Annotated in this window: 51 protein-coding genes and 3 pseudogenes (1 of these 54 running past the window's edge); 31 read left to right on the forward strand and 23 right to left on the reverse strand. The window is 61.7% G+C overall.

Features of this window, described 5'->3' with window-relative positions; translation table 11 throughout:
* Window positions 1-90: 90 nt before the first annotated feature.
* Genes U873_RS0120665 through pedF form a run of 3 tightly spaced genes read right to left on the reverse strand, consistent with a single transcriptional unit; the run spans window position 91 to window position 2264 of the window.
* Window positions 91-1020 (reverse strand): quinoprotein relay system zinc metallohydrolase 1, encoded by a 930-nt coding sequence (locus U873_RS0120665; protein WP_025130053.1) that lies wholly within the window; start codon window positions 1018-1020, stop codon window positions 91-93.
* Window positions 1021-1035: 15 nt separating this feature from the next.
* Window positions 1036-1800, reverse strand: coding sequence for a quinoprotein dehydrogenase-associated SoxYZ-like carrier (locus U873_RS0120670; protein ID WP_025130054.1), 765 nt, complete (start codon window positions 1798-1800; stop codon window positions 1036-1038).
* Window positions 1801-1805: 5 nt separating this feature from the next.
* Window positions 1806-2264 carry a cytochrome c-550 PedF gene (pedF, locus tag U873_RS0120675; protein WP_025130055.1) on the reverse strand — a complete coding sequence of 153 codons (459 nt, stop codon included), beginning with the start codon at window positions 2262-2264 and terminating at the stop codon, window positions 1806-1808.
* Between the two features lie 253 nt (window positions 2265-2517).
* Between pedF and exaA the strand changes: the two genes are divergently transcribed.
* The gene (gene exaA / locus U873_RS0120680) at window positions 2518-4410 is read left to right on the forward strand and encodes a quinoprotein ethanol dehydrogenase (protein WP_025130056.1); all 1893 of its coding nucleotides are present in this window, start codon (window positions 2518-2520) and stop codon (window positions 4408-4410) included.
* 192 nt (window positions 4411-4602) lie between these two features.
* Window positions 4603-5262, forward strand: a complete 660-nt coding sequence (locus tag U873_RS0120685) for a pentapeptide repeat-containing protein (RefSeq protein WP_025130057.1) — start codon at window positions 4603-4605, stop codon at window positions 5260-5262.
* 605 nt (window positions 5263-5867) lie between these two features.
* On the opposite strand, the gene U873_RS0120690 is transcribed toward U873_RS0120685, so the two are convergent.
* Both U873_RS0120690 and U873_RS0120695 read right to left on the reverse strand, forming a co-directional pair.
* Window positions 5868-6506 carry a response regulator transcription factor gene (locus tag U873_RS0120690; RefSeq protein WP_025130058.1) on the reverse strand — a complete coding sequence of 213 codons (639 nt, stop codon included), beginning with the start codon at window positions 6504-6506 and terminating at the stop codon, window positions 5868-5870.
* Window positions 6506-7765, reverse strand: coding sequence for a sensor histidine kinase (locus tag U873_RS0120695; protein ID WP_025130059.1), 1260 nt, complete (start codon window positions 7763-7765; stop codon window positions 6506-6508). The genes U873_RS0120690 and U873_RS0120695 overlap by 1 nt, the downstream gene beginning before the upstream one ends.
* A gap of 391 nt (window positions 7766-8156) precedes the next feature.
* Between U873_RS0120695 and U873_RS0120705 the strand changes: the two genes are divergently transcribed.
* Complete coding sequence (locus U873_RS0120705; RefSeq protein WP_025130060.1) at window positions 8157-8699, forward strand: PQQ-dependent catabolism-associated CXXCW motif protein; 543 nt, start codon at window positions 8157-8159, stop codon at window positions 8697-8699.
* Between the two features lie 54 nt (window positions 8700-8753).
* Window positions 8754-9419 (forward strand): response regulator transcription factor, encoded by a 666-nt coding sequence (locus U873_RS0120710; protein WP_025130061.1) that lies wholly within the window; start codon window positions 8754-8756, stop codon window positions 9417-9419.
* Between the two features lie 552 nt (window positions 9420-9971).
* Here the strand turns inward: U873_RS0120710 and nahK are convergent.
* The 4 genes from nahK to U873_RS0120735 all read right to left on the reverse strand — a co-directional run bounded on the left by nahK (window position 9972) and on the right by U873_RS0120735 (window position 16590).
* A complete protein-coding gene (gene nahK / locus U873_RS0120720; protein ID WP_043274613.1) occupies window positions 9972-12614 on the reverse strand; it encodes a hybrid sensor histidine kinase/response regulator NahK/ErcS' in 2643 nt (880 codons plus the stop codon).
* Window positions 12544-13707, reverse strand: coding sequence for a nitric oxide-sensing protein NosP (gene nosP, locus U873_RS0120725; protein WP_025130063.1), 1164 nt, complete (start codon window positions 13705-13707; stop codon window positions 12544-12546). Before nosP ends, nahK begins: the two co-directional genes overlap by 71 nt.
* A 427-nt stretch (window positions 13708-14134) precedes the next feature.
* A complete protein-coding gene (locus U873_RS0120730; RefSeq protein WP_025130064.1) occupies window positions 14135-15319 on the reverse strand; it encodes a porin in 1185 nt (394 codons plus the stop codon).
* A gap of 224 nt (window positions 15320-15543) precedes the next feature.
* Entirely contained in the window at window positions 15544-16590 is a 1047-nt protein-coding gene (locus U873_RS0120735; RefSeq protein ID WP_025130065.1) for an Ldh family oxidoreductase, read from the reverse strand.
* Window positions 16591-16719: 129 nt separating this feature from the next.
* On the opposite strand from U873_RS0120735, the gene U873_RS0120740 reads away from it, so the two are divergent.
* From U873_RS0120740 to U873_RS37615, 13 genes and pseudogenes are all read left to right on the forward strand, one after another.
* Complete coding sequence (locus tag U873_RS0120740) at window positions 16720-17595, forward strand: MurR/RpiR family transcriptional regulator (RefSeq protein ID WP_025130066.1); 876 nt, start codon at window positions 16720-16722, stop codon at window positions 17593-17595.
* Window positions 17596-17611: 16 nt separating this feature from the next.
* Window positions 17612-18364, forward strand: a complete 753-nt coding sequence (locus U873_RS0120745; protein WP_025130067.1) for a transporter substrate-binding domain-containing protein — start codon at window positions 17612-17614, stop codon at window positions 18362-18364.
* Window positions 18365-18450: 86 nt separating this feature from the next.
* Window positions 18451-19170 carry an ABC transporter permease gene (locus tag U873_RS0120750; RefSeq protein WP_025130068.1) on the forward strand — a complete coding sequence of 240 codons (720 nt, stop codon included), beginning with the start codon at window positions 18451-18453 and terminating at the stop codon, window positions 19168-19170.
* Window positions 19167-19877: an ABC transporter permease gene (locus tag U873_RS0120755; RefSeq protein WP_025130069.1), complete on the forward strand. Its 711-nt coding sequence runs from the start codon at window positions 19167-19169 to the stop codon at window positions 19875-19877. The genes U873_RS0120750 and U873_RS0120755 overlap by 4 nt, the downstream gene beginning before the upstream one ends.
* Window positions 19878-19923: 46 nt before the next feature.
* A complete protein-coding gene (locus tag U873_RS0120760) occupies window positions 19924-21165 on the forward strand; it encodes an FAD-binding oxidoreductase (protein ID WP_025130070.1) in 1242 nt (413 codons plus the stop codon).
* A 16-nt stretch (window positions 21166-21181) separates the two neighbouring features.
* Window positions 21182-21970, forward strand: coding sequence for an amino acid ABC transporter ATP-binding protein (locus U873_RS0120765; RefSeq protein ID WP_025130071.1), 789 nt, complete (start codon window positions 21182-21184; stop codon window positions 21968-21970).
* Window positions 21971-22408: 438 nt separating this feature from the next.
* On the forward strand, window positions 22409-25219 hold the full coding sequence (locus U873_RS35350; RefSeq protein ID WP_256244681.1) for a metallophosphoesterase: 2811 nt from the start codon (window positions 22409-22411) through the stop codon (window positions 25217-25219).
* Window positions 25220-26116: 897 nt separating this feature from the next.
* Window positions 26117-26398, forward strand: a complete 282-nt coding sequence (locus U873_RS0120770; protein WP_025130072.1) for a hypothetical protein — start codon at window positions 26117-26119, stop codon at window positions 26396-26398.
* 551 nt (window positions 26399-26949) lie between these two features.
* Entirely contained in the window at window positions 26950-27318 is a 369-nt protein-coding gene (locus U873_RS35360; RefSeq protein WP_256244651.1) for a His-Xaa-Ser system protein HxsD, read from the forward strand.
* Entirely contained in the window at window positions 27315-28802 is a 1488-nt protein-coding gene (gene hxsB / locus U873_RS0120775; RefSeq protein ID WP_025130073.1) for a His-Xaa-Ser system radical SAM maturase HxsB, read from the forward strand. The genes U873_RS35360 and hxsB overlap by 4 nt, the downstream gene beginning before the upstream one ends.
* A gap of 5 nt (window positions 28803-28807) precedes the next feature.
* Window positions 28808-30037 carry a His-Xaa-Ser system radical SAM maturase HxsC gene (hxsC, locus tag U873_RS0120780; RefSeq protein WP_025130074.1) on the forward strand — a complete coding sequence of 410 codons (1230 nt, stop codon included), beginning with the start codon at window positions 28808-28810 and terminating at the stop codon, window positions 30035-30037.
* Window positions 30034-30663 carry a His-Xaa-Ser repeat protein HxsA gene (hxsA, locus tag U873_RS35365; protein WP_081818692.1) on the forward strand — a complete coding sequence of 210 codons (630 nt, stop codon included), beginning with the start codon at window positions 30034-30036 and terminating at the stop codon, window positions 30661-30663. Before hxsC ends, hxsA begins: the two co-directional genes overlap by 4 nt.
* 2 nt (window positions 30664-30665) lie before the next feature.
* Window positions 30666-30848: pseudogene (locus U873_RS37615) on the forward strand (hypothetical protein); the annotation flags it as partial.
* Window positions 30849-31304: 456 nt separating this feature from the next.
* On the opposite strand, the gene U873_RS0120785 reads toward U873_RS37615, so the two are convergent.
* Window positions 31305-32708 (reverse strand): PLP-dependent aminotransferase family protein, encoded by a 1404-nt coding sequence (locus U873_RS0120785; RefSeq protein ID WP_025130075.1) that lies wholly within the window; start codon window positions 32706-32708, stop codon window positions 31305-31307.
* 87 nt (window positions 32709-32795) lie between these two features.
* Between U873_RS0120785 and U873_RS0120790 the strand changes: the two genes are divergently transcribed.
* From U873_RS0120790 to U873_RS0120800, 3 genes are read left to right on the forward strand one after another with little or no spacing between them, the layout of a single operon-like run.
* Complete coding sequence (locus tag U873_RS0120790) at window positions 32796-33242, forward strand: GNAT family N-acetyltransferase (protein ID WP_025130076.1); 447 nt, start codon at window positions 32796-32798, stop codon at window positions 33240-33242.
* The gene (locus U873_RS0120795) at window positions 33239-33859 is read left to right on the forward strand and encodes an FMN-dependent NADH-azoreductase (RefSeq protein ID WP_025130077.1); all 621 of its coding nucleotides are present in this window, start codon (window positions 33239-33241) and stop codon (window positions 33857-33859) included. Before U873_RS0120790 ends, U873_RS0120795 begins: the two co-directional genes overlap by 4 nt.
* 28 nt (window positions 33860-33887) lie before the next feature.
* Window positions 33888-34319: a carboxymuconolactone decarboxylase family protein gene (locus U873_RS0120800; protein ID WP_025130078.1), complete on the forward strand. Its 432-nt coding sequence runs from the start codon at window positions 33888-33890 to the stop codon at window positions 34317-34319.
* Between the two features lie 254 nt (window positions 34320-34573).
* On the opposite strand, the gene U873_RS0120805 is transcribed toward U873_RS0120800, so the two are convergent.
* Window positions 34574-35119, reverse strand: coding sequence for a hypothetical protein (locus U873_RS0120805; RefSeq protein ID WP_025130079.1), 546 nt, complete (start codon window positions 35117-35119; stop codon window positions 34574-34576).
* Between the two features lie 219 nt (window positions 35120-35338).
* Between U873_RS0120805 and U873_RS0120810 the strand changes: the two genes are divergently transcribed.
* From U873_RS0120810 to U873_RS34470, 4 genes and pseudogenes are all read left to right on the forward strand, one after another.
* A complete protein-coding gene (locus tag U873_RS0120810; RefSeq protein WP_025130080.1) occupies window positions 35339-35686 on the forward strand; it encodes a metalloregulator ArsR/SmtB family transcription factor in 348 nt (115 codons plus the stop codon).
* 63 nt (window positions 35687-35749) lie between these two features.
* Window positions 35750-36220: an arsenate reductase ArsC gene (locus tag U873_RS0120815; protein WP_025130081.1), complete on the forward strand. Its 471-nt coding sequence runs from the start codon at window positions 35750-35752 to the stop codon at window positions 36218-36220.
* A 9-nt stretch (window positions 36221-36229) separates the two neighbouring features.
* A complete protein-coding gene (arsH, locus tag U873_RS0120820) occupies window positions 36230-36928 on the forward strand; it encodes an arsenical resistance protein ArsH (RefSeq protein WP_025130082.1) in 699 nt (232 codons plus the stop codon).
* A gap of 30 nt (window positions 36929-36958) precedes the next feature.
* Window positions 36959-37162, forward strand: a pseudogene (locus U873_RS34470) (type II toxin-antitoxin system HicB family antitoxin); the annotation flags it as partial.
* A 75-nt stretch (window positions 37163-37237) separates the two neighbouring features.
* Here U873_RS34470 and U873_RS0120830 read toward each other — a convergent pair.
* On the reverse strand, window positions 37238-37666 hold the full coding sequence (locus U873_RS0120830; RefSeq protein WP_043274614.1) for a MarR family winged helix-turn-helix transcriptional regulator: 429 nt from the start codon (window positions 37664-37666) through the stop codon (window positions 37238-37240).
* Window positions 37667-37798: 132 nt separating this feature from the next.
* Between U873_RS0120830 and U873_RS0120835 the strand changes: the two genes are divergently transcribed.
* Window positions 37799-38167, forward strand: coding sequence for an antibiotic biosynthesis monooxygenase (locus tag U873_RS0120835; protein ID WP_025130084.1), 369 nt, complete (start codon window positions 37799-37801; stop codon window positions 38165-38167).
* A 32-nt stretch (window positions 38168-38199) separates the two neighbouring features.
* Window positions 38200-38658, forward strand: a complete 459-nt coding sequence (locus tag U873_RS0120840) for a hypothetical protein (RefSeq protein ID WP_025130085.1) — start codon at window positions 38200-38202, stop codon at window positions 38656-38658.
* Between the two features lie 513 nt (window positions 38659-39171).
* Here the strand turns inward: U873_RS0120840 and U873_RS37620 are convergent.
* Window positions 39172-40035: a methyl-accepting chemotaxis protein gene (locus U873_RS37620; RefSeq protein WP_371261328.1), complete on the reverse strand. Its 864-nt coding sequence runs from the start codon at window positions 40033-40035 to the stop codon at window positions 39172-39174.
* A pseudogene (locus U873_RS37625) lies at window positions 40027-40797 on the reverse strand (MCP four helix bundle domain-containing protein); the annotation flags it as partial. The pseudogene U873_RS37625 and the gene U873_RS37620, both read right to left, overlap by 9 nt.
* A 525-nt stretch (window positions 40798-41322) precedes the next feature.
* Here U873_RS37625 and U873_RS0120850 point away from each other — a divergent pair.
* Complete coding sequence (locus U873_RS0120850; RefSeq protein ID WP_025130087.1) at window positions 41323-41679, forward strand: DUF6572 domain-containing protein; 357 nt, start codon at window positions 41323-41325, stop codon at window positions 41677-41679.
* A 332-nt stretch (window positions 41680-42011) separates the two neighbouring features.
* Here U873_RS0120850 and U873_RS0120860 read toward each other — a convergent pair whose 3' ends face one another.
* From U873_RS0120860 to U873_RS0120880, 5 genes are all read right to left on the reverse strand, one after another.
* Window positions 42012-42443 carry a hypothetical protein gene (locus U873_RS0120860; RefSeq protein ID WP_025130088.1) on the reverse strand — a complete coding sequence of 144 codons (432 nt, stop codon included), beginning with the start codon at window positions 42441-42443 and terminating at the stop codon, window positions 42012-42014.
* Between the two features lie 148 nt (window positions 42444-42591).
* The gene (locus tag U873_RS0120865; RefSeq protein WP_029978541.1) at window positions 42592-44955 is read right to left on the reverse strand and encodes a penicillin-binding protein 1A; all 2364 of its coding nucleotides are present in this window, start codon (window positions 44953-44955) and stop codon (window positions 42592-42594) included.
* Window positions 44956-45071: 116 nt separating this feature from the next.
* Entirely contained in the window at window positions 45072-46982 is a 1911-nt protein-coding gene (gene mrdA / locus U873_RS0120870) for a penicillin-binding protein 2 (RefSeq protein WP_025130090.1), read from the reverse strand.
* A gap of 23 nt (window positions 46983-47005) precedes the next feature.
* Window positions 47006-48631, reverse strand: a complete 1626-nt coding sequence (locus U873_RS34475) for a peptidoglycan D,D-transpeptidase FtsI family protein (RefSeq protein ID WP_371261326.1) — start codon at window positions 48629-48631, stop codon at window positions 47006-47008.
* Window positions 48632-48785: 154 nt separating this feature from the next.
* Window positions 48786-49088, reverse strand: coding sequence for a peptidoglycan-binding protein (locus U873_RS0120880; RefSeq protein WP_025130091.1), 303 nt, complete (start codon window positions 49086-49088; stop codon window positions 48786-48788).
* Between the two features lie 193 nt (window positions 49089-49281).
* On the opposite strand from U873_RS0120880, the gene U873_RS0120885 reads away from it, so the two are divergent.
* Both U873_RS0120885 and U873_RS0120890 read left to right on the forward strand, forming a co-directional pair.
* Window positions 49282-50193 carry a LysR family transcriptional regulator gene (locus U873_RS0120885; RefSeq protein WP_025130092.1) on the forward strand — a complete coding sequence of 304 codons (912 nt, stop codon included), beginning with the start codon at window positions 49282-49284 and terminating at the stop codon, window positions 50191-50193.
* Window positions 50194-50300: 107 nt separating this feature from the next.
* The gene (locus tag U873_RS0120890; RefSeq protein ID WP_025130093.1) at window positions 50301-50657 is read left to right on the forward strand and encodes a DUF6572 domain-containing protein; all 357 of its coding nucleotides are present in this window, start codon (window positions 50301-50303) and stop codon (window positions 50655-50657) included.
* A 45-nt stretch (window positions 50658-50702) separates the two neighbouring features.
* On the opposite strand, the gene U873_RS0120895 is transcribed toward U873_RS0120890, so the two are convergent.
* From U873_RS0120895 to U873_RS0120900, 3 genes are all read right to left on the reverse strand, one after another.
* Window positions 50703-50993: a hypothetical protein gene (locus U873_RS0120895; RefSeq protein WP_157838113.1), complete on the reverse strand. Its 291-nt coding sequence runs from the start codon at window positions 50991-50993 to the stop codon at window positions 50703-50705.
* A gap of 156 nt (window positions 50994-51149) precedes the next feature.
* Complete coding sequence (locus tag U873_RS35375) at window positions 51150-51566, reverse strand: cytochrome c (RefSeq protein ID WP_115658635.1); 417 nt, start codon at window positions 51564-51566, stop codon at window positions 51150-51152.
* Between the two features lie 773 nt (window positions 51567-52339).
* A complete protein-coding gene (locus U873_RS0120900) occupies window positions 52340-53200 on the reverse strand; it encodes a GyrI-like domain-containing protein (RefSeq protein ID WP_371261327.1) in 861 nt (286 codons plus the stop codon).
* A gap of 227 nt (window positions 53201-53427) precedes the next feature.
* On the opposite strand from U873_RS0120900, the gene U873_RS0120905 reads away from it, so the two are divergent.
* Complete coding sequence (locus U873_RS0120905; RefSeq protein WP_025130096.1) at window positions 53428-54603, forward strand: MerR family transcriptional regulator; 1176 nt, start codon at window positions 53428-53430, stop codon at window positions 54601-54603.
* 168 nt (window positions 54604-54771) lie between these two features.
* The gene (locus U873_RS0120910) at window positions 54772-55278 is read left to right on the forward strand and encodes a GNAT family N-acetyltransferase (protein WP_025130097.1); all 507 of its coding nucleotides are present in this window, start codon (window positions 54772-54774) and stop codon (window positions 55276-55278) included.
* A 49-nt stretch (window positions 55279-55327) separates the two neighbouring features.
* Here the strand turns inward: U873_RS0120910 and U873_RS0120915 are convergent, their stop codons facing one another.
* On the reverse strand, window positions 55328-56105 hold the 3' portion of the coding sequence (locus tag U873_RS0120915; protein WP_025130098.1) for a LysR family transcriptional regulator. The gene runs 176 nt beyond the window's last position; only the last 778 of its 954 coding nucleotides appear in the window; its start codon lies beyond the right edge, outside the window; the stop codon is at window positions 55328-55330.

Below are 56105 nucleotides of genomic sequence, written 5' to 3' on the forward strand. Positions count from 1 at the left end.
AGAGGGGGTGAGTTCTGTAGGAGCCGGCTTGCCGGCGATGGCGGTTTGGTGGGCCTCTTCGCTGGCCAGCCAGCGCCTGCACGGGGATGGTCAGGGCAGGTCGACCCGCTGCATGCGCTTGCGCTCGTAGCCCGGGTACAGGTGGCTGACGCTGCGGATCAACTCGTAACGGGTCAGGCTGATGGCGGCGAAACGCTCGGGAATCGGTGCGCGGATCAATTCGGCCATGTCGTCGCCACGGGCCGCGCCGGCGCTCAGCAGTTGGTGCAGCCAACCCAGGTAGTCGCGCATTTGGGCAAAGGGGGCGGCGCTGCTGGCCACCGGGCCGTGGCCAGGAACGATCAGGCGCCAGGGCAAGGCTTGCAGGCGCTGCAGGTCGTCGAGCCAGACTTCAAGCCCCGGGCTGTTGGGGGTGGTCAGGGCGCGCTGGTAGAACACCAGGTCGCCGGCGAACAGCACTCCGGTGCGTTCGTCGAAAATCGCCAGGTCGGCGCCGGTATGGCCGGCCAGGGCCAGCAGCCGCAGGCGGTGCCCGCCAATCTCCAGTACCCCGGGCTCCAGGGTCCGGTTGGGCAGCACCACCTCGGTGCCGCGCATCCAGTCGCCCACCAGGCGGTAGAGATTCTCGGCCATGGCGTCGCCCTGTTCGCGCAGCCGGTCGGTGGTGCCGGCCAGGGCCGCAATGGGCACGTCGCTGAAGGCCTGGTTGCCCAGCACATGGTCCGGGTGATGGTGGGTCAGCAGCACCTGGGCCAGCGGTTGCTCGGTGGTGGCGGCGATCGCCTGGCGCAGGGCTTGGCCGTAGCGTTTCGACGGCCCGGTGTCGATCACCAGCACGCCGGCCTCGGTGACGATGAACCCGGTGTTGACGATATTGCCGCCGTTGTCCCGGGAGAAATTCTCGGTGCCGCCTTCCAGCAGCCAGGTGCCCTCGGCGATCTGCCGGGGCTTGAGGCGGTAGTCCAGTTCGGCCCAGGCCGGCAGGCTCAGGCTCAGACACAGCAGCAGTACCCAGCGCATGGCTTGCTCCTCGGCTCAGGGAATGGTCGCTTCGAACTGATTGCCGTTGTTGTCCCGCAACAGCAGGCGGGTTTGCCCGGGGGCCTGGATATCGAACCCCAGGTTGGGGTTCTCGCTGACCGCCGGGTACAGCTCCAGGCGCGCCAGCACGCGGTTGTCGGCGTCCAGCAGTTGCGCCTGGTTGAGAAAGAATTCGGGGATGCCGCCGAGCAGGCCGTTGTCCATCGGGTGCGACACCTGCAGGCGCAAACGGCTGGCGCTGCCCCGGGGATAACGCGCCCCCAGCACCTCGCCGACGTGATCTTCCCAGCCGGGCTGGCTGCGCACCAGGCTGGGGGCGGTGCAGCCACCGCCGGCGGCGTCGATCAGGGCCGAGCCGACGTGCCACAGGCCATCGCGGGTCAGCACCGCGGCGCGCAAAGGCGTGGCCTGTTCGATGCGGATTCGGATCGACAGCCAGGGCGCCACCCCGGCGCCGGGCTCGAAATCGACGATCCGCGGCAACGGGTTGAGCTCGGCCCAGGCGAGGATCTGCACCACCTCGCCGGCCAAGGCCCGGGCGTCGATTTCCAGCGGCACCTGGCGTGCATCCTCGGCAAACGGCGGCGCCAGCAGCTTGACCCGCTCATCGAAGACGAAGGGTGCGTCCGCCAGGATCTGCCGCTGGTAGTAGGCCCACATCACCGACGGCACCGGGTCCGGGCCGGGCTCGATGCGGGCCGCAAAGGCCAGCGGCGCCACCAGCAGCAGGCCGCCCAGGTACAGCCCCCTGAGGCCCATGGCCGTCACTCCTCGACGTGCACGCTGTCCAGGTAGGTGCGCACCGCCCACAGGGTTTCCTGGCTCAGGTAGTCGGCCATCTTCGGCATGTACACCCGGCCATCGCGCACCGCGCCGTGGCGCACCCGTTCGACAAACCACTCGTCCCCGGCGTCGCCGACATCGAGCATGCGCAGGTCCGGGGCAATGCCGCCGGACTTGGCTTCCAGGCCATGGCAGGCGGCGCAGTTCTGGTTGTAGGCCGAGGCGCCGATTTCCACCGCCTTGTCCCGCTCGGGGCTGGCGCGGTACGGATTGACCGCGGCCCAGCCGTCGCCGTCCAGGGTCACGCCGGCGTCCTTGACCGGGGTCAGGCCCTTGGTTTCCACCGCCTGGGGCACTACGTTGCCGTGGGCCCATGCACCGCTGCTCAACAGGCCGGCCAGCAGCCCGGCGGCCAGCCAGGCGTTGTGTTTTCTTATCATTGTCATGCCCTCAAGATTGCACGCGAGGCCTCTCGACAGAGGCCGTGGCGCCATCTTAGAAACAGCCCCCGGGGCAGCCGTATGCTGCTTTGGTGGCCGGGCCTTACTCCCTTGGTAGTAGGGCTTGTGGTGCGGGTCTAAATCAGGTGCCGGCTGGGAAGTTTTCCCGGCAAGCGCGGGACTTTTTCCGTATCTCCAGGCCACGCCCCGGCACACCCTAGTCAGGCCAAAACCTCCACTGGGAACTGCCACCATGAGAATAAGAACGCTACCCACCCTTTCCCCGCTGACCCTGGCCATGCAGGCCTTTGTGCTCGCCGGCAGCCTGTCCCTGAGCGCCGGCGCCAGTGCCGCCACCGCGGCCGCGCCAAGCACCCGCAACGTCACCTGGGAAGACATCGCCAACGACCACCTGACCACCAAGGACGTGCTGCAGTACGGCATGGGCACCAACGCCCAGCGCTGGAGCCCGCTGGCCCAGGTCAACGACCAGAACGTGTTCAAGCTGACCCCGGCCTGGTCCTACTCCTTCGGCGACGAGAAGCAGCGCGGCCAGGAATCCCAGGCCATCGTCAGCGACGGCGTGGTCTACGTCACCGGCTCCTACTCGCGGGTGTTCGCCCTCGACGCCAAGACCGGCAAACGCCTGTGGACCTACAACCACCGCCTGCCGGACAACATTCGCCCGTGCTGCGACGTGGTCAACCGCGGCGCGGCGATCTACGGCGACAAGATCTACTTCGGCACCCTCGACGCCCGGGTCATCGCCCTGGACAAGAACACCGGCAAGGTGGTGTGGAACAAGAAGTTCGGCGACCACAGCGCCGGCTACACCATGACCGGCGCCCCGGTGCTGATCAAGGACAAGACCAGCGGCAAGGTGCTGCTGATCCACGGCAGCTCCGGCGATGAATTCGGCGTGGTCGGCCAGCTGTTCGCCCGCGACCCGGACACCGGCGAAGAGGTGTGGATGCGGCCCTTCGTCGAAGGCCACATGGGCCGCCTGAACGGCAAGGACAGCACCCCCACCGGCGACGTCAAGGCGCCGTCCTGGCCCGACGACAAGACCACCGAAACCGGCAAGGTCGAGGCCTGGAGCCATGGCGGCGGCGCCCCTTGGCAGAGCGCCAGCTTCGATGCCGAGAGCAACACCATCATCGTCGGCGCCGGCAACCCGGGCCCGTGGAACACCTGGGCACGCACCTCGAAAGACGGCAACCCCCACGACTACGACAGCCTGTACACCTCGGGCCAGGTCGGCGTCGACCCGAGCACCGGCGAAGTGAAGTGGTTCTACCAGCACACGCCGAACGATGCCTGGGACTTCTCCGGCAACAACGAACTGGTGCTGTTCGACTACAAGGGCAAGGACGGCAAAGTGGTCAAGGCCACCGGCCACGCCGACCGCAACGGCTTCTTCTACGTGGTGGACCGCAACAACGGCAAATTGCAGAACGCTTTCCCCTTCGTCGACAACATCACCTGGGCCAGCCACATCGACCTGAAGACCGGGCGCCCGGTGGAAAACGAAGGCCAGCGTCCGGCCAAGCCGCTGCCGGGTGAAACCAAGGGCAAGCCGGTGGAAGTCTCGCCGCCGTTCCTCGGGGGCAAGAACTGGAACCCCATGGCCTACAGCCAGGACACCGGGCTGTTCTACATCCCCGGCAACCAGTGGAAGGAGGAGTACTGGACCGAGGAAGTCAACTACAAGAAAGGCTCGGCCTACTTAGGGATGGGTTTCCGCATCAAGCGCATGTACGACGACCACGTCGGCACCCTGCGCGCCATGGACCCGACCACCGGCAAGCTGGTCTGGGAACACAAGGAACACCTGCCGCTGTGGGCCGGGGTCTTGGCGACCAAGGGCAACCTGGTGTTCACCGGCACCGGCGACGGCTTCTTCAAGGCCTTCGACGCCAAGACCGGCAAGGAGCTGTGGAAATTCCAGACCGGCAGCGGCATCGTCTCGCCGCCCATCACCTGGGAACAGGATGGCGAGCAGTACATCGGCGTGACCGTGGGCTACGGCGGCGCGGTGCCGCTGTGGGGCGGCGACATGGCCGAGCTGACCAAGCCGGTGGCCCAAGGCGGTTCGTTCTGGGTGTTCAAGATCCCGAGCTGGGATAACCAGAGCGCCCAGCGCTGACCGTCACCGTCCTGTCTGTGGCGAGGGAGCGTGCTTGGCTGTGTCGCGCAGCGCCCCAGAAGCCCGCCCCCGGGAGGTGCCAGGCACACCCCGGGGGCCGGGCTCTGCACGGCTGCGCCCCCGGGGCGCCGATCGAGCGCAAGCCCGCACCCTCGCCCCACCCGCCTTCACTCCCGCCTGGAGAACCGCACCATGAACTACCTGCCACTGGCCCTGATGTTGATCCTCTCCCCGGCGTTGGCCATGAACGTCGACGACGACGGCAACGACGTACCGCTGACCGTCAACGGCTGCCTGATTGCCGAATCCAGCCAATGCCCCGGGGCCAACCTGCGGGGCGCCAAGCTGGCCAACCAGGACCTGCGCAAGATGAACCTGGCCGGCGCCGACCTGCGTGACGCCGACCTGCGCCACGCCCAGCTGGACCTGGCCAACCTGGAACAAGCCCGCCTGCAGGGCGCCAACCTGACCCGCGCCAGCCTGCAACAGAGCAACCTGCGGCTGGCGGACTTCACCGACGCCAAGCTGGTGGCGATCCAGGGCTGGGGCCTGTTTGCCCAGGGCGCGCAATTCAAGAACGCCAACCTCAGCGCGGCCTACCTGCAATTTGCCCGGCTGTCCGGAGCCAAGCTGCAGCAGGCCAACCTGCAGGCGGCGGATTTGGAAATGACCTGGTTGAGCAAGGCGGATCTGCAAGGGGCTGACCTGAGCGATGCCAATCTGCAGGAAGCGAAGTTTGGCGAGAGCAATCTGCAGGGGGCTGATCTACGGGGAGCGCGGCAGCATTACGGGAATTTTCAGGATGCCAATATGGAGGGGTGTGAGGGGTGTCCTCGGACGTGGGATAAGTAGGGGGATGAGTGCGTATCCGGTGCTGCGGTAGCGGCGGCTGATGAAGGGTTGAGTACATATCCGATGCGGCGGTAGCGGCGGCTGGCGGTTTCACTCTTACAGCGACTCACTTTTGAACAGCCGGAGTGCCGGCCCAGGCAAAAGTAAGCAAAACGCTTCTGCCCCTCCACTCGGTGCCTCGCTAAGGCTCGGCATGCCCGAGCTCCGGCCATCGTGTTTAAAGGGGCAGGAAAATCAAAAGCAAAAGCAAAATCTGACGGCGGCCTTGCGGCCGACCTGAGGATGAGGCCGTGTGTAGCGCCCCGTAGGAGCTGGCTTGCCAGCGAAGGCGTCAGCCAGAACGATGCATGACTTTAGGGCCCCTTCGCCGGCAAGCCGGCTCCTACGAAAAGCGCGTAATACGCGCTTGGCTCTTGCTCTTCAGGCCCCTTCCCAGCCTTAGCGAGGGGCCCATGGAGAGGCGAGCGTTGTTGGTTCTTTTTTTGCTGGGCCGGCACTCCGGCGACTGTAAAAAGGGACTCGCCGTAAGGGCGAAACCCTAAGCCGCCGTGACCGCAGCACCGGATATGTACTCCGTCCTCCTGGCCGCAAAGACGAAACCGCAATTAGCCCGCCACCCGCACCACCCCCATATCAATCCCCAGATGCACCAGCTCGGCATGGGAGCTGACCTGCAGCTTGCTCTTGAGCAAGGTCAGATAGTTCGACACCGTCTTGCCACTGATACACAGCTGCTGCGCAATCAGCCGCGCCGGGGTGCCTTTGGCCAGCATCACGAAAATCTCCATCTCGCGCTGGGTCATGCTCTGCAAGCGCGGGTCGCTCTCGTCGCGCAACGGCGTGCACGCCAACTGCGTGGCCAACCCTTGCTCGATGTACGCATGCCCGGCCAGCACCCGATGCACCGCGTCGATCAGCACCTGGGGGGCCGAGCTCTTGGTCAGATACCCCGAAGCCCCCGCTTCCAAGGCCTGGCGCACCAGGGGCAGTTCGTCGTGCATGCTGAAAAACAACACCCGCAACTGCGGCAAACGCTGGCGCAGGCGCCGAGTGGTCTCCAAACCACTGATGCCCGGCAAGGCAAAATCCATGATCACCAGTTGCGGCACGTCTTCCAGCACCCGGGCCAGGGCTTCTTCACCATTGGCCGCTTCACGTACCCGCATGCTCGGCAACACCGCCTGCAACAGGCTGGCGTAACCCTGACGGACCACCGCGTGGTCATCCACCAACAAGATATTCATCAGGCCTCCAAGGGCACATTCAGGGCCAGCGCCCAACCGGCGCCGGGGCAGTTGATGATGCGCAGCTCACCACCCAGGCAGCGGGCCCGTTCGGCCATGGAATGCAGGCCGACACCCGCTCGCCGGGCCTGGGGTGCACCGCGACCGTTATCACGGATCAGCAGGCGCAGCCCTGAGCCGCTGCGTTGCAGGCGCACCCGCACCTGGCTGGCGCCGGCGTGCCGGGCGACGTTGGTCAGGGCTTCCTGCAACAGGCGATAGAGGTGGGTCTTGCTCGCCCCCGGCAATGCCGGCAGGCGCTGGCCAACCCGCAGCCGGCATTCAATCCCCTGGCGCGCTTGCCACTGCTGCACCAGCAACCCCAGGGCTTCGGCCAGGGGCAGGTGGCCCAGCACCACCGGGTACAGGTCCTGGACCATGGCGCGAAAACCCTGTTGCAGGTGCTCGCAGTTGAGCTCCAGGGATTGGGCAGTGCTGGCCACCAGGGCCGGCTGGTCCACCACCAGACGCAGCAGGCAGGCCTGGGCGCGGATGCCGGCCAGGTATTGGCCGAGGTCGTCGTGCAGGGTCTGCGCCAGGTGGTTGCGCTCTTGCTCCTGCACCGCCAGCAGGGTCTGGGTCAGTTGCTGGTTGTCGGCATGGGCCTGCTCCAGGGCGCTGGCCATGCGGTTGAAATGCTCGGCCAACTGGCGGGTTTCCGGCAGCGCGGTGCTGCGCAGGCGCACCGCCATCTGGCCGTCGGAGACCTGGCCCAGGGCGTGCAGCACTTCATCGAGCCAGGCCCGGCCACGCCCCACCGCCCAGCCGATGCTCAGCAGGCTGAGCAGCAGCGCCAGCGCGCACAGGCCAAACCATTGCTGCAGGGCCTGGCGCACTTCCCCCAGTTCAGCGGCGGCATTCACCGCAATCAGCACGCGCCGGCCGTCATTCAGTTCCAGTAGCCGAGCACTGGGCGGGTTGTTACCCAGCAGCAGGCGCCCCAGCCAGCCATCGGCAGCGACGGTACCGAGCGGCGCCGGGTCTTCATCCGGCGCCAGCCAGTGCACCCGCACATGCCGCAGGCTGCGGGTCAGTTGCGGTTGCAGGCTGGCGGGCTGGCGTTCGGCGCTGTCCCCCAGGTACTGCACCAAGGCCTCGGCGGATTGCACTTCGCGCGCCACATCGTCCGCCGCCTGGCGCAGCAACAGCCCGGCGCAGGCCAGGGTCAGCAGGGCAAAACAGGCCGTGACCCACAGATTGATCCGCCACAGGGCCGACATGCCTAGCGCCCCAGCGCCGCCGGTGCCGACCGTGAGCCGTGCAGGCGATCGACGCCGATCAGGCTGAGGATCAGCAGCAACGGCAACAGCAGCACTTTCAGGATGCGCATGGGGAGGTCCTCCGGGTGGCCATGGCCGCTGCAGCCCATGCTAAGGCCAGCGCAAGAGTGCCGGCCTACTACCTTGGTACTGCTGCCCCGCTACTTTCTGCATAGCCGGCGAACACCGGCGTCGGCCAACCGCCGGCAAGCCCCCATCCCGGCTTTGCCAACACCCTCTTGGCGGCAGGGTTTTCTACGACTTTGGTACTGCTTTTGCTGTCGATGGTCGCATTCACAAAAGGCCCTGCCCTGGCATGTAATGGGCCTATAACAAAAAGGATAAAAGCCTTATGCCCCGTGCCTTAGAGACCCTGGCTGCGCTAACCCTGAGCCTGGCCCTGGACGCCGCCCAGGCCGCTGCCCCGCTGTTTTCCGCCGAGGGCTATCGCACCCGCCTGTACCGCAGCCCGACCCCGCTGCAGATCGACCAGGGCCGGATCATCGACACCCCGGGCCTGCAACAACTGCTCAAGGAGCAACCGGCGCCACTGCTGATCGACGTCTACCGCCGGCAATGGCTGCAGGGCCGCTTCATCGACAGCGAGCCCCACGCCAACCTCCCCGGCAGCCACTGGCTGGCCAATACTGGCGACGGCGAACTGAGCCCCGAATGGCAGGCCTATTTCGCCGGCAACCTGCAACGCCTGAGCCACGCCGACCCGCAACGCGCCCTGGTGTTCTATTGCCGTGCCGATTGCTGGCTGAGCTGGAACGCGGTAAAACGCGCGGCAGCCCTGGGCTATAGGAACCTCTACTGGTACCGCGACGGCCTGGATGCCTGGGAAGCCGCCGGCCTGCCCGTGGAAGCGGCCCGGCCGCAACCCTTTCCCTGAGCGCCGCAGCACGGCGTTGCCGCCCCCATAACCACAATAACGAGGTGAAAGGCCATGTATAAAATTCTGATAGCCGACGATCACCCACTGTTTCGCGAAGCCATCCACAACGTCATCAGCGACGGATTTCCCGGCAGCGAGGTGATGGAAACCGCCGACCTGGACAGCGCCCTGGCCCTGACCCAGGAACACGACGACCTCGACCTGATCCTGCTGGACCTGAACATGCCCGGCATGCACGGCCTCAACGGCCTGATCACCCTGCGCAACGAAGCGCCGACCATTCCGGTGGTGATCGTGTCCGCCGAGCAGGACAAGCAGATCGTGCTCCAGGCCATCACCTACGGCGCCGTGGGTTTCATCACCAAATCCTCACCGCGCTCGCAGATGACCGATGCCATCGAACAGATCCTCAACGGCAACGTGTACCTGCCGCCGGACATCATCCGCACCCAGAAAAGCCAGCCGGGGCGGCGCAACAGCGAGCCCCCGAGCTTCCCCCCGGAACTGCTCCAGGCCCTGACCCGCAAACAGCTGCTGGTGCTGGAACGGATGACCAAGGGCGAGTCGAACAAACAGATCGCCTACACCCTGGACATTGCCGAAACCACGGTGAAGGCCCACGTCTCGGCGATTTTGCGCAAGCTCAATGTGCACAACCGGGTGCAAGCGATCCTCAGTGCTGGGGATATTGATTTCGGCGCCTACCTGCGCCGCTGAATTCAGATGAGCGTGCCGCCGATCCTGTAGGAGCCGGCTTGCCGGCGAAGGCGATCTTGCGGGCCCCTTCGCTGGCGAGCCAGCTCCTACAGCTGTCAGTGATTCCGTGGGGGGGCCTGTAGGAGCCGGCTTGCCGGCGAAGGCGGTCTTGCGGGCCCCTTCGCTGGCAAGCCAGCTCCTACAGCTGTCAGTGATTTCGTGGGGGGCCCTGTAGGAGCCGGCTTGCCGGCGAAGGCGATCTTGCGGGCCCCTTCGCTGGCGAGCCAGCTCCTACAGCAGTCAGTGATTTCGTGGGGGCCTGTAGGAGCCGGCTTGCCGGCGAAGGCGGTCTTGCGGGCCTCTTCGCTGGCGAGCCAGCTCCTACAGCTGTCAGTGATTTCGTGGAGAGCCCTGTAGGAGCCGGCTTGCCGGCGAAGGCGGTCTTGCGGGCCTCTTCGCTGGCGAGCCAGCTCCTACGGCAGTCAGTGATTCCGTGGGGGCCCTGTAGGAGCCGGCTTGCCGGCGAAGGCGATCTTGCGGGCGCCTTCGCTGGCAAGCCAGCTCCTACGGTTGTCAGGGATGCCGCGTTGGGCTCAGGAGGTGGCTAATGGCGGTCTTGAGTTTCATCGGCCGCACCGGTTTGTGCATCAGGGTGTGGCCCAGTTCGCGCAGTTGCTGTTTGAGCTCGTTGCTGTAGTTGGCGGTGATCATCATCGCCGGGATCACCAGGGCGCGGCGGGCGTTGATTCGCGCGACCGCATCGATGCCGTTCTGTTGCTGGTCCAGGTGGTAGTCGGCAATCAGCAGGTCGGCCTCGGCACGGTAGTCGTCCACTTGGCGCGCCAGGTCTTCTTCGGACAAGGCGGTGATCACCTGGCAGCCCCAGCCTTCAAGCAGGGTGCGCATGCCGGCGCAGATCGCCGCGTCGTTATCCAGCACCCAGATCCGCGCGCCCTGTAAACGTTCCAGCAGGGCTTCCCCCAGTTCCGGGCGCGGCGCTGGCACCGGCGCGCTGGCGCTGATCGGCACTTGCACGCTGAACACCGAACCGCGCCCCGGCCAGGAGCGCACGCCGATGCGGTGCCCGAGAATCCCGGCAATCTTCTCGACAATGGCCAGCCCCAGGCCCAGGCCGCGATCCTGGTCCGGGCGCTGTTCTTCGCCACGCTTGAACTCCTGGAAGATTTCCTCCAGGCGTTCGGCGGCGATGCCCATGCCGCTGTCCCAGACTTCCACCGACAGCCAGTGCCCCTGGCGCCGGCAGCCCAGCACCACGCGGCCCTGGCGGGTGTAGCGGATGGCGTTGCTCAGCAGGTTGCGCAGAATCCGCGCCAGCAGTTGGATGTCGCTGCGCACCAGCGCCGAGCAGGCCACGAAGTGCAGTTCCAGGCCCTCGCTGCGGGCCACCTGGGCGTACTCGGCGGCGAGGTTTTCCAGCAGTTCGCTCAAGGCAAAGGGCGCGATATCGGCCTTGATCACCCCGGCATCGAGCTTGGAAATGTCCACCAGGGTGCCCAGCAGGTTTTCCACATCCTCCAGGGAGTTGCTGACATTGCGCACCAGGGCGCTGCTGGCCTGGGGGTCGCGACGCTCGAGCAAGGCGCTGGTGAACAGCCGCGCGGCGTTCAGAGGTTGCAGCAGGTCATGGCTGACCGCGGCGAGGAACTTGGTCTTCGACAGGTTGGCTCGTTCGGCCTCGGCCTTGGCTTCGCGCAAGCGTGATTCGACCCGGCTGCGCTCTTCGATCTCGCGCAGCAGTTGCTGGTTGAGGGTGGTGAGTTCGGCGGTGCGTTCGCGTACCCGCAGTTCCAGGTTCTGGTAGGCCTGATGCAGGGCCTCGGCGGTGCGCCGGCGCTCGGTGATGTCGCGGATCAGCACGAAGATCCCCACCACCTCGCCATTGGCCAGGCGGTTGGGCACGTAGGAGCGGAGCATGTAGCGCTCCTGGTTGTTGATGTTGGTCTCGGCGAATTCGAAGGTCACGCTCTCCCCGGCCAGGGCCCGCTCCACATAGCTTTCCAGGCGCTGGTAGTGCTGCTCGCTGTGCACCTCGCGCAGGCTCTGGCCGAGCATCACGCCCCGCGGCCAGCAGTACCACTCCTCATAGACCTTGTTGGTGAACTCGTACACCAGGTCGGCATTCAGGTAGGCGATCAGCGCCGGCACATGGTCGGTGATCAGGCGGATCCAGCGTTCGCTTTCACTCAGGGCCTCGGCGTGCTGGTAGCGTTCGGTGATGTCGGTGAAGGTGTTGACGAAACCGCCGGTGGGCAACGGATGGGTGCGAATCTCCAGCACCCGGCCATCGCTCAGGCGCTGTTCGCATTCGTGGATCGGCCGGCCGTTGGCGTCGCGGCTGTCGGGGCTCAGCAGGCGCAGTTCGCTGTCGCCGATGACCTCGGCAAACAAGCGATGCGCGGCCACTGGGGCCAGCCCGCTGAGTTCGAGGAAGCGCCGGTTCCACAACTCCAGCACGCCCTCGGCGCTGACCATGGCCACGCCCTGGGACAGGTTGTCCACCGCCCGTTGCAGCAGGTGGGACTTTTGCGCCACCGCCTGTTCCCGGCGCAGGGTTTCGCTGTGCTTGACCTCAGTGATGTCGGTGAACAGGATCACCCGCCCGCCTTCCCGGGTCGGCCGCTCGCTGACCTGCAGCCAGCGGCCGTTGTGCAGGCGATAGAGCAACTGCTCTTCACCGCCACTGCGCGGTTCCTCGCTGAACAGCCCGGTGCTGGTCAGCAACCTGCGCACTTCCGAGAGGCGCATGCCGGCCATGATCCGCACCCGGCTGTGGCTCCAGAAGGCGCGGAAGCGGCTGTTGAACAGGACGATGCGCTGCTCCTGGTCGAACAGCACGAAGGCGTCGGAAATGCTCTCGATGGCGTCGATCAGGTGCTGGTGCGCCGTCTCGGCCCGCAGCCGCGCTTCGCTGAGCAAATGGTTGCCGGCCTTGAGCTCGGCCATGGCCTGGTTCAGGGCGTCGGTGCGTTCGCGCACCTGCTCGGCCAGCACCACCGAATGCTGGAACGCCGCATAAGGATCGTTGCCGCGGGTGATGCCGGATTCGACCCGCTCGATCAGCGCGCTGTTGATCCGCCGCAGCTTGCGGTTCTCGCGCTGCAGGCAGTCGAGCTGGGCTTGCAGCTCAGCGGCGGGCCGGAGTTCGACTGCGGGCAATGGCGACCCCGGTGAAGGTCTGGTTAATGTGCATGCCATTGAACTGTTCTCCGTAGGTGTTGAAACCCATCACCCGCTGTTCCCGCAAAAAGGCCCCGATCTGCTCCAGGCTGCCCTGCCCCTCCAGTTCCAGGCGGCGCAAAAAGCAGTCGCAGCCAATGGTCAGCAACAGCCCGCCGAGGCGCTGCTGCAAGCCGTCGAACAGCTGTTGCAGGTTGGGCAGCAAGGGGCCGGGGGTCATGGCGGTGAGGACGATGCCGTTCTCCACCGCGCAGTAGAAACTCAGGCTCAGGTCCGGGTGCACCTGCTGCACCGCGCGCACGTAATAGTGCTGGTTGATCCGCACCGCCAGCGGGTGGGCGGCGAACACCCGATGGTCGAGCTGCGCCAGGGGCACGCCGATCAGCCGCGCGTACTCCTCGGCGGCGGGCTCGGCGTTCAGTTCATAGACCCGGCGTAAAGTACTGTCGGCGCCGGTGACCACCAGTTTTTCTTCCCGAGGCTGGATGTGGTGGGTGGTGAACACCTCGAAATCCAGCCAGGTGTTGACCAGCACCAGCACCGCCGCGCCGCTGTGGAACTCGCCGCCGAAATACACGTGGGTGTGGGTCAGGTAGTTGTCATCGCCGGCCGAACCGCCGAAATGCGGAATGTCCCCCAGGGCCGCGCTGAGGGCAGCCAGGACCATTTCCTCGCGGCTCGACAGGCCGTCTAGCAGGGTCAGGGCGAAGCTGTTGCCCTTGATCGGCGCCAGGGTATTGCTGCGGCAACGGCCCACCAGGCGTTCGACCATCTGCTGGGCGTCGATCAGGCTGAAGTGCTCCATCTGGTCGATCAGTTCGGCGGCGATGGAAAAGTGCCGGTGATCGAAGCCGATGGCGGTCACGCAATTGCGCCCGTAGCCCAGGGGAGTGATTTCCCCGGCGCTGGTGCAGCCCACCAGGGGGATGCCACCGAAGCTCTGCTGCAGGGCCGGGCCCAGGGTGTACAGCGGGTATTCGGCGGAACAGAAAAACAGCACGAAGCCCAAGTGCGGATGCAGCAACTGGCCGGCCAGGTCCTGGGCCACCTGCTGCGGATCGACGGCCTGGGACATGGCACTGACCACGCCCTCGCTCTGGGCTTGCTGCATCGTCGCCTCCGGCGCGGGTTGTCTGAGCAATGAGTGTACGAAGCCGGCCCCGGGGCACGAATGCTACTTGGGTAGCGGGTAGCCGGTTCCATGGGTGTAGGTGCCCGGCCGCCTGAATGCCCGACCACCGTGTAGGAGCTGGCTTGCCAGCGAAGGCGTCGGCCGGCCTGGTGCAGGGCTTACGGGCCTCTTCGCCGGCAAGCCGGCTCCTACAGGGGAAGGTGTAGATACGGGAAATAGAGGGAAAGCCGGGCGCGACCTCCGTAGGAGCTGGCTTGCCAGCGAAGGCGTCGGCCAGCCTGGTGCAAGGCTGGCGGGCCTCTTCGCCGGCAAGCCGGCTCCTACAGGGAAGGCGTAGGTACGGGAAATAGAGGGAATGCGGGGCGCCGGCCCGGGCGCGATGCGCACGCCAGGGCCGGCGCTGGGGTTACCAGGTCAGCACGGCACCCACGGCGAAGGTGTCGGTGTTTTCGTTCTGCGCATTGGTGTGGTGGCCGTCGATCTCGAACTGGTTGTATTCGGCCACCAGCTTGAGGTTGTCGTTGATGTCGTGGAACAGCGCCACGCCCCGGGTCTGGTAGTCGGCGCCGCTGCCGACCACGCCGTTGCCGTCGTCCTTAGTCTTGCCGTAGGACAGCGCCAGGCGGTTCTTGCCCACCTTGTACGAGCCCTGCAGCAGGTAGCCCTTGCTGTCGACATTGCGCAGGGTGGCTTCGCCGGCGTTGTTGGTGAAGAACGGATTGATGCCCTTGGCCTGGAACCCGGAACCGGTCAGGGACAAGCCGCCCATCTTGGCCTGCAGGCCATAGCCCAGGCCCTTGGAGGTCACCGATTGCACGTTGGGGTCGGTGTTGTCGGAGGTCTGGTAGCTGCCGTTGAGCCAGCTGTAGAACTTGGCCCCGCCCAGGTCGAACTGGTAGGTGATCTCGCTCTCGGTGCGCGGGTTCTTCTGGTAGGCCTTGCCCAGGGCGCTGCTGTCGTTGGTGTCCACCGGGTCGAGGATGCCCACCGCCACCCGCAGGCCGTCCATCAGCGGGCTGCGATAAGTGATCTGCGACGACGGAAAGGGATAGGGATAACCGCTGCCGATGTTGCCGAACGACACCCCGCCGCCGTCCACCAGCCCCAGGCTGTCGCTGACCTGGCCGTACCCGGCGAGCATTTCATCGAGCAGGATGTTGGACCGGGCGAACAGGCCGAAGTCCTTGCCGATCAGCACCTCGCCCCACTCCGGGTTGGCCACGGTGCCGTAGAACTGGCGCACGTCGATGGCGGTGTCGGTGCCGTTGGTTTCGCTGTCGTTGATGGTGACCCAGAACGAGGCCCGGGCGCCGAGCTTGAGGTCGTCCACCTGCTTGCCCATGGTGAAGCCCAGGTAGTTGGGCAGAAAGCCCATCTTCACCCGCGCCTGCCGGCGGTCGTACTGGTCGCCGGCGCGGTCGACGTCGCTGTTGACGTAGAAGGCGTTGATGTAGCCGTCGGTGGCGAAGGTGGTCTGGTCCTTGTCGTACAGCAGGATCTCGGCTTCGGCGACAGAGCCCAGGCCAAGGGTCGACAGGCCGACGATCAGGGCCGGAATCAAGGGGTACTGGCAGTTCTTATTGTTATGCATGGCGCGCTCCGCAATCGGGGGACGAGTTGTCGGAGGCGATTATCGAAACCCGCCAAGGCCGCCCATAGGCTGCCTTGGGGGCAAGTTCACGGTGCTTTCGAGGGGCTGGCAGGGAGCGGCAAATCCGATCCACGACCGGCCCGCTACCGGGCCCACTACCTGGAGTAACACCAAGGGCTCATGGACCCGGGTGCGAAGGGATCAAGCCCTTAGTCGTCGGCCGTTTAGTCGTCCCCCGCCAAGGCCCGCAGTCGCGCCAGCTCGGCAGCGGCCAGGGGAATGCCCTCTTGCAGGGATTTGGCCCGGGTGCGGTAGCGCCGATCCCCCGGCATACGCTCCAGGCCCACGGCCTGCATCTGCCGCACCAGCTCGCCGCTGCGCTGGGCAAACCGCCCGCCGCCGAGGTGGTTGGGGTCGATGACGATCAGCAGTTGCCCGGTCCAGGGCGTCTGCGCCCCCGGGTGTTGCGACCAGTCGAACTCGAAGGAGAAGTTGCCACCGGTCAGCGCCGCCGCCAGCAGCTCCACCATCATCGACAGCGCCGAGCCCTTGTGCCCGCCAAAGGGCAGCAAGGCGCCGCCGTCGAGAATCGCTGCCGGATCGCAAGTGGGCTGGCCGTCGCGGTCCACCCCCATGCCCGGTGGCAGTTGCTGGCCCTGGCGCTTGGCGATCTGCACATCGCCGTGGGCAATGGCGCTGGTGGCCAGGTCGAAGACGATGGGCTCGGCGCCCTCGCGGGGTGCGGCAAAGGCAATCGGGTTGGTGCCGAACAGCGGGCGCTGGGCGCCATGGGGCACCACGCAGGTCATGCTGTTGACCAGGCTCAGGGCCACCAGGCCTTCTTCGGCGAAGGGCTCGACATCCGGCCACAAGGCCGCGAAGTGATGGGAATTGCGAATCGCCAACACCGCGATCCCGGCGCTGCGGGCCTTGCTCAGCAGCAGCGCGCGGGCCGCCGCCAGGGCCGGCTGGGCAAAGCCGCCTGCGGCGTCCACCGCCACCACGCCGGGGGCCACATCTTCCACTTGCGGCAGCGCCTGCCCATTCACCCAGCCGCTGGCCAGGGACGACAGGTAGCCGGGAATGCGAAACACCCCGTGGCTGTGGGAACCATCGCGCTGGGCCCGGGCGCAGTTGTCGGCCAGCACCCGGGCCACCTCGGCAGAGGTGCCGTGGCGAAGAAAAATCCGTTGCAGCAAGTCGGTCAAGGCAGGCAGGTCGAGGCACTCGACGGGTGCCTGCGCCAGGGTCGCGTGGTTCGCGTCGGTCATTGCAGCTCCATTGGAATTGTTATTGGAAGGTGCCTGACTATCGCGTCACGCCAGTTAACTGTCAAATATTGACTTAATGACAGAAAACATTCATTTTCCATTGTCAACGGCCAATAACAATGAAAACCCATGAGCCAATCCATCAAACAACGCCTTGAAAGCAGCCTGTCCAGCGCCACCGCGTCGGGCCGGGCGATTGCCAGCTACATGCTGGCCAACCTCTATGAGCTGCCCTTCCAGACCGCCGCCGACATCGCCGAAAAACTCGGCGTCAGCGAGTCCAGCGTCGGCCGGTTCTGCCGCGCCATCGGCTACAGCCATTTCAAGGATTTGAAAAACGACCTGAAGAACGACCTCGGCGAAGGCCCGTGGCTGGTGGGCGACCGCCTGCAGGAATTTCGCCAGCAGCCCAACCCGGCGGCCCAGGGCCTGCCCCGCAGCTTCGAGCTGGAAGTGGCGGCGCTGGTCAAGGTCTACGAATACAGCCTGACCCCGGCCTGGCAGACCGTGGTCCAGCGCCTGGCCAGCCGGCGCCGGGTGTATGTGGCGGGGTTCCAGACCGAGCGCGGCATCGCCGCCTCCATGGTCCATCTGCTGCAATACCTGCGCGACGGCGTGCACCTGGTGGACGGCTCCGCCGGGCATTTCGCCGACGTGCTGCTGAGCCCCGCCGAAGACTGCGCCCTGGTGGTGTTCGAGGCCCGGCGCTATTCGCGCCACGCCCTGACCCTGTGCCACAAGGCCCGCGAGGCGGGGATTCCGGTGACCCTGGTCACCGACACCTTCTGCGACTGGGCCGAGCAGAACGCCGACGAGGTGTTCCGCGTGCCCACCGAGTTCAACCTGTTTTGGGAATCCACCGCGGCCATGCTGTCGCTGGTGCACCTCTTGATCAACGAGGTGTGCAAGCACCTGGGACCCGAGGTGGAAAAACGCCTGGAAGCCACCGCCGCCCTGCATAACGAATTTGTTGGCTACACATCGTCCACCCGCGCAAAACAATAAATAACCGAGGTGCTCCATGAACAACGTCCTTCGCTTCGCCGGCGCCTGCGCCCTGGTCATCGGCGCTTGCACCGCCCAGGCTGAAACCCTGAAGATCGCCACCGAAGGCGCCTACCCGCCCTTCAACTACGTGGACTCCAACAACCAGCTGCACGGCTTCGACGTGGACATCGCCAATGCCCTGTGCAAGCAGATGCAGGTCGAGTGCCAGATCGTCGCCCAGGACTGGGAAGGCATCATCCCGGCGCTGCTGGCGAAGAAATACGACGCCGTGGTGGCCTCGATGATCGCCACCGACGAACGCAAGAAAAAGATCGCCTTCAGCAACCACTACTACCGCACCCCGCTGTCGGTGGCGGTGGCCAAGGACTCGGACATCAGCGACGCCCAGACCAACTTCAAGGGCCGCACCGTGGGCGCCCAGGCCTCCTCGACCCAGGCCATCTACGCCGAGGACCACTACGGCCCGGCCGGCGCCGACGTGAAGTTCTACCCGACCCTCGACGAAGCCAACAGCGACCTGGCGGCCGGGCGCGTGGATGGGGTGATCGCCGACAAGTTCCCGCTGCTGGCCTGGGCCGAAAGCGCCGGCAAGGACTGCTGCAAGATCATCGGTGACGTCAACGGCACCACCGCCGATGCCTCGATCGCCGTGCGCAAGGAAGACAACGCCCTGCGCGAGCGCCTGAACAAGGCCCTGGACGCGATCGTCGCCGACGGCACCTACAAGCAGATCTCCAGCCGCTACTTCGCCTTCGACATCTACTGACCGGCCGCCTTTACCGCTGCCTAAGCCCCGCGTTCCCCCGAGCGCGGCGGCGCCCTGCACGGTTCATTCTTCCAGAGGGTTCGCGCATGTTCGAACAGCTGTCACTCCTGTCCTTCGCCAGCGGCGGCTGGGGCTCGGCCCTGCTCGCCGGGGCCCTGGTGACCATCGCCCTGGCCCTGGCCTGCGTGCCCATCGGCCTGCCCCTGGGCTTGCTGGTGGCCCTGGCCGCACGCTCGAAAAACCGCTGGGCGCGGGCCTGGGCCACGACCTTTTCCACGGTGTTTCGCGGCCTGCCGGAGCTGTTGACGCTGTTGATCATCTACTACGGCTGCCAGATTGCAGCGCAGAAAATCCTCGGTGCCCTGGGCTACCCCGGTGAAGTGGCGATCAACACCTTCGTCGCCGCGATGATCGCCTTCAGCCTGGTGTTCGCCGCCTTCTCCAGCGAGATCTGGCTGGCGGCGTTCAAGACCCTGCCCAAGGGCCAGTACGAAGCCGCCAGCGCCCTGAGCCTGTCGCGCCGTACCACCTTCACCCGGGTGCTGCTGCCGCAACTGACCCGCATCGCCCTGCCCGGCCTTTCCAACAACTGGCTGTCGCTGCTCAAGGACACCTCCCTGGTGTCGACCATTTCCCTGGTGGACCTGATGCGCCAGACCAACCTCGCGGTCAGCGTGACCAAGGAACCCATGCTGTTCTACAGCGTGGCGTGCTTTGGCTACCTGTTCTTCTCGGCGCTGTCGGGGCACTTGTTCAGCTTTCTTGAACGGCGCTTCAACCGTGCGCAACGGAGCCTGCAACCATGAGCCTGGATGACCTGCTGAACCTGTTCCTCAACCAGGAACTGCTGGAACGCTACGGCCCGCGCTTTATCGACGGCCTGCTGGTGACCGCCAAGCTGGTGGCGATTTCCTTCAGCCTGGGCGCCGTGCTCGGCCTGCTGATCGCCCTCGGGCGGCTGTCCAGCAATCGTTTCCTGCGGCGCTTCACCGGGGCCTATGTGTACTTCTTCCGCGGCTCGCCGCTGCTGGCCCAGCTGTTCATGCTGTATTACGGCCTGGGCTCGTTCAAAGGCTTCTGGCAGGACGTGGGCCTGTGGTGGTTCTTCCGCGACGCCTGGTTCTGCACCCTGCTGGCCTTCACCCTGAACACCGCCGCCTACCAGGCGGAGATCCTGCGCGGCAGCCTGCTGGCCGTAGCCCAGGGGCAGCGCGAAGCCTGCAAGGCCCTGAGCCTGTCGCGCTGGACCGCGTTTCGCAAAGTGATACTGCCGCAGTCGCTGCTGATCGCCATCGGGCCTCTGGGCAACGAGCTGATTTTGATGATCAAGGCCAGCGCCATCGCCTCCCTGGTGACCATCTACGACCTGATGGGAGTGACCAAACTGGCCTTCTCCCGCAGCTTCGATTTCCAGATCTACCTGTGGGCCGCGGTGCTCTACCTGCTGATCGTCGAAGTGGTGCGGCGCAGCCTCAAGTACCTGGAAGGCCGCCTGGGCCGGCACCTGAACTGAACCCTTTAGCGGGCCGCCGCGCGGCCCCTGTCATAAGGACTGAACCATGCATTGCCAAACCCTCGTTCTGGGCGCCGGGATCATCGGCGTCAGCAGCGCCCTGCACCTGCAGGCCCGCGGCCGCCAAGTAGTGCTGCTGGACCGCCAGCCTCCGGGCAACGGCACCAGCCACGGCAACGCCGGGCTGATCGAACGCGCCAGCGTGATTCCCTACGCCTTCCCCCGGGAAGTGACCAAGCTGGTGCGCTACGGCCTCAACCAGCAATCGGACGTGCGCTACAGCCTGCGCCACCTGCCCAAGGCCGGCCCCTGGCTGCTGCAATACTGGCGCCACTCCTCGCCCAAGGGCCTGGCCGCCGCCACCCGCGCCATGCTGCCGCTGATTGAACGCTGCGTCACCGAACACCTGGCCCTGGCCCGCCCGGCCAACATGCTGGAGCTGATCGCCGACGGCGGCTGGCTCGAAGCCTTCAACGACCAGCAAGCCTTCGACTTCGCCCAGCGCGCCGCCGCCGACCTGCGGGACTACGAGCTCAACTACCGGGTACTGGACCGCGCCGAACTCTTGACCCTGGAACCCGGCCTGCACCCCGACACAGTGGGCGGCCTGCACTGGCTCGACCCCAAGACCGTGAGCGACCCCGGCGGCCTGACCCGGGGCTACGCCGAACTGTTCAAGCAGCGCGGCGGCCAATTCGTCATCGGTGATGCCCTGACCCTGACCCAGATCGAAGGCAGCTGGCAGGTGCAGAGCGAACTCGGCCCGATCAGCGCCCAGGAAGTGGTGGTGGCCCTGGGCCCGCAAGCCAGCGGCATCTTCGAGCCCCTGGGCTACCGCATTCCCCTGGCGATCAAGCGCGGCTACCACATGCACTACGCCGCCGTGCCCGGCACCCGCCTGCAGCACCCGATCCTCGACCCGGTGGGTGGCTACGTCCTGGCACCGATGGTGGGCGGCATCCGCCTGACCACCGGCATCGAATTCGCCGACCGCGACGACCCGATCAACGAAATCCAACTGCGCCGCTGCGAAGCCCTGGCCCGAAACTTCTACCCCCTGGGCGAACGCCTCGACGCCGAACCCTGGCTGGGCCGCCGCCCGTGCCTGCCGGACATGTGCCCCGTGATCGGCCCCGCCCCGCGCCACCCTGGCCTGTGGTTCAACTTCGGCCACGCCCACCACGGCCTGACCCTGGGCCCGGTGAGCGGCCAACTGCTGGCGCAGATGGTCACCGGCGAAACCCCGTTTACCGACCCCACCCCTTACCGCGCCGAGCGCTTCAACTGACCGACGGAGAACCGCCATGCAGACCCAGACCGCCCCGCTTCCCGCCGCGCCCGCCGTTGCCACCGACCACCGCGAAGTGGCGATCGATATTGCCGGGTTGAACAAGTTCTACGGCGCCTTCCACGTCCTGCACAACATCGACCTCAAAGTGCGCCAGGGCGAACGCATCGTCCTCTGCGGGCCTTCCGGCTCCGGCAAATCCACCCTGATCCGCTGCATCAACCGCCTGGAGATTGCCGAAAAAGGCCGCATCCTGGTGGACCGCACCGACCTATCGCAAAACACCCGCGAAGCCGCCCAGGTGCGCAGCCAAGTGGGCATGGTGTTCCAGCACTTCAACCTGTTCCCGCACATGAGCGTGCTGGACAACTGCACCCTGGCACCGATGACCGTGCGCGGGTTGTCGCGGAAAAAGGCTGAAGAACTGGCGCGGGGGTTTCTGGCCAAGGTGGGGATTGAGAATCAGGCGGATAAGTACCCCAGCCAGCTTTCTGGCGGGCAGCAACAGCGCGTAGCGATTGCTCGGGCGTTGTGCATGGAGCCGAAGATTATGTTGTTTGATGAACCGACCTCGGCGCTGGACCCGGAGATGGTGAGTGAGGTGCTGGATGTGATGGTGAAGCTGGCCGGCAGCGGCATGACCATGTTGTGCGTGACCCATGAGATGGGGTTTGCAAGGCAGGTGGCGGAGCGGGTGTTGTTTTTGGATGGGGGGCGGATTGTGGAAGATGCGCCGCCGGAGGCGTTTTTTGGGGCGCCGAAGAGTGAGAGGGCTAAGGCGTTTCTCGCGCAGATTGTGCATTGAAAAAATCTGAAAATTATGGAACGAACATGAGCTCTCACCACAACTACAAGCGGCATCACTCCCCCGAAACAAGGACCTAAAAATGCCGCTAAAATATCCACTGCACACCGAGGCAACACTCTTAAAATTGATTCATCTTCACCGTCAGAAGTAGACCTTCATCAGTAGATGATAGGAGCCTCTGACTCTTTATATCCACAAGAGTTTAAAAACTAGGCTTCAGGTGAATCATAATTTCTCTTATGTCCATTTGGCTCGCTACATAGCGCGAGCTATATCTATACACATCTGGACAGCCTAGATAGCAGTTGAAAGCTGTATGCCTCCCTGTTCAGCGCGCCAGTGATGCGCAAAGCTGATAAACCAATGGCTTCAATGAAGTCATTTTGATAGCATAACTTGAGGTCACTAAAAACAAGGATGCTAGACTTGAAAAAAATGAATTGGCTCCATCTATCAGATTTTCATTTTGGGAAGAACGCTTTTCAACAAGAGTTTATAGCCAGTAAGATATTAGACCACGTAGAAAATTTCAGAGAGAAAGAAGTCGAGCCTAACTTGATTTTTATTACCGGCGACATTTCTAACTCTGGAAAACCAGAAGAATTTGAAAAGTTCAATGAAGTGGTTATGGACCCGTTGATCAGAATGCTGGGAAATGAATTCAAGGATCGGATATTCGTAGTACCAGGCAACCACGACCTATCTCGAAAAGTAAATAAGGGCTTCAGCAGAGAGATATTCCTTAATACTGAAGAAGGACTATTCGAGCCGACTGTCGAATCGCTAGAAGAGCGGCAAATGTTAAACGCGCGCTTCGATAATTTCTCGCAACAGTTAAACTTCACAAACTCCCATGAAATTTTCTTTCAAAAAGGCTGCTTCGTTCAAAAGCTAAAAATCAACAGTATCGAGCTAGGTATTATTGGAATAAACACCGCGTGGTTATGTCGGGATGAATTTGACAAAGGCAAACTCTCGCCGGGAGTTGCTCTAATAAGGAATGCTCTGGAAGAAATTCAAGAGTGCGATGTAAAGATTGTACTAGGCCATCACCCGCTTGAATGGTTTGCCCCAAACCACTCAACCCCTATAAAGTCATTATTCGGCTCCAATAATATAATCTATCTACACGGACACATGCATTCATCTTGGGCTGAACCATCATATGGTGCTGGACAAGAGTTTCTAGCAATTCAAACAGGCGCGGCCTATCAAGCACCTGAGGGAAGCAAGTGGAAAAATGGCCTGTTGTGGGCGAAGCTTGACCTAGAGGAAGGTCAAGTTAGTCTGCAACCGCACGAATGGAGTCATGAAGCTCAAAGTTGGATGTTGGCGGGCGGTAACCTTCACGATGCGCACAGGGATGGTGCTTGGTGGAATTACGATATACCTAAGAAACAATTAAAAAAAACATCACCCAAAAAAAATGTTCGCCTTCCAGGTGGTTGGGCAACAGCTGACTTAGACTCTCTGAACCAATACTTAGAGCCCCTCAGCGACGCAGCAGCTCTTGCATATTTCGATGGAGCAACTCCAGATTGGAAGGTTGCGCTTTCCACATCGATTCCAAGAAGAGAAATTGTCACAAAAATAAAAAACACTTATCTTTCATCATACAGCTCATCTGAAACTACTATTTGTGCCATATTAGCAGCAGGGTGTGAAGGTAAAACCACAGCCCTACTTCAGTCAGCCTATGAAATAGTGTCTGAAAAAAATGATAAAAAAATACTAATCCGAACAAACAATATCAGGCCATTTGAAGTAGAACAACTTTACCAAACTCTAAAATCACACCATAGTTGGCTCATCGTAATAGACGAAGGAGACCAAGAAGCAAAAAAAATCCTTAACTTTATTGAGACACGCCCTGAAGAATTGCATGGAGAAATTGACTTCTTAATAGCTAGTCGCGACTCTGACTGGAAGTCCTCTGGAGCGGCAACATTACCCTGGGGATACGCTTCCACTTATAAAGAGATTATCTTAAAAGATCTAAGCGCTAAAGATGCAAACGATATAGTTGATGCTTGGAGTTCTTACGGCCCCTCTGGTCTTGGGGCAGAACTAGCAGAACTAGATCACGAAACAAGAGTTGAAAAGTTGCGATACTATGCTAAAAAAGAGTCTAAAGGGAGTTCAGGAGCTTTCTTTGGTGCATTGCTGTTATGCCGCCACGGAGGAGATCTTCTCGATCATGCTCACTCAATGCTAGAGCGTTTAGATCAAATAAAAATAAACGATGAAAAAAGTCTAAAAGATGCTCTCGGCTATATCGCTGCGATGCACTCTGAAAACTTTGACAAGCTTAACTTTGACGCTCTTGCAGCCGTCCTCAATTTATCGATACCAAAACTCCAGAAAGAAGTAATACGAAAGCTAGGCCAAGAGGCAGCAGCTACAACAACAGCAACAGCCATATTTACACGACACAAGTATATTGCTGACGCGATTGTCGAAATACTGGAAGTCAAATACGACAAAGACATCACAGAGTTCTTTACCGACCTTGCTTTAAGCGAATTAGAACGCAGCAAAGAAACAAAAATTCTCAACATCAACTTCTGGCGCTTTGATCTAGCCGACTCTTTATTCAACTCAGGAAAAAATCGACTTGCCATTAATCTAGCAGAAAAGCTTTTCCAAGCAGACCAAAACAACCCTTTCCTGTTGACAAAGCTTGCATACTTTTATCGAAAGAACGAAAACTCTCAGAGTGCAATCGAATTAATCAGAGATTTTCAATACACTCCAAAACACCGAGCTTTTTTCTTTGAATGGGCAGTATGCGAAGGTACCGAACGCAACTACTTGGAAAATGCTCTACTAGCAACTTATGCAATTTCCGACGACGCAGACTCAAACCAATTAAATATTGACGAAGCAGTCATGATGCTAAACGGGCTTTCAAGTTGTTACTCTCGTTTATATAGAGAGCTAGGAGACCCCATATTTGAAGAAGCAGGTGAAGCCTCACTATCTCTACTTAGTATCTTCTTAAACTCCCGCCCTTCTAAAAGAGGAAAGACAAATGTTCCCAGCTTTCTAAAGCGGGTAGATAGAAAGCGAGCTAAGCTTTACGAGCGAAAACATGCTATCGAAAAAATCAAACAAACTGGCATCCATTTAAAAAAGTACTCAATCAACCCGAGCGTCGGAAAGTTAGTAAATATTGAAAATTGTATATTTGAAAACCTTTCACTACTAACTCAAAACCTAGAGCGGATTGATTCTAGCAAAAGCTAGTCCCCACAGAAAAAACCAATGTCCGAGGCGAAAAAAATCGCCTCGGCCCTTCAAGTCGGCCTCAAACCACATATTGCCGATTAAACAGACCTTAAAGCCCCTACGCCCTCCACACTAAGCTTACCTTCGCCCAAAAAAACCATAACCCACCCAATAATAATTCTAATAAATAGCATTAGCTATACCACTGAGCAGTAATCCGCCATACATTAATAGACAACATAAGATTCACGTCAATTATTTACAAACAACATCCTCTTAGAGACACTCACCAGCAGATTCCGCGTCAAAAAAATCATTACATTTACTCAACGCGCCCCCTACCAGAGACCGCCCCTACTGCATAAACATTCAGAGCCCAGCACATTTGTTTATACAAAACTTACAAAACGACCACGACCGACAAAGAACGGGACTTTACCCACCCACCAATAATAATTATATAGACCACTTTAAAAGATCCATTATCACGCACATTACTTACCGCCCGCCCCCGTCCATACTTACGCGAAATCTTCGCACTGACGCCCCTCAAATCATATATAACTACGACTCCGCAAACGGAGATATCAAGCATGTAAAACTACGTAATTACCTGAGTAGATATTGTCATTCCGACACAACCACTTAAATAATCCCTTCAATATTCAGTTGCACCACTCACTTGTCGATACTACAGTCCCCCCCGCGAAGCAAAATCCGCGACGACCTTGGCCGGTCGAATTACAACGCAGCATCAGCGTCCACAGCACCTTTGCAGTCGCCTTTCCGGTGCCCGCGACAGGATATTATGACGGCTGTGCGCGATGGTTCTCCGGTCGTCATAGGCGCGCACAGCAGTCATTTTCTTCGTCGTCGGCAACTCAGGTGATTGCTCCCTGCACAGGAGCTGTACCGATGATTGACCAGCCACTCTCGCGCTTTACCGCCGTCGACACCCACGACGCCAACCAAGCCGTTTTCTACCTCGACACCCAAGCCTCTCTGAACGATCTGGCCAGCAGTGCGGCCCATCGTTTCACCGTGGTGCGGGATCTGATGGACACGCTGTCCACCCTTAACCTGAAAGACATTGCCGACTGCGATCTGACGCGGGTCACCCGAGGGGTGCATCTGCTCACCCGGGAGGGTTGCGCGGTGCTGGAGGTGATTCAGTGGCGGACAGGCCAAGAGTCCTGAACGCCATTGAATTCAATAAGCGCGTAAAACGCGCTTGGCTTTGCCCCAGCCTTTGATCTTGCTTTGGTTTTGGCTTTTGATCTTGCCCTTGATCTTCCTGCCCCTTCAGGAGGCCGAACGCAGGCGTTGCGTAGGGGGCAGCTCGGCATGGATGCCGAGCTAGCCGCCCCAGGCCATGGATGGCCTGTGGCGGCGCGCCCCCGGAGCAATGCCGGAGCGAGGGAACGCCGAGCCTAGGCGAGGCGCCGGATGCGGGGGCAGGAGCCCTTTGGTTACTTTGGGGCTTTTCCAAAGTGACCCGCTGTAAGAGCGGAACCGCCAGTGGCCGCGACCGCAGCAACGGATATGTACGCCAAGCGCCCCCAAGTGCACGCGGTAAGAAGGTAACTCCGCGTCATCGTTGACGAGTTTTGCTGGCAGCCGACACCCACAGGGAAATCGCTGATTTGACAGCTGCCGTTCGCAGGACCGCCTGGCCGGGACTTCATTAAATCCAATCGATTGCAGTCAAGAACACGAGCACAGAAATATTTTAAAGAAAGCTGCGACGAATGATGGCCAATCGCCCAGGAACTCGGCAAAATCCGCACACTCTTCAGGGCTTTCAAGGATTGATATTGATGACATGGCCAGTCACTCTGCACCTCAGCGACATCGCATACCCTCTCAGCACAGCGCAAAGAACCGCCTATAGCTTGGCCGCTGAATTGGCTATTCAGATCACTCCTGAGCCTGGCTTTATCAACCTCACGATCTACCCTTCCAGCGCCCAAACAGCCCTCTCTATTGATCACGCACGGGCGCTAGTTCTTCAGCATCTGAATGACTTTGCTTTACGTGACCACATCCATAGTGAAACGGCTGGATTGCGAGAAGTCTTGGCACGTGCCGCACTCACTGGATGTGGGTTGCCTCAGTGACCTTGATAGCCACCGAAACCCAAGGTTATCGCCTCCTGCCATTTCGCTTCATGCGTATGAGCTCGGGAAATGAACGGGACATTCTGCTTACTTCCGAAACAGGCGAGTACCTCCATGTCACCGATCCACAACTTCGAGATCTAAGTTTTAAGCGTGTACAGCCAGGAACCTCTCTATACAAGGATCTACTCGCTCGTCATTTTATTTACGAGCCAGATCAACACGATCCAATTCCGGAGATGGCGGCGCAGTACCGCAGTCGGAAAGACTTCCTCCTGCAAGGCCCTGCATTACACCTGTTTGTGGTGACTCTGCGTTGCAACCATACATGTCAGTATTGCCAAGTATCACGTGCACCTTTGGGTGGCTCTGGACATGACCTTTCCGAAGCAGATGCACGTGCTGCCGTAGACCGCATGTTCGAGTCGAACGCTCGAGCCCTCACGGTAGAGTTCCAAGGTGGCGAACCTCTATTGGCCTTTGAACGCGTCCGCCAGATCATCGAATGGATAGTGGAACGGAACGTCGTGGAACAGCGCGATATCCAATTCGTCATCACAACCACACTCCATCACTTGACCGAAGAAGTTATCGTCTTCGCCAAGAAGCATCACATCCAGTTTTCTACTTCGCTCGATGGGCCAGCGTCATTACACAACGCTAACCGCCCCACTCCCTCCCGAGACTCTTATGAACGAACCCTCGACGGCATTCGTCGCGTCCGCGAACACCTCGGCCATGAAGCTGTCTCGGCTCTAACGACGTTAACGGCCAAGAGCCTTGAGCAACCAAGAGCGATCATCGACGAGTATGTAGCCCAGGGGTTTTCCAGTATCTCCCTTCGCCCCTTAAGTCCCTACGGTTTCGCCTCGAAGGGTGCACAACGGCTGGATTACTCGATGGAACGTTATTTGGCGTTCTACAAGGAAGCGCTGGCTTACCTGCTGGAGATCAATCAACAAGGTGTGTACTTATCAGAGAGCTACGCAAGTCTACTGCTAAAGAACATCCTCACGCCTTTCTCATCTGGCTATGTCGATCTGCGCTCACCTGCCGGTGCCGGCACCGCAGCCTTGGTTTATAACTACGATGGCTACGTGTACCCATCTGACGAAGCAAGAATGCTGCTGGAAATGGGCGAGGATGGTTTGCGTTTAGGCAGCGTGCATCAGCCGTTAGCCGAGCTACTACGCTCACCAGTCATGGAAGCATTGCTAGCAAGTGGTGTTGCCGAAACACTACCGGGCTGCGTGGATTGCGCACTCGTCCCCTATTGCGGCGCCGACCCTGTGGAACACTTCGCACGCCAAGGCGATCCGATTGGTCACCGTGCCTTCAGTAGCTTCTGTAAGAAAAATCTAGGACTACTGCAACATCTATTCGAACTATTGAGAGATGGCGACGATGATATCCAAAGCGTCTTGCTTTCCTGGCTAAATCGTCGCGCCTACTCCGAAGTCCTCTTCCCTGGGTATCGAGGGTAGGAACGATGCTAAGAAAAGATACCCATTTCGAGATCCAGCATCTAATTGAACCTAAGTTGTTGAAGGTCGTCACCGTAGACGAGTTCATTGAACAAGGCGTATCCATCTGCGCTGGGGACGTGAGCTTCGACGATCTAATGCTGTGGCTACCAGATGCCGAGCTTCAACGTAACCCGCACTTACTATCATTACCCGTTGGAGGCTTCCTTACTCCGGAACAACTTAGCGGGAATGCAGAGGTAAGCAAGCTGCAACTTCACTCCCCAAAAGATCCAGATGTCGTTCGCCCAGGTGACGTAATTGCCATAACACCCGGAAGCCCGATCGTCCGAGTTCTCTATCGACGCGGCTCCGACAGTAACCTGCTGTTCATGACTGATCGTTGCAACAGCCTCTGCTTGATGTGTTCCCAACCACCTAAGGATATTGATGATCGTTGGCACATTGAGGAGAACCTTCGTCTGATCGATCTAATGGATCCTGGCGAGGAGAACCTAGGCATCAGTGGCGGGGAGCCCACGCTCTACCGCGACGGTTTGTTGGAAATCTTAGCCAAGTGCAAAACTGTGCTTCGACAAAAGTCTATTCATATATTGAGTAATGGCCGGCTGTTCAAGGATCCGAGTTGGATCGAGTCACTTGCTCATATCCAGCATCCGCAACTAAGTTGGGGCATCCCGCTGTATGCCGACAACGCAAGAGATCATGACCACGTAGTGCAGGCGCCAGGGGCCTTCAGCGAAACACTCCAAGGGCTGTACAACCTCGCTCGAGCCAACCAGATCATCGAGATTCGCGTCGTCCTCAACCGGCTGACCACGCCACGACTTCCAGAGCTCGCTCACTACATTTTCCGTAATTTGCCCTTCGTACGACATATTGCACTGATGGGTATAGAGAGTACTGGCTTAGCCCGAAAGCATTATGAGGAGCTGTGGATTGATCCTCTGGATTACCAAGAGTCGCTAAGTCAGGCCATTTACTTTCTGCACAACCGAGGGTTGCCGGTCTCAATCTATAACCTCCCTCTGTGCCTGGTACCTGCGCATCTCTCACGCTTTGCACGCCAGAGCATCTCAGACTGGAAAAATCTGTTCATCGACACCTGCCAACAATGCGCCGCAGCTCATCAATGCTCGGGCTTTTTCAAATCTCATACCGCGCGCTGGCAAAGCCGTGGGATAAAACAACTATCAACTGAGGCATTCAATGCCTACGCAAGGAGCGCACAGTGAAATTGCTTGATCGCTGGAAAATCCTGATTGGGGGCATGACCCTGTTGCCGGTCGCGAGTATCAACCTTGCCCAGGCCAACCCAATGCCACTTGCCGATACAAATTGGGAGCCACGGGAGAAAAGTCAGCCACCAGTCTTTGCCGACACGCTCAATGCCCCTGATGCGACCAATATGTACGCAGCTCACCGCTCGCATAGTTCACACCGCTCGCACAGCTCCCATAGCTCTCATTACAGTGGATCAAGTGGCTATAGCGCGCCTCGCTACTACAACCCTCCTGCCACGAGCACTCGCAGCTACAACACACCAAGCAGCTCGAATTACGGCTCAAGCAGCTCTTCCGGCTCATCAACCAGCAGCTCTTTTTACCAATCATCTGGTACATCGACAGGCTCGACCTCAACGACTACTCGAACACGACCTAGCGAAGTACAGAAAAGCAACCTGGTCATACGAGTGCAAACGGCCTTAATGGTGCGCAGGTACTACCAAGGAGCAATCGATGGCGTGATGGGCAAAGGAACTCGAGGAGCGCTGATGTCGTTTCAAACGGACAACGGCCTGACCGTGAACGGGCAGATGGACACACCAACATTAAACGCATTGGGCATTCGCATTCCTTAGGTGCCAACAGTACGGCCCATCGTTTCACCATGGTGCGGGAGCTGATGGACACGCTATCCACGCTTAACCTGAAAGACATTGCCGACTGCGATCTGACGCGTGTCACCCGAGGGGTACATCTGCTCACTCGGGAGGGTTGCGCGGTGCTGGAGGTGATTCAGTGGCGAACAGAGCAAGAGGCATGAACGCCATTGAACTCAACCAGCGCGTAAAACGCGCTTGGCTTTGCTTTGGCTTTTGATCTGGCTTTGGCCTTTGATCTTCCTGCCCCGTTAACCACGATGGCCGAACGCAGGCATTGATCCGTGGGTAACCCGGCAGGACGCCGGGTTAGCCGCCCCAGGCCATGGATGGCCTGTGGCGGCGGCCCACGGATCAATGCCGGAGTGAGGGCATGCCGAGCCTAGGCGAGGCACCGAGTGGAGGGGCAAGCGTTTTTTGGTTCCTTTTTTTGGCGTTTGAAAAAAAGGGACTCGCCGTAAGGGCGAAACCGCCAGTGGCCACACCCGCAGCAACGGATATGTACACCCCCCGCCCCCAAGCCCCCGCGGAAAAAAGGTGCCTGCGCGTCATCGTTGGCGAGCTTCGCTGGCAAGCCAGCTCCTACAGGGCTCGCTGCGAAATCGCCAGTTGCCTGCCTTTCACCCAACAACCCGCCCCAACCGCAGCGCCACGCTCGCCGCCTGCTCCGCACTGACCACATTGGTAAACCCCATCACCAACCCCTGCCTAACCTCTTCCCCCAGATACCACTGTGACAACGGTTCAACCGCAATCCCCTCCTCCCGAGCCCGCTGGGCAATCTGCACATCGTCCCCCTCCCCCAGCCCAGCCACCACATGCATGCCCCCGGCCTGCGGATCTATCTGCAAACGCCCACCCAACTCGTGATGCAACGCCTCCACCAGCCACTGCCGCCGACGCGCATACAGGCCGCGCATTTTGTTCAGGTGCCGGGCAAAGTGCCCCTCGTTGAGAAAGGCCGCGACCGTCGCCTGCAGCAGGTGCGGGCAGTGGTTGTGCAAACGATCCGCCTGGCGGGCGAACGCTGGGGTCTGTTCGGCAGGCACCACCAGGTAGGCCAGGCGCAGCCCTGGAAACAGCACTTTGCTGAAGGTGCCGGTGTAGAGCACGCGGCCTTGCTGGTCGAGGCTCTTGAGGGCCGGCAAGGGCTTGCCCTGGTAGCGGTATTCGCTGTCGTAGTCGTCCTCGATGATCCAGCTGCCTTGGCGGTTGGCCCAGTCCAGCAGGGCCAGGCGCCGCGGCAGCGACAGCGACACGCCCAGCGGGCTCTGGTGGGTCGGGGTGACCACGGCAAAGCCGGCCTCTGGGGCGCGAGCGATGCCTTGGGCGACGTCCAGGCCTTGATCGTCCACGGGCACCGGCACCAGCTGTGCGCCGGCTTCCAGCAGTGCGCTCCTGGCCATGAAGTAGCCGGGTTCCTCCTGCCAGCAGGTGGCGCCCGGGCCCATCAGCGTGTGGCTGATCAGGTCGAGGCAGGCGCGGTAGCCGGCGCAGACGAAAATCTGCTCCGGCTGGCAGTTGATGCCCCGGGAAATCCCCAGGTAGGTGGCGATGGCCGCGCGCAACGGGGCGTAGCCGCGCGAGTCCGGGTAGATCAGGCCTTCGAGGCCCGTCTGTCGCAGTTGCCGGCCCGCCAGGCGGGTCCAGAGTTTGCGCGGAAAGGCATCCAGTGCCGGAAGGCCCATTTGCAGCGGCAACGGCAGCGTGCCGGCATGGGTGGCCTGGTAGGTGGTTGGAATCACCGGGGCGTGTTCTATGGACGCGGCAACCGGCGCCAGTTGCGGTGTGACCATGGTCCCGGCGGCCCCGCGAGCAATCAGGTAGCCCTCGCCTATCAGCAACTGGTAGGCCGCTTCCACAGTGCCTCGCGCCAGGTTCAGCTGCGCCGCCAAGGCGCGAACCGCCGGCACGCGGTCACCCGGACGCAGGCGGCCATCGGCGATGGACTCGCGAAACCGCTGATAAAGCTGGCGATAGATCGGCGCCGTCTGGCTGCGGTCCAATTCGAAAGGAAGGATCATGGCCTAGTCATTTATGCATTTTTTGGCTCTGTAGCTTAAGCCATCGACCTTCTAAAGTGGGTCATCTCTTTTCAGCGGATGACGGACATGCCCTACACCCTTCAACACCTCGAAAGCGAAGCGGCCCTGGCGGCCAGTTTTGACTTGATGCGTGTCTTGCGCCCCCACCTCACCAGCCCGGCGGCCTATGTCGCCCAATTGGCCCGGCAAACCGAGCAGGGCTACCGTTTGCTCGGCGCGTGGGACGCAGAGCGCATCGTTGGCCTGGCGGGTTACCGCGAGCTGGAAAACCTGCTCTACGGGCGTTTCATCTACGTCGACGACCTGGTCGTGAGCCCAGACCTTCAGCGCAGCGGCTTGGGCGCGCGGCTGTTGAGCGCGGTGCGGGATGAGGCCGTGCAGCATCAATGCGAGCACTTGGTGCTGGATACCGGCCTGCATATGCCCCTGGCCCAGCGCTTCTATTTTCGTCAGGGGTTGCTGGCCCGGGGCATGCACTTCACCCAGCGACTTCAGGGTGGGGAGCCGGCATGAACAACCTGCTGCTGATCAACGCCAGCCCCCGTGGGCAAGTTTCCCGTGGCAACCAGCTGGCACTGGAACTGGTGAGCTCCCTGCGCCAACGCTATCCGCACCTTGAACTGGTCGAGCGCGATCTGGGTGCGCAGCCGTTGCCACCATTGGGCCTGGACTACGCCCACGCCCTGACCACCGCCACGCCCTTCGACGCGCCGCTGTTCGAGGTGTCCGAAGGCTTGATTCGTGAGTTGGAGCGTTGCGATGCCCTGCTCATCGCCACGCCCATGCACAACTTCACCCTGCCGGCGGCGCTCAAGCTGTGGATCGACTATGTGCTGCGCATTCACCGTACCTTCAGCTCCGGCCCAGAGGGCAAGGTTGGCCTGCTCAAGGACCGCCCGGTGCATGTGCTGGTGAGTTCCGGCGGCTTTCACCAGGGCGAACGGGCAGCCCAACCGGATTTTCTGACGCCTTACCTGCGCCAGGTGCTGAACACCCTCGGCCTGTTCGACCTGCAGTTCACTTATCTGCAGGGGTTGGTGTTCGGTGACGAGGCCGTGGGTGCAACCCTCGAAGAGGCCCGCAGCGCACTGTCCTTGCAGCCACTGTTCAACCCTCTCGTTTGTGCTTGATCACTTTTTCCCCTATCGGAGTTTCACCATGAGCCAACTCAGACTGCCCTTTGCCACTCTGTCGCCGGCCGCCTATCAAGGCCTGCTCGCCACCAACAGCGCCCTGGCCGCCAGCCACCTGGGCTTGCCCTTGCTGGAACTGGTGTATTTGCGTGTGTCGCAGATCAACGGCTGCTCGTTCTGCCTGGGCAAGCACTCGCAGACCCTGCGCGAGTGTGGAGTGGCGCAAGACAAGCTGGATTGCCTGGCCGGCTGGCGGGTCAGCGAACTGTTCAGCGAACGCGAGCGCGCGGCCCTGGCCTGGACCGAAACCCTCACCTACGTCCACGACAAGGGCGCGCCGGACAAGCTGTACGAACCGCTGAAAGCGCACTTTAGCGAGGTTGAGATTTCCGACCTGACCTTGGCCGTGTCTTTGATGAACGCCTTTAACCGGCTGGCGGTGGGTATGAAGCTCTGAGAGTGAGGTCGCCGTTGACAGTGTTGGCTTTGGGGCTTCCGGCCCCTGTAGAGAGGATGGTCGAAGGCAGGCATTGAGCCGTGGGTAACCCGGCAGGGTGCCGGGTTGGCCGCCACCCGCCTCCAGGTGCACGCGGTAGGCAGGTGCCTGCGCGTCATCGTTGGTGAGCTTCGCTGGCAAGCCAGCTCCTACAGGGGATCGGTTGCAGGTGGGCGATATCAGTCGGTCGAGGGGGCGCCGTTTGGCGCCCCTCTTTATCCGAGGAAAGCTCCGGTGGCGCCGGCATCGGCCAATGCAAACAGCAGTTCTTCCAGCACTTCTGCTGGAACCGATCCCAAGTCAATCTTGAACCGGTACCCCTCCTCCGTAGCCTCCGGGTCCGACACAAAGTGCAGCACCCCTTGCAGCCCTTCTTCGGTTGGCGGGTTTTCATCTTCGCCATCGAACCACGCAAAGAACCACGTGCGAATCACTTCAGAGGCCTGCTCAAGGCTCAAGCCTTGCACTTCCAGGGGCAACCAGTCCCAGCCAAAGGGCGAGATCCCCACTGCCATCTGCTCAATCGCAAAACGCACTGGCTCAAAGCCCAGCTCGGCTTCGGAGTCGACCTGCACCGGTTCCCCACTCTCGGCTGCAATCACGTCCACCCGGCAAGGTGTGGCCATGGCTCCTTCAACCGCCAGCGAGCCGTCGCTGTTCCGGTAGGCCGGCTCAACATGCGCGGCCCCCTCTGCGGCGATACGCGCCAGGGTCTCGACATAGGGTTTACGAATGGCGGCAAGCAGTTCGCTGACGGTCATGGATCTGATGACTTCCTTGGCATGGGGCCCGTCGAGGGCGCTGTCTTCGACGAGCGGGTAATGGCTGGCTGAAAAATCCGTCGCAATAGTGCATTGGGCGGCAGTGCACGTCCATGAACAGCCCCTCCTGCCGAGCCAGAGTCGCGGCTCGACAATTTCTGGCTTGCTCTATACATATGGATATCCGTATATTCGATTTTCCACATACAAGGAGCGAGCATGATCACGCCTCCCGAAGTCTTCAAAAGCCTGGCCGACGAAACCCGCGTGCGCGCCACCCTGCTGATCGCCGATCAGGGTGAGCTGTGCGTCTGCGAGCTGATGTGTGCACTCGACGACAGCCAGCCGAAAATCAGCCGCCACCTGGCGCAATTGCGCAGCAGTGGCTTGCTGCTCGATCGCCGTCAGGGCCAGTGGGTGTATTACCGCCTCAACCCCGAGTTGCCGGGTTGGGTCCAGGAGATTCTGCAGGTGACGGCCAAGGCCAACACCGCCTGGCTCAAGGACAACGCCGCGCGCCTGCAGAACATGGATGGCCGCCCCGTTCGCGAAGCCGCCTGCTGCTGACCCTTTCGGCCCTGGCCCTGCGCCTGAGCCTCTGACGTCCGCCCCAAGCGGAGGAGCCTTCCCATGCGAGTCCTGTTCATGTGCACGGCCAACAGTTGCCGCAGCATTCTTTGCGAAGCCCTGTTCAACCACCTGGCGCCCGAGGGGTTCGCGGCGGTCAGCGCCGGCAGCTTCCCCAAGGGCCAGGTGCTGCCACGTAGTCTGTCGACCTTGCAGCAAGCCGGCATCGCCACCGACGGCCTGTACAGCAAGGGCAATGACGCCTTCGCCGACAACCCGCCGGATATTGTCATTACCGTCTGCGACAAGGCGGCCGGTGAAAGCTGCCCGGTGTATTTCGGCCCGGCGCTGAAGGCCCATTGGGGGCTGGCGGACCCGTCCGATGTGCGCGGTGAAGAGGCAGCGATCGACGCTGCATTCCGCGCCACCCTGGCGCAGATCGAGCAGCGCTGCACGGCCTTCTTCGCACTGCCCTTCAACCACCTCAGCCGCGATCAGCTCAAGACCGAGCTCGATCGCATCGGTACGCTCTAAGGAGGACCTATGTCCGAGCACCTGCCCAACCTGGACTTGAACCTGTTCGACGGCACGCCCGCATCGACGCCGGACGCGCACCAGCCGCGCATCCTGCTGCTCTACGGCTCCACCCGCGAGCGCTCCTTCAGCCGGCTGCTGGTCGAAGAGGCCGCGCGCCTGCTGGAGCATTTCGGTGCCCAGACGCGGATCTTCAACCCCTCCGGTTTGCCCTTGCCCGACGATGCCCCGGCGGACCATCCCAAGGTCCAGGAACTGCGGGAGCTGGTGCTGTGGTCGGAAGGCCAGGTCTGGTGTTCGCCAGAGCGCCACGGGGCGATGTCGGCAGTGTTCAAGGCGCAGATCGACTGGGTTCCGCTGGAGCTCGGCGCGGTGCGTCCGACCCAGGGCAAGACCCTGGCAGTGATGCAGGTCTGCGGCGGCTCCCAGTCGTTCAACGTGGTCAATCAACTGCGGGTGCTCGGGCGCTGGATGCGCATGTTCACCATCCCCAACCAATCCTCCGTGCCCAAGGCCTACATGGAATTCGACGACGCCGGGCGGATGAAGCCTTCGCCGTTCTACGACCGGGTGGTGGATGTGATGGAAGAGCTGGTGAAGTTCACCCTGCTGCTGCGCGACCGCCAGGCGTTTCTGGTGGACCGCTATTCCGAGCGCAAGGAAAGCGCCGAGCAACTGATGGCCCGGGTCAACCAGCGTTCAATCTGAGCGGAACCGCTGGCCTATTCATAGCCTTCGCACCGCGCTACCCCCAATTTCGCGAGGATGGGCTGAGGCATGCTGGAGATCGACATCACGCCTTACCTGGGCAAGACCGAGAAGGTCAACGTGACCTTGCCCGGTTATGTGATTCAGCAGATCGACCGTTTTGTCCGAGCGCACAACATCAAGAGCCGGTCATCCTTTCTGGCCGATGCGGCGCTGGAAAAGCTCGGGCGCTAAGCACAGGGTCAACCGAGGAACAGGGCCAATGCAGAACGCCGTCAGGTTGGAGGGTCGTCCTCAGGCCGGCATGGCTCATTCGCCTTGGTCTTGCTCAAGCCGATTGCGCAGTTGGTTCAGCACCCGGTGGGTTGTCTGGATCTCCTCAACCTCCAACCCCTGCGCCAGCTCGTTGATCCAGGGCGCTTGCAGCTTCAATGCCTGATCGAATGCGGCCTTTCCCGCCGCCGTCAGCAGCACCAGCTGCGCCCGGCGGTGGTGCGGGTTGGGCTGGAATTCCAGCAGGCCATCCTTCACCAGGTCATTGACGATGCGTTGAACATTCTGCCGGTTGGCGCCCATGTCGCGGGCAATCCATGACACCGGCTGCGCCCGCTCGGCAGCCACGATCGTGCCAAGCAGTTGCCAGCGGGCGCTGGTCAGGCCGATCTCGGCCACCAGGCGGTCGCCTGCGGTAAGCATGCGCGCACTGGCTCGAAAGAGTTCGAGGACCAGATCGGTCATGGCGCGTCCAGCGGGGGTGTGGTTTGGTTTTTTCATGCCGCGAACTTTTCCACATTGACATGATGATGTCAATCGAGCTAGTTTTTGCCCATCGCACCACTTTGTCATCATATTTACATTATGGAGACCGTCATGTTGTCCATCCGCCCGCTCGATCCCGTGGTTCCCATTCACCAGCAACTCCAGTGCAGCGAATCGCCGGTGGTGCTGGTCAACCTATTCACCGTCGACCAGGACGATATCCCCGACCTGCTGCGTGCCTGGGAGCTGGATGCCAACTGGATGAAGCAGCGTGCCGGGTACATTTCCACCCAGCTCCATCAGGCCATAGGTGGCAGCTGCATGTTCTTGAACTACGCGGTATGGGAGTCGGTGGAGCGCTTTCGCGAAGCCTTCAGCCACCCGGATTTCGCCAACGCCCTGGGCCGCTACCCCTCCAGTGCCCTGGCCATGCCCCATCTGTTCACCAAGGTCGCCGTGCCGAATATCTGCACGGTGTGAACACAGCCCAATCGACTGACGGTAATAGCCCCATGCTCAAACGACTTCACCTGAGCGCCAGCCTGCTGGCCCTGCTGTGCATCGCCACGTTCTTTGTCTCGACCCTGCTGGTGGAAAGCATGGGAAGCCGGCATTCCATCGCTCAGCTCAAGCACCTGATCGTCAGCCCCGGGCTCTGGGTGCTGATCCCGGCGATGGCCCTGGCGGGAGCCAGCGGCATGGGGCTGAGCCGGGCACGACAGGGACGCCTGATCGCCTCGAAGAAAAAGCGCATGCCCTTGATTGCCGCCAACGGCCTGTTGCTGCTCGTGCCCTGCGCAATTGCGCTCAACCAATGGGCGTCGGCAGGCAGCTTCGACACGGGGTTTTACCTGGTGCAGATCATCGAACTGATCGCTGGGGCCACCAACCTCACCTTGATGGGGTTGAACGTACGCGATGGTTTGCGGCTTAGCGGTCGGTTGCAGAGGGCCATGCCTCAGGGCCGGTAGGCCATGCGTTGCCTGGACGGGCGCCTTCGCTGGCAAGCCAGCTCCTACGGTGGCCCAACCAGCACGCATCTCTGTAGGAGCCGGCTTGCCGGCGAAGAGGTCCGTAAGCCATGCAGCGCCTGGACGGGCGCCTTCGCTGGCAAGCCAGCTCCTACGGTGGCCCGACCAGCACACATCTCTGTAGGAGCCGGCTTGCCGGCGAAGAGGCCCGTAAGCCATGCAGCGCCTGGGCCGGCGCCTTCGCTGGCAAGCCAGCTCCTACGGTGGCCCGACCAGCACACATTTCTGTAGGAGCCGGCTTGCCGGCGAAGAGGTCCGTAAGCCATGCAGCGCCTGGACGGGCGCCTTCGCTGGCAAGCCAGCTCCTACGGAGGCCCAACCAGCAAACATTTCTGTAGGAGCCGGCTTGCCGGCGAAGAGGCCCGTAAGCCATGCAGCGTCTGGGCCGGCGCCTTCGCTGGCAAGCCAGCTCCTACGGAGGGGACAGGCCATCGTAGGGCAAAAAAAACGCGCTCAAACCTTGAACCGCGCCACCAATCGGTTCAACTCGATCGCCAGATTGGCCATCTCCCCGCAGGCGCTGGCCGTCTGGCTGGCCCCCGCCGAGCTCTGGATCGATAGCTCGCGAATGCTGGTCAGGTTCTGGTCCGCTTCACGCGCCACCTGGGCCTGTTCTTCCGAGGCGGTGGCGATCAGCAGGTTGCGTTCGTTGATCTGGGTAATCGCCTGGGCAATCTGCTTGAGGGACTGGTCGGCGTTCTGCGCCACGGCAATCGAGCTGTTGGCCATCTCGGCACTGACGTTCATGGCGCTCACCGCGTGGGTCGAGTCGGCCTGGATCGCGGTGATCATCTGTTCGATTTCCTGGGTCGACTGCTGGGTGCGGTGGGCCAGCGCCCGCACTTCATCGGCCACCACCGCAAAGCCGCGGCCCTGCTCGCCGGCCCGCGCCGCTTCGATGGCGGCGTTGAGGGCCAGCAGGTTGGTCTGTTCGGCAATGGCGCGAATCACTTCCACCACTTTGCTGATGTCCTGGGCGCGGCTGGACAGGGCCTTGACCTGCTCGCCAGTGCTGGCGACGTTGCCGGCCAGGCCTTCGATGGCTTTCAGGGTCTGGGCCACGTTGTCGATGCCGGAGCGGGTGAATTCCATGGACTCGCGGGAAGACTGGGCGGCAGCTTCGGCATTGCGCGCCACCTCGTCCACCGCCGCGCTCATTTCGGTCACGGCGGTGGCCGCCTGGCTGACTTCGTCGTTCTGCCGCACCAGCCCGCGGCTGGCGTCTTCGGTCACGGCGGTCATTTCTTCCGAGGCCGAGGCCAGCTGGGTGGAGGAATCGGCGATGTGGGCGATGGTTTCCCGCAGGTTGCTCTGCATCTGCGCCAGAGCGGCCAGCAGGCGGCCGGCTTCATCGCGGCCACTGACGCCGATCTCCCGGGACAGGTCGCTGCCGGCAATGCGTTCGGCCACGGCCAGGGCGTCGCTGATGGGTGAGGTGATGCTGCGGGTCAGCACGGTGGCCAGCACCACGGTGAGCACCACGGTCACCCCCATCAACACCAGCACCAGGGTCAGGCCGCCGCTGTAGACCGACGCGGCAGTAATCCCCGCCTGCCTCGCGCCCTCGTCATTGAAGTCCGAGAGTTTGTCCATCTTCTCTTGCATGGCATTGGTCATGGGGCTGATGCGGGTATTGATCAAGGCAATGGCCGCGGCGTTGTCGCCACTGCGCAGCAGCGGCTCCAGCTCGTCCAGCAGCTTGAAATAGCCCTGCACATCGGTCGCTACCGCCTGGTACAGCTCACGCTCCGCCGGCCCGGTGATCAGGGGTTCGTACTGGCTGATGGTGTTCTGCAGGGTGGATCGATAACCGCTCAACGAGGCGATGCGGGTCTGGCGCTGCTGTTCGTCGGTGGTCACGGTGATGCGGATGCTTTCCAGACGCAGGCGCAAGACGCCGGTCTTCATCTTGCCGATCTCGCGGATGCTGGTCATCCAGTTGGTTTCGACATCCTGCTCGGAGTCTCGCAGCTTGCCCATTTGCAGCACCGCGACAATGCCCAGGGCGAACACCACCAGGACAATGAGCGAGAAAAAGGCGGCAGACCTGGGTGCAAGATTCATTGTCCTGACGTTCATGTTTTATCTCTCTAATAGAATGGTCGGTACTTCCCTGCTGTCGTTCCACGCTATCGACTGAGTGTCAGAGAGCGGCAAACAAGCCGACGACTGGGTCAGCGGCCCACCCGGCACGGCAACGTCGATACTCACTCGGGTCAATCCAGGCCTGTCGGGATCGCAGGCCCCACTCCGTCCTCCTGCGCCCATGAACCACCCCCTGGGCGGGTGAGCATCAGTTAAGTCGAATAACGCGGCCCGCGCCGTCTCGATTGTTCTGGGCAATGGCACCTGGAGCCCGGTGTGTATCCACCGGGGGGCCTAACAAGCCATAGCAGATGATGGCATTTTGTCACTACCGTCGATCCGATCGCGGTTAAAAACCCCTCGCCGCCCGCTCGACAAGGTTGCGCCTGAACGAGGCAAGACCCGGCAAACCCACCCTGGCTTCGCCCACGCGCCAGAACGGCGACCACCGACTGCCCCCTGAAGAAACCAGTCGCTATGGCATACAATGCCGCCCCCCCACGTTCTGAAGGATCAGCAATGTCCATCACCAATCCAGCAGTCATCGATATCTGGGCAATCCCCAATTCCGCGCCCGACAGCCTGCTGTTGATCATGGTCGACCCCCTCGAATGGGGTGACGAAGCGGCACACAGCGAACACCTGCTCCTGCTGCAAGAGAAGATCAACACCTACATCACCTTTATCGAAAGTGACGAGATCTACAGCGAAATCCCCGATGCCTGCGGCAAGCGCCTGATTATCCGAGTGCTGGGCTTGCACGAACTGCCCGAGCAAGTCGATTGGTTTTTCAAACGCATTACCGAGATCCTCAACGAGCGCGGCATTGGCTTCGATTTCGAGCTCAAAGTGAACGCAGAAGCTCCCAGCCTGTAGCTCGCCCCCTGCGCGCTCCCTGATCGAGCAGCGCGCAGCAATACCTTATGCCGGCAGGATCAGCGCCCGATCACGCGCCATGCAATCCACATGCTGCTCATGGAAAAACCCTCGATCTCCTCTTGCCGGTGCGGGCGCTCGGAACAGGCTCGCGCCACCGTCATCAGTGCGCCCTCCCCCTCCTTCTGCAGCCGCACAAGTCAGTGCAGTTGGAAACACGCTTCGAGCACCCCGCCCGCGTGACGGCTGGAGCCAGCAAACCCCATGGGCCCTTGCCTGTAGTCAGGCTGCCGGCCAGGGTACTGGCGAGGTAGCCGGGCGCGAATGAAATTCTATTTGAACTCGAAATACTCTCTCATCATTGCAATGGGCTTCATCGGTTCCACATTCAAGAAACCCAATACCTCAAGAAACCACGAGAGGTTATCTCCCAACACGGAAAGATCGTCCTCATCATTCGCCAGCAGACAAATGGCCAGTCGTGCCTGCAACACCTCCCGATCCTTGAACCCTCGTAGTGCTCCTTGCTCATCGATTTTTGCCCACCAGACTGCAGCCTGCGCCTTGCAGCGCTCAACAGGAATTTCCCCGGCAACATAGGCTTTCGCCAGGCGCAAAGGATCCTGCTCGCAGTCGGAGAACTGGATATCCAGTTCTTGCAGAACCTTGATCAGGAACCCGAGCTGGTGTTTGAGCGCAGCAGAGCTTTCAGTGGCCCGAATAATTGAACCGATATTGAATTTCTTGAAGTCATCCGGATTCATGCATCAACCTTGAAACTGAGTAAAGGATCATGACGATGGGGCCCGATCATCATCGGCAACGCGCACATCCTATGGCCAAATATTCATTACGCAACGGTTGCTGGAAAATCGCCGGTTCGGTTCTCGCCATCAGGGCCCTGCCCCGCCACTAGAACAGTTCCTGCAGCGTGCGCTGCATGTCCGCGGCGCCGTCGACGGATGCCCCCTCACCTGCGCCCACCGGCGGCGCATTGTCACTCCTGAACACCTCCATCGCCGTGCGGGAAGAATCCGCACTGGCCGCCGTGCCGTCCTCCAGGTTGATGCGCCGGGTCACGATGCCAGCCGGCTCCGCCTGGGAATAAGGCGCCGTGCCCTCAAGCGCGGCCGTCATGAACTCCATCCAGATCGGCAGCGCGATGGTCACGCCCCATTCGCGCCGTCCCAGGCTCTGCGGTTGGTCGAAGCCGGCCCAGACGCTGGTGACGTTGTGGCCGTTGTAACCGGTGAACCAGGAGTCCTTGGCCTCGTTGGTGGTGCCGGTCTTGCCGCCGATGTCCGGGCGATGCATGGCCGCGGCGGCGCGGCCGGTGCCACGCTGGACCACGCCCTGCAGCAGGCTGGTGAGCAGGTAGGTGGTGCGGCTGTCGACGATCTGTTCCGCCGGTATCTCGGGGGCCGGCTGCTGCGGGGTGGGCGCCGCTGGCGGACGGGCCTGGAACAGGAGCGCGCCCTTGCGGTCTTCGATCCGTTCGATGAAGTACGGGCTGATCTTGTAGCCGCCGTTGGCGAAGGTACTCCAGCCGGCCACCACCTCCATGGGCGTGACCGAAGCGGTGCCCAGGGCCAGGGACAGGTTGTGGGGCAGGTCCTCGCGGTTGAAGCCGAAGCGCGCGATGTAGTCGATGGTCTTGTCCACTCCCATGGCTTGCAGCAGGCGGATGGAGACCATGTTGCGTGAACGGTTGAGGGCTTCGCGCAGGCGAATCGGCCCGAGGAAGGTGCGGTTCTCATTTTGCGGGCGCCACACCGGGCCGGCGTCGCCGCCGCCCACGACAATGGGCGCATCGTTGACCAGGCTCGCCGGGGTGTAGCCGCTGTCGAGGGCCGCGCAGTAGATGAAGGGCTTGAAGCTCGACCCGGGTTGACGCTTGGCCTGCAGCACCCGGTTGAAGCTGCTTTGCTGAAAATCAAAGCCCCCCACCAGCGCCTGGATCGCCCCGTCTTCCGGGGCGATCGATACCAGCGCGCCCTGGGCCCTGGGCACCTGGCTGAAGCTCAGCAACGAGTCGTTCTGCCGCTCGACGCGCACCACATCCCCGACCTTGACCACATCGGCCGGCCGCGCCGGCACGCGCCCCAGGGCGCTGTGGCCGAGGTAGGGACGCGCCCATTTCATGCTGCTCCAGGGCACGGAGTGTTGCTGGCCGCTGGCGTCCACCAGGCTGATGCTCTGTTCGAAGACCTGGGTCACCGCCATCGCCTGCAAGCCGCCATAGGCCGGATAACGCTTGAGTTGCTCGGGCCATTGATCGCTGACCTTGCCGGCAAAATGGCCTTCGGGGCCGCGGTAGCCGTGGCGCTTGTCGTAGGTCTTCAAGCCGTTGCGCAACGCCGAGGTGGCCGACGCCTGCAACTGGCTGGGCACCGTGGTCACCACCCGCAAGCCCAGGGTATAGGCCTCATCGCCAAAGCGCCGGAGCATGTCCGCCCTGGCCATTTCGGCGATATAGGGGGCATCGACCTCCGGCTCCGGAGCGTGGTAACTGGCATCGACGCCTTCCGCCAACGCGGCTTGGTAACGCTGCCGATCAATGCTGCCCAGCTCGTACATGCGCCCCAGGATCCAGTCGCGACGCTGCTGGGCCCGGGCCGGGTTATTGATCGGGTTGTAGCGCGATGGCGCCTTGGGCAGCCCGGCAATCATCGCCACCTGGGCCAGGCTCAGCTGCGCTACCGGTTTGCCGTAGTAGATGTTGGCCGCCGCCGCGATGCCGTAGGCGCGCTTGCCCAGGTAGATCTTGTTCACATACAGGTTGAAGATTTCCTCCTTGCTCAGGCTGCGCTCGATCTGCAGGGCCAGGAGGATCTCGGTCAGCTTGCGCGACAGGGTTCGCTCGCGGCTGAGGAAGAAGTTCTTCGCCACTTGCATGGTGATGGTGCTGCCCCCGGAGCGCACGTGGCCGCTCTTGAGCAGTTGCAGCGCAGCCCGCAGCAGGCCGACCGGGTCGACCCCGGCATGCTGATAGAAGTTGCCGTCCTCGGCGGCCATCAAGGCCGAGCGAAAATCCGGCGGAATGTCCGCGCTGGCAAGGGGTATGCGCCGCACCTCACCGAACTCGGCGATCAGCTTGCCATCCCGGCTGAAGACCTGCAGCGGCTCCTGCAGGTGCACGTCCTTGAGAGCCTCGACATCGGGCAGTTGGGGTTGCAGATAAAGGTAGGTGCCGCTGGCGGCGAGCAGCAGCACGCTGATCAGCGCCAGCAGGCTCCAGCCCAGATAGTGAATGACTCGCACCCGTAGTTTCCTCATTGAGCGTTTTTGAATTCGAACGCGGCGGGCCCTGAAGCCCTGGCCGGTGTCTTGCGCGCTACAGGCTGCAGCCTCGGGCCTGCCGCGTCAGCCCCACATGGACAACGCCTGCGCGGCTAGCTGGCATTCACCGTCAGCGGGCTGGGGTTGGGCTCCAGGGCCGCCGGTGCCGCGAACTGCGCTTTCAGCTGGCCACGGCTATCCAGCAGCCAGGCATCCATGACCTTGCGCACCACCGGACCGGCGACCCGGGCCCCGGCCTCGCCGTTCTCGATCATCACCGCCACCACGATGGCCGGATGCTCGGCCGGGGCGAAGCCGACAAACAGCGCGTTGTCCCGATGGCGTTCATGGGTCTTGTTGCGGTTGTAGCGTTCGCCCTGCTTGATCGCCACCACCTGCGCCGTGCCGCTCTTGCCGGCGATGCGGTACTGCGCGCCCCGGGCGGCAGCGCGGCCGACGCCACGGGGGTTGTGCATGACCATCTGCATGCCCTGGATCACCTGATCCCAGGTTCGCGCCTGTTTCAGCACGATGTTGGGCATCGGCTTGGGGTCCACCGGCGCCTGGCCGCCCACCGCCAGCGCCAGGTGCGGCCGGTGCCAGACGCCGCGGTTGGCGATCAGGCTGGTGGCCTGGGCCAGCTGCAGGGGCGTGACCTGCATGTAGCCCTGGCCGATGCCCAGAATCAGGGTTTCCCCGGGGTACCACTGTTGCCGGCGGGTGGCGCGTTTCCACTCCGGCGACGGCATCAACCCCGCCGCCTCTTCGAACAGGTCGATGGACACCTTTTGCCCCAGGCCGAATTCGCTGAGGTAGCTGTGCAGCCGCCTGACGCCCAGCTTGTGGGCCAGGTCATAGAAGTAGGTGTCATTGGAACGCATGATCGCGTCGTACATGTCCACCCAGCCTTCGCCACCGCGGTTCCAGTTGCGGTACTTGTGCTTGTAGTTGGGCAGCTCGAAGTAGCCGCGGTCGAACACCTGGCTGGTGGGGGTGATCACGCCGCTGTCCAGGCCGGCCACCACCACCATGGGCTTGATGGTCGAGCCCGGCGGATAGAGCCCGCGCAGCACCCGGTTGAACAGCGGCATGTCCTCCGAGTCGCGCAGGGCGGCGTAACCGGGCGCAGAGATGCCCTTGACGAAGGGGTTGGGGTCGAAGCTCGGCCGGCTGACCATGGCCAGCACCTGGCCGGTGGCCGGGTCCAGGGCCACCACGGCGCCGCGCCGGTCCCCCAGGGCCTCCTCTGCCGCACCTTGCAGCCGCACATCCAGGGTCAGGACGATGTCCTGCCCGGCAATCGGATTGTGCCGGCGCAACACCCGCATCACCCGGCCCTGGGCGTTGGTCTCGACCTCTTCAAAGCCCATCTGGCCATGCAGGGCGTCTTCGTAGAAACGCTCGATCCCGGTCTTGCCGATCAGTTGGCTGCGCAGGTATCGGGCCGGGTCGAGGCGCTTGTATTCCTGCTCGTTGATCCGCCCGACATAGCCCACCGAGTGGGCAAAATGCTCGCCCTGGGGGTACTGCCTGAGAAACTGCGCCTGGACCTCGACACCGGGCAGCAGGAACTGATTGACCGCCACCTGCGCGATCTGTTTTTCCGTCAGGTCCAGCATCAGCGTCACGGGCTCGAAGGCTCTTCTTGCGCGGCGCAGTTCTTTCTCGATCCTGCTGCGTTCGGCCTCGGGCAATTGCAGAATCCGCAGCAGATGGCCCATGACGGCACTGACATCCCCGGCGCGTTCGCGGGTCAGGGTCAAGTTGAAACTGGGTACGTTATCGGCCAGAACCACGTGGTTGCGGTCATAGATAAGCCCCCGCTCTGGCGGGATGAGCCTTAAGTGCACGCGGTTCTTTTCCGCCACCGCCACCTGGTAGTCATGTTGCGTCACTTGCAGGAAATAAAGCCTGACCACCAGTGCCCCTGTCAGCAGGATCACCAGCACGGCACTGGCCATTATTCGTTTGGAGACGATGGCATCTTCTGTTTGCTGGTGATTGAAGTTACTGATTTGCGGCATGGGCAACTCTTGCTGCATAGGCTTCAAATATCATCGGGAGCCACATTAGTGAGACGCAGAGCCTGCGACATGATCTTGCTGAACAACGGGGCGGATACCAGCCCGCCAAAAAAGCCGTGGTTCCTGGGGTTGTCCACCACCACCACGATCACCAACCTGGGGTTTGCCGCCGGGGCAAAGCCGGCAAACATGGCGCGGTAGGAGTGGGCCAGATAACCCTTGGCCCCCTGGCTGGTCTTTCTCGCGGTGCCGCTCTTTCCACCCACGTGATAGCCCGGAACCTTGGCCCGATAGATGCCCCGGGGGCCTTCAACCACCTGCACCAGCATGTCTTTCACGGTGTTGGCGACGCTGGCCGGCATCACCTGGACGCCCTTGGGCGCGGCAGAAACCCGCAGCAGCGAAGCGGGCACCCGGACACCGCCGTTGACCAGGGTGGCGTACGCCCTGGCCAGCTGTACCGCAGTAACGGACACCCCATAGCCGTAGGCCAGGGTTGCGGTTTCGGTGGGCCGCCACTCCCGGCGCAGGGGCAGCACCCCGCTCTGTTCACCGGGGAACCCGATGCCCGTGTCCTGGCCCAGGCCCACCCGCTGCAGCAGGTCATGAATCCGCGGCCCGCCGATATCGAAGGCCACCTGGCTGATGGCGACGTTGCTCGAACGCACCAGGATGCCGGTCAGGTCCAGGGTTTCGCCCGCGGTCCTGGAAGCATCGCGAATGGTGTATTGGCCGATCTGCAGGGTGCCGGTTGCCACATGCACCGTATCCGTCGGCTTCCAGCGCCGGCTTTCCAGCGCGGCGGCCACCGAGAATGGCTTGAGGGTTGAAGCCGGCTCGAATACATCGACCACCGCCCGATTGCGCATCATCGACGGCGTCAGCCGGGAGCGGTTGTTCGGGTTGTAGCTGGGCTGATTGGCCAGGGCCAGGATCTCGCCGGTGCGCACATCCATGATCACCACGCTGCCGGCATCCGCACCGTTGCTGGCAATGCCCTCGCGCAGCTCTCGATCGGCCACGTATTGCAGGCGCAGATCCACAGACAGCTCAAGCGTCTGCCCGGGCCTGGCCAGGCGTGCAACCCCCAGGTCCTCGATCAAGTGGCCGCGCCGATCCTTCAGTACCAGCTGCTTGCCATCGCGCCCGCGCAGCACATTCTCATAAGCCAGTTCGAGCCCTTCGCTGCCGCGGTTGTCGATATCGGTAAAGCCGATGATATGCGCCGTGGTTGCGCCCGCCGGATAAAACCTGCGGGACTCTTGCAGCGTGTAGACACCCGTGGCCTTGAGCGCCTGCACCGCCTGCATCATCTGCTCCGCCACCTGGGGAGCAACGCGCCGATGCAGGTAGGCAAACTCTTTCTGCGGGTTGCGCAGAATGATCGAACTCAAGCGGCTCTGTGGCACCTCAAGGGCCTGGGCCAATGCAGCCCAGTGGTCCTGCTGGCCCATCAACTCCCGGGGGTTGAGCCAGACCGTGGTCACCGGCGTGCTGACGGACAACGGCTGCCCATGGCGATCGGTGATCAAGCCTCGGTAGGCCGGGATAGCCACAGAGCGCAGGCTACGGGCATCGCCCTGCCTGATCAGAAACGCCTTGTCGGCGATCTGCAGTTGAATGATCCGGCCGCACACAATGGCGGCCATCACCCCCACCAGACCAACAGCCAGCCTGAAGCGCCATGGAGAACCCGACGCCGGGCCATGGGTTAAAGCCATAAGAGTAAAACCACTTTCCAGCCACTGACCTTTGATAGCGAAACAATGATGTTTCCCTGCGCTGGCCCTGCCAGCCATGAACTTATTCCGATAACCACGAGGGTGGCCTTATATCCAGCCGTTGCAGGACCTGCGAGTTGAGACTGCCGGTTAACGGAAGTTCGCAGTCCAACTGGAACAGAAAGATGGCCTCGGCGGTTTTCTCCCCCACCACACCATCTATTGTTCCCTGATAATAATTTCGCTCTGCCAAGGCCTGCTGCAACTTGCCCACAACTTCTTCGGCCAAAGGGCAAGCCGTGGCGGTTTCAAACAGGCAGGCAGAAAGTTCAAACGCCCAGGCAAAGAGCACCATGGCCGCAAGATATTTAACGTGGCGCGCCATACTTCAACCTCTGGCTTAAACCTTTGATCCCACAGCCAAGGCTTGTGCCGGCGCAGAAAAGACCGAACTGACTGGCACTCGCCAAGTATTGGCAACATCAGCAACGGCCCTGCAATTCGAGCCGCTGTTTGTTTAGGCAGGCCATTTTATGGCTGATACAATATAGATCAATGCGCCATTCAAGCTATCTGATATGAACCCTATTGATATCGAAAACATCGACCTGAATCTGCTCAGGGTTTTTGTCGCCCTGGTCGAAGAAGGCGGTGCCAGCCGGGCGGCGCTGCGGCTGGGGGTTACCCAGCCGGCGGTGAGTGCATCCCTCGCACGCTTGAGGGAGCTCTATGGCGACCCCTTGTTTGAACGCACGGGGCGCGGCCTGCGCCCGACCATGCGCGCAAACCAGCTGTACCCCCTGGTGGAAGAAGCCATCAACCGCTGCAGGCTGGCCCTGGCCATGGCCTCCGACGGCCAGCAAGTGAAGGGCCGCACCCTCACCATCGGCCTGTCCGATGACAGTGAAATAGCCCTGGGGCAGAAGATTCTTTCGATGGTGGAGGAGCGCCTGCCCGGCCTGCGCATCCTGTTCCGGCAAACCCACAGCGGCGTCGTGCAAGACATGCTGATGGGCCAGAAGATCGACATCGCCATCTCCGCCGGAGGCCTGTCCTCGCACCTGATTACCCGCATCAGGCTCGGCCGCGGCAACTACCTGGGCATCGCCGACGCCCAGAACTCCATCCCGCTGACCGCAGAAGACTACGCTCAGCGCCCGCACTTGCTGGTGTCGTCCGCAGGTTATGTCGGCATCGTCGACGAAGGGCTGAACAACGTCGGCCTGACCCGCACGATCAAGGCTTCGACCTCGCACTTCGCCGCCGTTCCCTTCCTGCTGGTGGGTTCGAAACTGATCACCACCGTGCCCACCCATGCCGCACACGCCATGCAACGGATCAGTTCACTGCAAACCTTCCCCTGCCCCGTGCCCATGCCTTCCTACGAACTGGAGATCGGCATGCGCGTGGGCAGCAAGCACGACAGCGCGCTGCAGATCGTCAAGTCACTGCTGCTGGATTCGATCAAGGAGGATTTCTTTCTGCAGTGAAGGGCTGGGGTTCACAAGCGCCTCAGAACAGACACTTTGCACTGCGCCCCTCATAACCCGAGGGCCGCATCCTGTACTCCCCAACCCCGCTGCCTGAAGGATCAGCCATGTCCATCACCAACCCAAGGGTCATCGATATCTGGGCAACCCCAAAACGCGAGCCCGACAGCGTGATCCTGATCATTACCGACCACCTCGAATGGGGCGGCAAGGCGGAGCAAGGCGAACACCTGCTCATGCTGCAAGAGAAAATCAACACCTACATCGCCTTCATCGAAAGTGGCGAGATCTACAGTGAAATCCCCGGCGCCTACGGCAAGTACCCGATCATCCGTGTCCTGGGGCTGTATGAACTCCCCGAGCAAGCCGAGTGTTTCATGGGCCGGGTTACAGAGACCCTCAATGAAGTAGGCATTGGCTTCGAGTTTGAGCTCAAGGCCGATGAAAGCATTCGCAGCCTGTAGCGCATGAGCTGGGCGGTTGCCGACCGAGCACAGCGTCAGGGTGCCTCATGCCGGCTTGATCAGCGTCTGGTTGAGGGCAATCACGTCCACATGTTCCTGAGGTGAGAAGTTCTCGATCAGGTCCTGCAGGTGCACATGCTCCAGCCCGTTCGCCGACATCTCGTGTGCCGCGTTGATCAGGAACACACCCAGCTCCCTGAGCGTGTCCGGCTCGGCGAGAATTGAAATCTCATCCAGCTGGATGCTCTGCTCGCTGCCGACGGCGGTTCCATGAAGGGTAAATTTTTTCAGCGTGCTCAAAGGTTGAATTCCTGCACTGGTCAGTCGCTTCTGCATCGAGACCACCGGCAGGATTTGACCAGTACCTGCTCGGGGCCCGAGTGCCTGCCTCTGCTCGAAAGCCACCGCCCAAATCGGCCGGCAAGTTCAGGGCGGAGCTATTCGAGATTGCTCCCTGGGGATTGCTCCCTGGCGATTGTTCCTCGCCGCCCATCATCGACTTCTTGAAATCAAGCCACTCATGTATTGATTCAAATCGCGAAAGTCCTGAACGCTCCAGGCGTGCGGCGCAATCTTTACCCCATTCTCGCGCAGCGTTCTTGGAATCAAGTCTCCGTTAGGGCGCAGTATGACCGATGAGACGATTACCCCTGGATAATCATTCAGCCGCTTCTTGAAAGCGGCAGTTGTCAGGTCCGGGGTTGGAGGATTGCTCTTATGAGCCAGTGGTCCGCTTGCCTTGATATCGGCTCCATGGCACACGGCACACCTCTGCACATAGAGATTCTTGCCATTGGCATTATCCGCGAAGGACAGTGTTGCTTGAGCCAGCGATAACAGCCCCAGCGCAGCGATGAGCAATATTCTTGTTTTCACTTTCCATACATCCTTGTTATATAGAGCCCACATCAAACGCGCCGAATTAGTACAGCTCCCCACTAACTCGACAACACCAGCACCGAGACTGTTCATCAGCAATGAGTTCACTTCGCGAGAGATGGACTTCAGCCCAAACGGAGTTTTACTTTAAATCTTTGCTTCACACAGCTGCCGTCAACTGTTTTCTTTAAACTAACACCCACTAATGGAGATCGTTAGAAGCCCGCCATTCTCCGTTGAGACGTTATTGCTTGCAAGGATCTCCTGCGGGACTAATGAATAAACTTGCCTTATAGCAACTGCCAAGCCCGCGCAGGAGACCCGGTGTCTTTATTCGCCCCTCCTGTACTTCGCCATCTAAGCAAGAGACACCTCGAAGCCCCCCCGTTCACAACTTGCGAAGAGCTCCCTCCCCCCTGATCGTCCAAGGCCGCCGTCGTGATCTTGATCTGCTGGCCCCGTTAACCACGATGGCGAACGCAGGCATTGAACCGTGGCTAACCCGGCCGGGATGCCAGGTTAGCCGCCACCGACCATGAATGGCCGGTGGCGGCAGCCCAGGGATCAAAGCCGGAGTGAGGGCATGCCTCGCGATGCGAGGCACCAAGTGGAGGGGCAGAAGCCTGTGGTTGCGTTGGGCTGGGCGACATTCCAGTGTTTCCAAAGTGACTCGCGGTCAGCGCCAACCCATAGAAGGCCGTTACCGCAGCACTGGAGATCTACCCCGACCTCCCAGCAAGAGCACCGCCCCAAGCAGCCATGACCGCAGCATCGGCTACGCCCCAAAGCCAACACTGCGCCCGCTACCGCAACGGCACATAAATATCCGTCAACCACTGCTCCAGCGGCGTCTGCGGATAAACACTCAGATACTCAAAAAACAACGGCTGATCCCGCAACTCCTCGCCACTGCCCGGCAGCCAATCGCGATAGATCGGATAGATGGATTCACCGATATGATCCGGCGACCCTACATGCCGCACCACCGCGCAGCGGCCCCCGGCAATGACCATCTCCCGAATATCCGACTCATTGGCCGCCACGGCTTGATGAATCTCCCCGCAGATGGCAAAGCGAAACTCCTGCGGCGGCGTGGTATCGGGATTGCCAAAGGGCACTCCAAAGCTGCGACTCGACGCCACCGGCGACTGCCCGCTCTGCATGCGCCAGTCGAGGAATCGGCGCACGCTTTCACCGACCAGCCCCGCAGGCCCACAGTGCTCCAGCGCTGCGACCCGAGTTTGGGCAAAGTCCACGATTCGTACTTGCATGATGATGCTCCTGGAAAAATGAGGGATAGCGAACACCGCATTCCAGACCTGCCAGTTCGGCTGCTTCCTGAACACGCTCGGCGTCATGCCGAACCCGCGCCTGAACGCCCTGGAGAATGCCTCGGGACTTTCGAAACCCGCACCCAGTGCGGCCTCCAGCACCGAGTAATCTGCCTGAGAGGCCAGGCGATGCGCCGCATCCCGTAACCGCATCAACTGCACATAACGGGACACAGGCACACCCACGAACGCCGTGAACTGCCGATGGAAATGAAACTCCGAGAAGTTCGCCACACGGCTCAAGGTTCTCACCGACAGATCGCCTTCGAGGTTCCCATCGATATAGGCGAGTACCGCGTTGAAGCGTTTCGCATAGGCGGCGTTGATCGACATGTCAGGCACTGGGCAAAGACTCCGGGAATTACGGTAGGCAAAGGATCGGCTATCCCGGCATGAGCACGCCTAGCCGCTCTTGCTCAAGGTGCACCCGGGTTGCCCGCGGCAGCCCCTCGGGTGCGCACATCCAGGCGATGAAAAAAATCTTCTCCTGTGCTTTTGCTGCTTTACCTGTCTACAACTTCATAGTTTAGGGTGCTACGCCCTACAACGAGGGAAAGGTCATGTATCGCATTTCCGAGCTGGCGCAAAAGGTCGGTCTAAGCCGTTCTACCCTGCTCTATTACGAAAAGCTGGGGCTGATTGCATCCCGGCGCCAGGCCAATGGCTACCGCGTCTATGCCGAGCATGACCTGCAACAGCTGAAGTTGCTGCAACAGCTTCAGGCCGGCGGGCTGACCTTGAAGGAGTGCCAGGCATGCCTGGACACCTGCATAGACCGCTCATTGCTGCTTCAACGCTTGCAGGCCCTGGACCAGGAGATTGCACACAAGCAGCAAGCCCGGGACCTGCTCGCCGCCATGCTGGGGCAAGCGTCCCTGCGCGGCTGGCATCAAGCCCTGGAGCACCAGGCCCCGGGCGCGCACCTGGCCTGGCTGCTGAAGCAGGGGTTCAACGAAAAGCAGGCATTGCGCCTGAAATGGTTATCCAAAGACATGAATGAGCACGACCATTACATGGCCGATTTCGAGCGCATCGTCGAGGGCCTGGAGCGCCTCGGGCCGGGGTCTGCCGAAGACAGGTTGCAGGCCCTGCACAGCCTGCCCGTGCTGCCACAGAGCCTGCTGGACATCGGCTGCGGCCGTGGCCCCAGCAGCTTGCTGCTGGCCAGGCACAGCCAGGGGCAGGTCACCGCCCTGGACAACGACCAATACAGCCTGGCCCAACTGCAGGCCGCCGCCACCGCCGAGGCCTTGGCGCAGCAGGTCCAGCCCCTGTGCGCGAGCATGAGCGAGCTGCCCTTTGCACCAGCTTCGTTCGATGCCATCTGGGCCGAGGGCAGCGCCTACATCATCGGCTTTGCCAACGCCTTGCAAGACTGGAGGCGGTTTATCAGGCCGCAGGGATTCCTGGTGATCAGCGACCTGATCTGGCTGACCCGGCAGCCCGCGCCGCAAGCCTCGGCGTTCTGGCACAGCAACTACCCGGACATGGCCACACTGGAGCGCCGAGTGGTGGACATCCACTCGCAGGGCTATCAGTTGCTGCACAGTTTTCCATTGAGCCGCCAAGCCTGGGACAACTACCTGGTGCCCCTGCGTGCGAAGGTCGTCGCACTGTCCGCTCAAGGCATGGGCTCCAGGGCCCTGGCAGACATCCAGGAGGAGCTGGAGATTCACGAGCGCTTCCTGGGCGACTACGGCTATCAGTTTTTCGTCCTGCAGAAAAACCCCGCCTAGCGCTGCCTTGGCCGGCAACCCATTGCACACCCCCGAACCACGGCGCGACAGCCACCTGACGCGGCTTGGGCCTTCGGCCTGAAAGGCCGCGCGCCATACCGTAAAAAGCCACCGCGCTGTTTCTCACTTGGCGCGGCCTGATCCATCCCTCATGAAGGAGTCAACGAGATGAACCTGACCATCCGCAACGAAAGCACCGAAGACATCGAGACCATCACTGAACTGACTGCCGCGGCGTTCGCCCAGCAAGCCCACTCCAGCCACACCGAGCACTTCATCGTCAACGCACTGCGCCGTGCCGGGCAATTGACCCTGTCCCTGGTGGCCGAAGAGCAGGGCACCCTGGTTGGGCATGTGGCGATTTCGCCGGTCACCCTGTCGGGCGGGGAAGTCGGCTGGTACGGGCTCGGGCCCATATCCGTGCGGCCGGACCGACAAGGCCAGGGCATCGGCTCAAGCCTGATGCGAGCCGCGCTGGCCGACTTGCAGAACCTTGGGGCCCAGGGCTGCGTGGTGCTGGGCGACCCTGGCTACTACCAACGCTTCGGCTTCCAAGCCTATGACGGTTTGCAGTTGCCCGGCGTGCCTCAAGGGTATTTCCAGACGTTGTCCTTCGGCGGTGCCTTGCCTGCAGGCACGGTGCACTACGCGGAATCCTTCGCCGCCAGCCAATAAGGCCTGAGGCGCCTGATTCAAGGGCCGCCCTGCCCCCTGGCCGAACTGTTCAGCGGGCGGCGACCGGACGCCGGGGGCGGTTCAATCCTGTGCTGCCGGCCGTCTCGCCCGGCGGCGCCTCAGCCGACTTCTGCAACCCTGCAATCAAAGTCTCGATAAAAAACCCCAGGCTCTGCGGCAGCACCCGCTTGGGCATGGTCAGCACCTGGATGTCCCGATCGCCCAGGCGCGGGTTGGACAGCGGCACCGACACCAGCCCATCCATGCCCTGCCCTTCGCCACTGATGGCGCTGGCAAAGGCCACCGTATCCGACTGGCGCACAAACTCATGCAGGGCCCCGGAAAAGTTGCAGGTCATCACCTGATCGAAGCTCAGGCCGTCCAGCTGGCACACCAGGTCCAGCAGTTGCCGCTGGGTGGTGCCCTTGGGCGTCAAGGCCACGGGAAACGCCTGTACCTGCTCCAACGACAGCACCCCAGCGTTGGCCAGTGGATGCCCCGCCCGCATCAGGGCGCGAATCGGCGAGCGGATCGAGTAGCACACATTTACCCCCTCCACCGGTTCGGTGCTGAAGGTCAGCCCGACATCCGCCTCGCCGCGGCGAATGCGCTGCACGCACTCGTGGGGCGAGATCACGTCCAGGCGGTACTCGGCTCCGGGCCGCAGGCGGTAATGCTCCAGCAGCACCCGCGGCAGGAAATACCGCGACAGGCCCTCGGTGGATACCAGGCGGATCACCTTGGCTCCCGGGTAACCCTCGCCGCGCAGCTCGGCCAGGATGTTCTCCTGCTCCAGCCAGGTACGCCGGGCATGTTCGGCCAGGGCC

The organism is Pseudomonas sp. PH1b (assembly GCF_000633395.1).
Classification (GTDB): Bacteria; Pseudomonadota; Gammaproteobacteria; order Pseudomonadales; family Pseudomonadaceae; genus Aquipseudomonas.

Excerpts from the sequence above, each read along its gene's own strand:
- arsH (WP_025130082.1), top strand. The coding sequence starts at position 36,230 with ATGTCCGAGCACCTGCCCAACCTGGACTTGAACCTGTTCGACGGCACG.
- U873_RS0120885 (WP_025130092.1), top strand. The coding sequence starts at position 49,282 with ATGAACCCTATTGATATCGAAAACATCGACCTGAATCTGCTCAGGGTT.
- U873_RS37620 (WP_371261328.1), bottom strand. The coding sequence starts at position 40,035 with ATGCAGAGCAACCTGCGGGAAACCATCGCCCACATCGCCGATTCCTCC.
- U873_RS0120795 (WP_025130077.1), top strand. The coding sequence starts at position 33,239 with ATGAACAACCTGCTGCTGATCAACGCCAGCCCCCGTGGGCAAGTTTCC.
- U873_RS0120830 (WP_043274614.1), bottom strand. The coding sequence starts at position 37,666 with ATGACCGATCTGGTCCTCGAACTCTTTCGAGCCAGTGCGCGCATGCTT.
- U873_RS0120685 (WP_025130057.1), top strand. The coding sequence starts at position 4,603 with ATGAACTACCTGCCACTGGCCCTGATGTTGATCCTCTCCCCGGCGTTG.
- mrdA (WP_025130090.1), bottom strand. The coding sequence starts at position 46,982 with ATGCCGCAAATCAGTAACTTCAATCACCAGCAAACAGAAGATGCCATC.
- U873_RS35350 (WP_256244681.1), top strand. The coding sequence starts at position 22,409 with ATGAATTGGCTCCATCTATCAGATTTTCATTTTGGGAAGAACGCTTTT.
- U873_RS0120905 (WP_025130096.1), top strand. The coding sequence starts at position 53,428 with ATGTATCGCATTTCCGAGCTGGCGCAAAAGGTCGGTCTAAGCCGTTCT.
- U873_RS0120800 (WP_025130078.1), top strand. The coding sequence starts at position 33,888 with ATGAGCCAACTCAGACTGCCCTTTGCCACTCTGTCGCCGGCCGCCTAT.
- U873_RS0120705 (WP_025130060.1), top strand. The coding sequence starts at position 8,157 with ATGCCCCGTGCCTTAGAGACCCTGGCTGCGCTAACCCTGAGCCTGGCC.
- U873_RS0120865 (WP_029978541.1), bottom strand. The coding sequence starts at position 44,955 with ATGAGGAAACTACGGGTGCGAGTCATTCACTATCTGGGCTGGAGCCTG.
- U873_RS0120750 (WP_025130068.1), top strand. The coding sequence starts at position 18,451 with ATGTTCGAACAGCTGTCACTCCTGTCCTTCGCCAGCGGCGGCTGGGGC.
- exaA (WP_025130056.1), top strand. The coding sequence starts at position 2,518 with ATGAGAATAAGAACGCTACCCACCCTTTCCCCGCTGACCCTGGCCATG.
- U873_RS0120810 (WP_025130080.1), top strand. The coding sequence starts at position 35,339 with ATGATCACGCCTCCCGAAGTCTTCAAAAGCCTGGCCGACGAAACCCGC.
- U873_RS0120785 (WP_025130075.1), bottom strand. The coding sequence starts at position 32,708 with ATGATCCTTCCTTTCGAATTGGACCGCAGCCAGACGGCGCCGATCTAT.
- nosP (WP_025130063.1), bottom strand. The coding sequence starts at position 13,707 with ATGCAGCAAGCCCAGAGCGAGGGCGTGGTCAGTGCCATGTCCCAGGCC.
- U873_RS0120860 (WP_025130088.1), bottom strand. The coding sequence starts at position 42,443 with ATGAATCCGGATGACTTCAAGAAATTCAATATCGGTTCAATTATTCGG.
- pedF (WP_025130055.1), bottom strand. The coding sequence starts at position 2,264 with ATGATAAGAAAACACAACGCCTGGCTGGCCGCCGGGCTGCTGGCCGGC.
- U873_RS0120735 (WP_025130065.1), bottom strand. The coding sequence starts at position 16,590 with ATGACCGACGCGAACCACGCGACCCTGGCGCAGGCACCCGTCGAGTGC.
- U873_RS34475 (WP_371261326.1), bottom strand. The coding sequence starts at position 48,631 with ATGGCCGCCATTGTGTGCGGCCGGATCATTCAACTGCAGATCGCCGAC.
- U873_RS0120790 (WP_025130076.1), top strand. The coding sequence starts at position 32,796 with ATGCCCTACACCCTTCAACACCTCGAAAGCGAAGCGGCCCTGGCGGCC.
- U873_RS0120665 (WP_025130053.1), bottom strand. The coding sequence starts at position 1,020 with ATGCGCTGGGTACTGCTGCTGTGTCTGAGCCTGAGCCTGCCGGCCTGG.
- U873_RS0120765 (WP_025130071.1), top strand. The coding sequence starts at position 21,182 with ATGCAGACCCAGACCGCCCCGCTTCCCGCCGCGCCCGCCGTTGCCACC.
- U873_RS0120815 (WP_025130081.1), top strand. The coding sequence starts at position 35,750 with ATGCGAGTCCTGTTCATGTGCACGGCCAACAGTTGCCGCAGCATTCTT.
- U873_RS0120880 (WP_025130091.1), bottom strand. The coding sequence starts at position 49,088 with ATGGCGCGCCACGTTAAATATCTTGCGGCCATGGTGCTCTTTGCCTGG.
- U873_RS0120710 (WP_025130061.1), top strand. The coding sequence starts at position 8,754 with ATGTATAAAATTCTGATAGCCGACGATCACCCACTGTTTCGCGAAGCC.
- U873_RS0120745 (WP_025130067.1), top strand. The coding sequence starts at position 17,612 with ATGAACAACGTCCTTCGCTTCGCCGGCGCCTGCGCCCTGGTCATCGGC.
- U873_RS0120730 (WP_025130064.1), bottom strand. The coding sequence starts at position 15,319 with ATGCATAACAATAAGAACTGCCAGTACCCCTTGATTCCGGCCCTGATC.
- U873_RS35360 (WP_256244651.1), top strand. The coding sequence starts at position 26,950 with ATGATGGCCAATCGCCCAGGAACTCGGCAAAATCCGCACACTCTTCAG.
- U873_RS0120695 (WP_025130059.1), bottom strand. The coding sequence starts at position 7,765 with ATGTCGGCCCTGTGGCGGATCAATCTGTGGGTCACGGCCTGTTTTGCC.
- U873_RS0120890 (WP_025130093.1), top strand. The coding sequence starts at position 50,301 with ATGTCCATCACCAACCCAAGGGTCATCGATATCTGGGCAACCCCAAAA.
- U873_RS0120770 (WP_025130072.1), top strand. The coding sequence starts at position 26,117 with ATGATTGACCAGCCACTCTCGCGCTTTACCGCCGTCGACACCCACGAC.
- U873_RS0120755 (WP_025130069.1), top strand. The coding sequence starts at position 19,167 with ATGAGCCTGGATGACCTGCTGAACCTGTTCCTCAACCAGGAACTGCTG.
- nahK (WP_043274613.1), bottom strand. The coding sequence starts at position 12,614 with ATGGCATGCACATTAACCAGACCTTCACCGGGGTCGCCATTGCCCGCA.
- hxsC (WP_025130074.1), top strand. The coding sequence starts at position 28,808 with ATGCTAAGAAAAGATACCCATTTCGAGATCCAGCATCTAATTGAACCT.
- U873_RS0120895 (WP_157838113.1), bottom strand. The coding sequence starts at position 50,993 with ATGCAGAAGCGACTGACCAGTGCAGGAATTCAACCTTTGAGCACGCTG.
- U873_RS0120840 (WP_025130085.1), top strand. The coding sequence starts at position 38,200 with ATGCTCAAACGACTTCACCTGAGCGCCAGCCTGCTGGCCCTGCTGTGC.
- U873_RS0120805 (WP_025130079.1), bottom strand. The coding sequence starts at position 35,119 with ATGACCGTCAGCGAACTGCTTGCCGCCATTCGTAAACCCTATGTCGAG.
- U873_RS0120900 (WP_371261327.1), bottom strand. The coding sequence starts at position 53,200 with ATGTCGATCAACGCCGCCTATGCGAAACGCTTCAACGCGGTACTCGCC.
- U873_RS0120835 (WP_025130084.1), top strand. The coding sequence starts at position 37,799 with ATGTTGTCCATCCGCCCGCTCGATCCCGTGGTTCCCATTCACCAGCAA.
- U873_RS0120740 (WP_025130066.1), top strand. The coding sequence starts at position 16,720 with ATGAGCCAATCCATCAAACAACGCCTTGAAAGCAGCCTGTCCAGCGCC.
- U873_RS0120690 (WP_025130058.1), bottom strand. The coding sequence starts at position 6,506 with ATGAATATCTTGTTGGTGGATGACCACGCGGTGGTCCGTCAGGGTTAC.
- U873_RS0120910 (WP_025130097.1), top strand. The coding sequence starts at position 54,772 with ATGAACCTGACCATCCGCAACGAAAGCACCGAAGACATCGAGACCATC.
- U873_RS35375 (WP_115658635.1), bottom strand. The coding sequence starts at position 51,566 with ATGTGGGCTCTATATAACAAGGATGTATGGAAAGTGAAAACAAGAATA.
- U873_RS0120670 (WP_025130054.1), bottom strand. The coding sequence starts at position 1,800 with ATGGGCCTCAGGGGGCTGTACCTGGGCGGCCTGCTGCTGGTGGCGCCG.
- U873_RS0120760 (WP_025130070.1), top strand. The coding sequence starts at position 19,924 with ATGCATTGCCAAACCCTCGTTCTGGGCGCCGGGATCATCGGCGTCAGC.
- U873_RS0120850 (WP_025130087.1), top strand. The coding sequence starts at position 41,323 with ATGTCCATCACCAATCCAGCAGTCATCGATATCTGGGCAATCCCCAAT.